This window comes from Burkholderia sp. RF2-non_BP3 (assembly GCF_001522185.1).
Taxonomy (GTDB): domain Bacteria; phylum Pseudomonadota; class Gammaproteobacteria; order Burkholderiales; family Burkholderiaceae; genus Burkholderia; species Burkholderia diffusa.
The window spans coordinates 683,007-739,257 of the sequence record NZ_LOSU01000028.1; the positions used below are offsets into that span (position 1 = coordinate 683,007).

Annotated in this window: 52 protein-coding genes and 1 pseudogene (1 of these 53 running past the window's edge); 35 read left to right on the forward strand and 18 right to left on the reverse strand. The window is 68.3% G+C overall.

Features of this window, described 5'->3' with window-relative positions; translation table 11 throughout:
- Positions 1–710: the 5' portion of a LysR substrate-binding domain-containing protein gene (locus WS45_RS13480; protein ID WP_059700301.1), read on the reverse strand. The gene continues 175 nt to the left of window position 1, outside the view; only the first 710 of its 885 coding nucleotides appear in the window; it begins with the start codon at positions 708–710; its stop codon lies beyond the left edge, outside the window.
- 45 nt (positions 711–755) lie between these two features.
- Between WS45_RS13480 and WS45_RS13485 the strand changes: the two genes are divergently transcribed.
- The gene (locus WS45_RS13485; RefSeq protein ID WP_156437138.1) at positions 756–1,100 is read left to right on the forward strand and encodes a hypothetical protein; all 345 of its coding nucleotides are present in this window, start codon (positions 756–758) and stop codon (positions 1,098–1,100) included.
- A 5-nt stretch (positions 1,101–1,105) separates the two neighbouring features.
- Positions 1,106–1,483 (forward strand): nuclear transport factor 2 family protein, encoded by a 378-nt coding sequence (locus WS45_RS13490; protein WP_059700305.1) that lies wholly within the window; start codon positions 1,106–1,108, stop codon positions 1,481–1,483.
- 21 nt (positions 1,484–1,504) lie between these two features.
- Here WS45_RS13490 and WS45_RS13495 read toward each other — a convergent pair whose 3' ends face one another.
- Positions 1,505–2,443: an AraC family transcriptional regulator gene (locus tag WS45_RS13495; RefSeq protein ID WP_059700307.1), complete on the reverse strand. Its 939-nt coding sequence runs from the start codon at positions 2,441–2,443 to the stop codon at positions 1,505–1,507.
- An 87-nt stretch (positions 2,444–2,530) separates the two neighbouring features.
- Here WS45_RS13495 and WS45_RS13500 point away from each other — a divergent pair, with 87 nt between their 5' ends.
- Entirely contained in the window at positions 2,531–3,970 is a 1,440-nt protein-coding gene (locus WS45_RS13500) for a cytochrome P450 (protein WP_059700309.1), read from the forward strand.
- A gap of 16 nt (positions 3,971–3,986) precedes the next feature.
- Here the strand turns inward: WS45_RS13500 and WS45_RS13505 are convergent, their stop codons facing one another.
- Positions 3,987–4,787 carry a helix-turn-helix transcriptional regulator gene (locus WS45_RS13505; protein ID WP_059467907.1) on the reverse strand — a complete coding sequence of 267 codons (801 nt, stop codon included), beginning with the start codon at positions 4,785–4,787 and terminating at the stop codon, positions 3,987–3,989.
- 132 nt (positions 4,788–4,919) lie between these two features.
- Here WS45_RS13505 and WS45_RS13510 point away from each other — a divergent pair, with 132 nt between their 5' ends.
- Positions 4,920–6,326 (forward strand): APC family permease, encoded by a 1,407-nt coding sequence (locus WS45_RS13510; RefSeq protein WP_059690025.1) that lies wholly within the window; start codon positions 4,920–4,922, stop codon positions 6,324–6,326.
- 43 nt (positions 6,327–6,369) lie between these two features.
- The gene (locus WS45_RS13515; RefSeq protein WP_059700311.1) at positions 6,370–7,479 is read left to right on the forward strand and encodes a DmpA family aminopeptidase; all 1,110 of its coding nucleotides are present in this window, start codon (positions 6,370–6,372) and stop codon (positions 7,477–7,479) included.
- 147 nt (positions 7,480–7,626) lie between these two features.
- Here WS45_RS13515 and WS45_RS13520 read toward each other — a convergent pair whose 3' ends face one another.
- Both WS45_RS13520 and WS45_RS13525 read right to left on the reverse strand, forming a co-directional pair.
- Positions 7,627–7,839 (reverse strand): hypothetical protein, encoded by a 213-nt coding sequence (locus WS45_RS13520; RefSeq protein ID WP_059700312.1) that lies wholly within the window; start codon positions 7,837–7,839, stop codon positions 7,627–7,629.
- Between the two features lie 157 nt (positions 7,840–7,996).
- Positions 7,997–10,180, reverse strand: coding sequence for an FUSC family protein (locus WS45_RS13525; protein WP_059700314.1), 2,184 nt, complete (start codon positions 10,178–10,180; stop codon positions 7,997–7,999).
- A 191-nt stretch (positions 10,181–10,371) separates the two neighbouring features.
- On the opposite strand from WS45_RS13525, the gene WS45_RS13530 reads away from it, so the two are divergent.
- The gene (locus WS45_RS13530) at positions 10,372–11,319 is read left to right on the forward strand and encodes a LysR family transcriptional regulator (RefSeq protein WP_059700316.1); all 948 of its coding nucleotides are present in this window, start codon (positions 10,372–10,374) and stop codon (positions 11,317–11,319) included.
- Positions 11,320–11,472: 153 nt separating this feature from the next.
- On the opposite strand, the gene WS45_RS13535 is transcribed toward WS45_RS13530, so the two are convergent.
- On the reverse strand, positions 11,473–11,775 hold the full coding sequence (locus WS45_RS13535; RefSeq protein WP_059700318.1) for a DUF4148 domain-containing protein: 303 nt from the start codon (positions 11,773–11,775) through the stop codon (positions 11,473–11,475).
- A gap of 225 nt (positions 11,776–12,000) precedes the next feature.
- Positions 12,001–13,143 carry a porin gene (locus WS45_RS13540; RefSeq protein ID WP_059700320.1) on the reverse strand — a complete coding sequence of 381 codons (1,143 nt, stop codon included), beginning with the start codon at positions 13,141–13,143 and terminating at the stop codon, positions 12,001–12,003.
- Between the two features lie 310 nt (positions 13,144–13,453).
- On the opposite strand from WS45_RS13540, the gene WS45_RS13545 reads away from it, so the two are divergent.
- From WS45_RS13545 to WS45_RS13555, 3 genes are all read left to right on the forward strand, one after another.
- A complete protein-coding gene (locus WS45_RS13545; RefSeq protein WP_059525349.1) occupies positions 13,454–13,918 on the forward strand; it encodes a VOC family protein in 465 nt (154 codons plus the stop codon).
- A gap of 73 nt (positions 13,919–13,991) precedes the next feature.
- On the forward strand, positions 13,992–15,233 hold the full coding sequence (gene codA, locus WS45_RS13550; RefSeq protein ID WP_059690031.1) for a cytosine deaminase: 1,242 nt from the start codon (positions 13,992–13,994) through the stop codon (positions 15,231–15,233).
- 178 nt (positions 15,234–15,411) lie between these two features.
- On the forward strand, positions 15,412–16,731 hold the full coding sequence (locus tag WS45_RS13555; protein WP_059700322.1) for a chloride channel protein: 1,320 nt from the start codon (positions 15,412–15,414) through the stop codon (positions 16,729–16,731).
- 217 nt (positions 16,732–16,948) lie between these two features.
- On the opposite strand, the gene WS45_RS13560 is transcribed toward WS45_RS13555, so the two are convergent.
- Positions 16,949–17,740, reverse strand: coding sequence for an IclR family transcriptional regulator (locus WS45_RS13560; RefSeq protein ID WP_059700324.1), 792 nt, complete (start codon positions 17,738–17,740; stop codon positions 16,949–16,951).
- Between the two features lie 160 nt (positions 17,741–17,900).
- On the opposite strand from WS45_RS13560, the gene WS45_RS13565 reads away from it, so the two are divergent.
- The 5 genes from WS45_RS13565 (at position 17,901) to WS45_RS13585 (ending at position 22,292) form a co-directional block, all read left to right on the forward strand.
- Entirely contained in the window at positions 17,901–18,677 is a 777-nt protein-coding gene (locus WS45_RS13565; protein WP_059690034.1) for an ABC transporter substrate-binding protein, read from the forward strand.
- An 88-nt stretch (positions 18,678–18,765) separates the two neighbouring features.
- Complete coding sequence (locus tag WS45_RS13570; RefSeq protein ID WP_059690035.1) at positions 18,766–19,422, forward strand: amino acid ABC transporter permease; 657 nt, start codon at positions 18,766–18,768, stop codon at positions 19,420–19,422.
- Positions 19,419–20,174 (forward strand): amino acid ABC transporter ATP-binding protein, encoded by a 756-nt coding sequence (locus tag WS45_RS13575; protein ID WP_059700326.1) that lies wholly within the window; start codon positions 19,419–19,421, stop codon positions 20,172–20,174. The genes WS45_RS13570 and WS45_RS13575 overlap by 4 nt, the downstream gene beginning before the upstream one ends.
- Positions 20,171–21,481, forward strand: coding sequence for an NAD(P)/FAD-dependent oxidoreductase (locus tag WS45_RS13580; RefSeq protein WP_059700328.1), 1,311 nt, complete (start codon positions 20,171–20,173; stop codon positions 21,479–21,481). Before WS45_RS13575 ends, WS45_RS13580 begins: the two co-directional genes overlap by 4 nt.
- 79 nt (positions 21,482–21,560) lie before the next feature.
- Positions 21,561–22,292 carry a class I SAM-dependent methyltransferase gene (locus WS45_RS13585; protein WP_059700330.1) on the forward strand — a complete coding sequence of 244 codons (732 nt, stop codon included), beginning with the start codon at positions 21,561–21,563 and terminating at the stop codon, positions 22,290–22,292.
- Between the two features lie 24 nt (positions 22,293–22,316).
- Here the strand turns inward: WS45_RS13585 and WS45_RS13590 are convergent, their stop codons facing one another.
- Positions 22,317–23,735 (reverse strand): cytochrome-c peroxidase, encoded by a 1,419-nt coding sequence (locus WS45_RS13590; protein ID WP_059700333.1) that lies wholly within the window; start codon positions 23,733–23,735, stop codon positions 22,317–22,319.
- Between the two features lie 101 nt (positions 23,736–23,836).
- The gene (locus WS45_RS13595) at positions 23,837–25,510 is read right to left on the reverse strand and encodes a phospholipase C (protein ID WP_059700334.1); all 1,674 of its coding nucleotides are present in this window, start codon (positions 25,508–25,510) and stop codon (positions 23,837–23,839) included.
- Between the two features lie 347 nt (positions 25,511–25,857).
- Between WS45_RS13595 and WS45_RS13600 the strand changes: the two genes are divergently transcribed.
- A complete protein-coding gene (locus WS45_RS13600; RefSeq protein ID WP_059700336.1) occupies positions 25,858–26,769 on the forward strand; it encodes an EamA family transporter in 912 nt (303 codons plus the stop codon).
- A 48-nt stretch (positions 26,770–26,817) separates the two neighbouring features.
- Here WS45_RS13600 and WS45_RS13605 read toward each other — a convergent pair whose 3' ends face one another.
- A complete protein-coding gene (locus WS45_RS13605) occupies positions 26,818–27,291 on the reverse strand; it encodes an Lrp/AsnC family transcriptional regulator (RefSeq protein ID WP_006479071.1) in 474 nt (157 codons plus the stop codon).
- A 320-nt stretch (positions 27,292–27,611) separates the two neighbouring features.
- Here WS45_RS13605 and WS45_RS13610 point away from each other — a divergent pair, with 320 nt between their 5' ends.
- From WS45_RS13610 to WS45_RS13635, 6 genes are all read left to right on the forward strand, one after another.
- On the forward strand, positions 27,612–28,997 hold the full coding sequence (locus WS45_RS13610; RefSeq protein ID WP_059525363.1) for an amino acid permease: 1,386 nt from the start codon (positions 27,612–27,614) through the stop codon (positions 28,995–28,997).
- Positions 28,998–29,040: 43 nt separating this feature from the next.
- Positions 29,041–30,243, forward strand: coding sequence for an amino acid aminotransferase (locus WS45_RS13615; protein WP_059525365.1), 1,203 nt, complete (start codon positions 29,041–29,043; stop codon positions 30,241–30,243).
- A 130-nt stretch (positions 30,244–30,373) separates the two neighbouring features.
- On the forward strand, positions 30,374–30,772 hold the full coding sequence (locus tag WS45_RS13620) for a DUF488 domain-containing protein (RefSeq protein ID WP_059690042.1): 399 nt from the start codon (positions 30,374–30,376) through the stop codon (positions 30,770–30,772).
- 115 nt (positions 30,773–30,887) lie between these two features.
- On the forward strand, positions 30,888–31,178 hold the full coding sequence (locus WS45_RS13625) for a DUF1488 domain-containing protein (protein ID WP_059525369.1): 291 nt from the start codon (positions 30,888–30,890) through the stop codon (positions 31,176–31,178).
- Between the two features lie 16 nt (positions 31,179–31,194).
- Positions 31,195–31,434, forward strand: coding sequence for a hypothetical protein (locus WS45_RS13630; protein WP_059525371.1), 240 nt, complete (start codon positions 31,195–31,197; stop codon positions 31,432–31,434).
- 170 nt (positions 31,435–31,604) lie between these two features.
- Positions 31,605–31,958 (forward strand): hypothetical protein, encoded by a 354-nt coding sequence (locus WS45_RS13635; RefSeq protein ID WP_059700338.1) that lies wholly within the window; start codon positions 31,605–31,607, stop codon positions 31,956–31,958.
- An 18-nt stretch (positions 31,959–31,976) separates the two neighbouring features.
- Here the strand turns inward: WS45_RS13635 and WS45_RS13640 are convergent, their stop codons facing one another.
- From WS45_RS13640 to lhpI, 3 genes are all read right to left on the reverse strand, one after another.
- The gene (locus WS45_RS13640; protein WP_059525375.1) at positions 31,977–32,756 is read right to left on the reverse strand and encodes a helix-turn-helix domain-containing protein; all 780 of its coding nucleotides are present in this window, start codon (positions 32,754–32,756) and stop codon (positions 31,977–31,979) included.
- A gap of 17 nt (positions 32,757–32,773) precedes the next feature.
- On the reverse strand, positions 32,774–33,181 hold the full coding sequence (locus tag WS45_RS13645) for a response regulator transcription factor (RefSeq protein ID WP_059525377.1): 408 nt from the start codon (positions 33,179–33,181) through the stop codon (positions 32,774–32,776).
- Between the two features lie 182 nt (positions 33,182–33,363).
- A complete protein-coding gene (gene lhpI, locus WS45_RS13650; protein ID WP_059700593.1) occupies positions 33,364–34,299 on the reverse strand; it encodes a bifunctional Delta(1)-pyrroline-2-carboxylate/Delta(1)-piperideine-2-carboxylate reductase in 936 nt (311 codons plus the stop codon).
- Between the two features lie 266 nt (positions 34,300–34,565).
- Here lhpI and WS45_RS13655 point away from each other — a divergent pair, with 266 nt between their 5' ends.
- The 7 genes from WS45_RS13655 to WS45_RS13685 all read left to right on the forward strand — a co-directional run bounded on the left by WS45_RS13655 (position 34,566) and on the right by WS45_RS13685 (position 42,554).
- Entirely contained in the window at positions 34,566–35,303 is a 738-nt protein-coding gene (locus WS45_RS13655; RefSeq protein ID WP_059525379.1) for a FadR/GntR family transcriptional regulator, read from the forward strand.
- Positions 35,304–35,425: 122 nt separating this feature from the next.
- Positions 35,426–36,547 (forward strand): branched-chain amino acid ABC transporter substrate-binding protein, encoded by a 1,122-nt coding sequence (locus WS45_RS13660; RefSeq protein ID WP_059690046.1) that lies wholly within the window; start codon positions 35,426–35,428, stop codon positions 36,545–36,547.
- A gap of 55 nt (positions 36,548–36,602) precedes the next feature.
- Entirely contained in the window at positions 36,603–37,610 is a 1,008-nt protein-coding gene (gene lhpH / locus WS45_RS13665; protein ID WP_059700340.1) for a trans-3-hydroxy-L-proline dehydratase, read from the forward strand.
- Positions 37,611–37,808: 198 nt separating this feature from the next.
- Positions 37,809–40,367: a penicillin-binding protein 1A gene (locus WS45_RS13670; RefSeq protein ID WP_179950366.1), complete on the forward strand. Its 2,559-nt coding sequence runs from the start codon at positions 37,809–37,811 to the stop codon at positions 40,365–40,367.
- Positions 40,368–40,445: 78 nt separating this feature from the next.
- A complete protein-coding gene (locus WS45_RS13675; RefSeq protein ID WP_059700594.1) occupies positions 40,446–41,321 on the forward strand; it encodes a PilZ domain-containing protein in 876 nt (291 codons plus the stop codon).
- Positions 41,322–41,548: 227 nt separating this feature from the next.
- Positions 41,549–41,878, forward strand: coding sequence for a DUF4148 domain-containing protein (locus tag WS45_RS13680; RefSeq protein ID WP_059690049.1), 330 nt, complete (start codon positions 41,549–41,551; stop codon positions 41,876–41,878).
- Positions 41,879–42,149: 271 nt separating this feature from the next.
- Positions 42,150–42,554: a lysozyme inhibitor LprI family protein gene (locus WS45_RS13685; RefSeq protein ID WP_059525396.1), complete on the forward strand. Its 405-nt coding sequence runs from the start codon at positions 42,150–42,152 to the stop codon at positions 42,552–42,554.
- Positions 42,555–42,605: 51 nt separating this feature from the next.
- Here WS45_RS13685 and WS45_RS13690 read toward each other — a convergent pair whose 3' ends face one another.
- On the reverse strand, positions 42,606–43,253 hold the full coding sequence (locus WS45_RS13690) for a response regulator (protein ID WP_059467935.1): 648 nt from the start codon (positions 43,251–43,253) through the stop codon (positions 42,606–42,608).
- Positions 43,250–45,361 (reverse strand): PAS domain S-box protein, encoded by a 2,112-nt coding sequence (locus WS45_RS13695; RefSeq protein ID WP_059700344.1) that lies wholly within the window; start codon positions 45,359–45,361, stop codon positions 43,250–43,252. Before WS45_RS13695 ends, WS45_RS13690 begins: the two co-directional genes overlap by 4 nt.
- 319 nt (positions 45,362–45,680) lie before the next feature.
- Here WS45_RS13695 and WS45_RS13700 point away from each other — a divergent pair, with 319 nt between their 5' ends.
- The 5 genes from WS45_RS13700 (at position 45,681) to WS45_RS13720 (ending at position 51,216) form a co-directional block, all read left to right on the forward strand.
- Positions 45,681–46,151 (forward strand): universal stress protein, encoded by a 471-nt coding sequence (locus WS45_RS13700; RefSeq protein ID WP_059525714.1) that lies wholly within the window; start codon positions 45,681–45,683, stop codon positions 46,149–46,151.
- 356 nt (positions 46,152–46,507) lie between these two features.
- Positions 46,508–47,014, forward strand: coding sequence for a cupin domain-containing protein (locus WS45_RS13705; protein WP_059525716.1), 507 nt, complete (start codon positions 46,508–46,510; stop codon positions 47,012–47,014).
- A gap of 166 nt (positions 47,015–47,180) precedes the next feature.
- Complete coding sequence (locus tag WS45_RS13710; RefSeq protein WP_059525400.1) at positions 47,181–48,206, forward strand: DedA family protein/thiosulfate sulfurtransferase GlpE; 1,026 nt, start codon at positions 47,181–47,183, stop codon at positions 48,204–48,206.
- 439 nt (positions 48,207–48,645) lie between these two features.
- Positions 48,646–50,028, forward strand: a complete 1,383-nt coding sequence (locus WS45_RS13715; RefSeq protein ID WP_059690052.1) for an amino acid permease — start codon at positions 48,646–48,648, stop codon at positions 50,026–50,028.
- A 252-nt stretch (positions 50,029–50,280) separates the two neighbouring features.
- Positions 50,281–51,216: a universal stress protein gene (locus WS45_RS13720; RefSeq protein ID WP_059700346.1), complete on the forward strand. Its 936-nt coding sequence runs from the start codon at positions 50,281–50,283 to the stop codon at positions 51,214–51,216.
- A 473-nt stretch (positions 51,217–51,689) separates the two neighbouring features.
- Here the strand turns inward: WS45_RS13720 and WS45_RS13725 are convergent, their stop codons facing one another.
- The gene (locus tag WS45_RS13725; RefSeq protein WP_059700348.1) at positions 51,690–52,100 is read right to left on the reverse strand and encodes a hypothetical protein; all 411 of its coding nucleotides are present in this window, start codon (positions 52,098–52,100) and stop codon (positions 51,690–51,692) included.
- 563 nt (positions 52,101–52,663) lie between these two features.
- Between WS45_RS13725 and WS45_RS13730 the strand changes: the two genes are divergently transcribed.
- Together WS45_RS13730 and WS45_RS13735 are read left to right on the forward strand one after the other, a co-directional pair.
- Positions 52,664–52,918, forward strand: a complete 255-nt coding sequence (locus WS45_RS13730) for a DUF3562 domain-containing protein (RefSeq protein WP_059700350.1) — start codon at positions 52,664–52,666, stop codon at positions 52,916–52,918.
- A 207-nt stretch (positions 52,919–53,125) separates the two neighbouring features.
- The gene (locus WS45_RS13735; RefSeq protein WP_059700352.1) at positions 53,126–54,925 is read left to right on the forward strand and encodes a methyl-accepting chemotaxis protein; all 1,800 of its coding nucleotides are present in this window, start codon (positions 53,126–53,128) and stop codon (positions 54,923–54,925) included.
- A gap of 80 nt (positions 54,926–55,005) precedes the next feature.
- Here WS45_RS13735 and WS45_RS13740 read toward each other — a convergent pair.
- A pseudogene (locus WS45_RS13740) lies at positions 55,006–56,042 on the reverse strand (sigma-54 interaction domain-containing protein).
- Positions 56,043–56,251: the final 209 nt, after the last annotated feature.

Sequence of the window (56,251 nt, forward strand, 5' to 3'; positions counted from 1 at the left end):
ACGATCGCCGCGCCAAGCCCGCGCGCGACCATCCGCGCGATCGTCTCCGCGCTGTCGAGCACCATCTCCTCGCGTACGCGCACGCCGATGCGGCGCAACTCGGCGGCGATCATCCGGCCGGCCCACGCCTGCGCGTCGAAGCGGATGAACGGCAACGCATCGAGCAGCGTGCCCGCGTCGCGCTCCGCATACTGCGGCGGCGCGAGCAGCCAGAAGCGGTCTTCGTACAGCGTGGTCCACGTCAGCTCCGCCGGATGCGGGCGCACGGGGCGCGTCGTGATCGCGGCGTCGAGTTCGCCGGCCGCGACGCGGTTCGCCAGTTCGGCCGACATGCCGGCCGATACGTGCACGCGCAACGACGGGTGCGCGGCGCGCAGCGCGAGCAGCGCGTCGGGCAGCGGGCCGGACAGCGCGGTCTGGATCGCGCCGATCCGCAGGCGGCCGACGAGCTTTTTTTCGTCGCTGAGTGCATCGGGAATCCGGTCGACCATCGCGAGCACCTGCTCGGCCTGCGCGACGAGGATGTTGCCGGCTTCGGTGAGTACCGGCTGGCGGCGCGAACGGTCGAACAGCCGGACGTTGTATTCGCTTTCGAGCGTCTTGATCTGCAGGCTCACGGCCGATTGCGTGAGCCCGATCGCTTCGCCGGCGCGCGCGAAGGTGCGGTATCGGGCGATCGCGACCAGCGTTCGGAATGCGCGTAGTGACATGGACTCGGTGAGGTGGGCGGCCGGGGCCGGCACGCGGATTGCTCGGTGGTGCCGGAGGCGGCGCATGGGCGGCAAGCCGATCGCGGCGCCGACGACCGCCGACGACCGCCGAAGCCGGCGGCCGCGGCCGGCACGCTGGCGGACATCATGCCCGTGCGTGCGGAAACGGGCAACCGCGGCATCGGCGCGCGCGGCGGAAAGCGTGGCGCGGCGCGCGCAGGCGCTCGCGCCGATCGCCCGGTGCGGGTTTTCGCGAATGGCATCGAGCCGGGCGTGCGCGCAACGCTGCCTGCGGGGGCGGTCGTGATCGTTCGCGCCGCCCGCAAGCGTTTGATCGACGCCTCGGGGCGACGCGGGCTGTCGCGTCGGCCCAACCCTTCGCGGAGGTAACGACGATGACAGACGACCCCGGTGACGTTGCGCGTGCCAGCTATCGCGCGTACGTCGACAAGGACCGCGCCGCGATCGAAGCGCTGATCGCACCGGACTTCCATTTCACGAGCCCGCTCGACAACCGGCTCGACCGCGACGCGTATCTGGCGCGCTGCTGGCCGAACAGCGCGATGCTCGCCGGTTTCGAATTCGTCGACGTCGCCGTGCACGGCGAATACGTGTTCGTGGTGTACGAAGCCGACACGACCGCCGGCAGGCGGTTCCGGAATGCGGAGCGGTTGCGCGTCCGCGATGGCCGGATCGTCGAGGCCGAGGTGTATTTCGGCTGGTACGTGCCGCACCAGGCGCCCGAGGGCGGGTTCATCGAATCGGGCGGCTGACGCGTGACGGGCAGCGGCCCGTCACACCCAGAGGCGGTACATCCAGAACGATTCGTCCTCGGCGAAGCGTCGTACGAACTCGGTCGGCGAGAAGCCCGTGATGCGCCGTGTCGCGCGGCTCAGGTGTGCCTGGTCGGCGAACCCCTCGTCCAGCGCGAGCGCGGCCCAGTCGACCGGCTGCCCGGCGTCCTGCCGGTCGCGCGCGGCGAAGAACACGCCTTCGGTGCGCACCAGCGTTTGCCAGTCGCGCAACGAGCGACCGCTGTACGACTTGATGCGTCGTTCGACCTGACGCGGGCTGTGGGTGTAGCGCCATTCGCGCGCTTTCGACGCGAGACGCCCGACCCAGCTGCGCCCGGCATCGCGCAGCGACGACAGCGGCGACACGCTGCCGCGCAGCGCATGCCAGCGCGGCGCGAGGTGGCGGTCGAGCGCGGCCAGCGCGTCGTCGTCTTGCTCGGCATCGGCGAGCGCATCGAGCAGCGGCCGCCAGCTGTCGTCGAGACATGCATGCGCGTCGACGAAGGTGTCGTGGATCGCCGGCAACGCGACGCCGAACAGCGCGCGTGCCGCATCGGCATGCAGGCAGACGATGCCGCCTTGTCCGCTCGTCGGCGCCCAGCTCGCGACCGGCATCGACTGGCTGCCCGACAGCGTCGCCGATGCGCCGAACGGCCGCCATACGGGCCCGTCGCCGGTGCGCCGGACGAGCCCGACGTCGAGGCCGCGATACCACGACAGGCAGACGAGCGGCGACGCGGGGAAATGCGTGAGCCGCTGCGCGTCGCTCAACGTGAAGCTGCGCGTGTCGCGCGTGATGATCGCGACGACCGCACCTTGCAGCGCAGCCGGCGGCTGATACAGCCGGGTGGGCGGCGACCGGCCGTCGCACAGCACGCGCGGCGCACGCGCGAGCGGATCGGGACACGGCGGCAATGTCGGAGACGGACCGAAGGGCATGACGCCGGAGTATAGGGACCGGCGCCGCACGTGTCGATGTCGTTTGCGTTCAAGACCGGCAGCGCATCGATCCGGACAATCCGGCGCATGAACACACGATCCTCTTCCCGATGCCCGTTTCATGCGGACGCCGCCGATGCGGCGCCCGCGCTTCACCCGCCCGGCGTATGGCCGCCGGGGCCGCGTGCCGGCCTGACGGGGTGGCGGTTGCTGCGCGCGATGTCGCGCGACCTTCCCGGCGCGCTCGCGGGCTGGCAGCGCGCGCACGGCGACGTCGTGCACCTGCGCATGTGGCCCGAACATGCGGTGGTCGTGACCGATCCGGCGCTCGTGCGCGCGTTGCTGGTCACGCATCACGATGCGTTCGTGCGCTGGGAGCGCGGCATCCGCGTGTTTTCGCAGGTTCACGGGCACAGCGTGCTGATTGCCGAGGGCGACGCATGGCGCGACAAGCGGCACGCGCTGCAGCCGAACTTCATGCCGAAACCGGTGCAGGCCTTCGTGCCGTCGATCGCCGCGACGGCCGGTCATGCGCTCGCGCAGTGGCCCGCGCACGACGCGCACTGGCCGATCGAAAGTGCACTGACGTCGCTTGCGATGGACGTGATCATGCGCACGATGTGCTCGGATGCGATCGGCGCGGACGCGCGCGTGGCCGAGGCCGCCGTGCGCACGGTCAGCGCGGCCGCGAACGCCGAGTTCTACCAGCCGGCCAGCGCGCCGGACTGGATGCCGTGGAAGCGCGGCAAGGCGAGGGCGCTGGCGGTGCTGAACGGATTGATCGACCGCCAACTGCATGCGCGTCTGGACATGCCGGAGCACGGCTGGCCGGACGATCTGCTGTCGCGCCTGTTGCGGCTGCACCGCGCCGACATGCGCGCCTGGCCGCTGCAAGCCGTGCACGACGAGTGCATGACGACCTTCCTGGCCGGGCACGAGACGGCCGCGGCCACGCTGACCTGGTGGGCGTGGAACATGGCCGCGAATCCGGCCGCGCAGGCCGCCGCGCGCGACGAAGTCGTGCGCGTGCTGGGCGGCCGCGCGCCGACCGCCGACACGCGCGCCGCATTGCGCTATCTGACGCAGACGCTCGAGGAAACGATGCGCCTGTATCCGGCGGCACCGATCCTGATCAGCCGTCGCGCATCGCGGCCGGTCGCGTTGGGCGCATGGCAGTTTCCGGCGCGAACGCTGTTCATGCTGCCGATTCAGCTGATGCATCACGACGCGCGGTGGTTTCCGGAACCGCAGGCATTCCGGCCCGAGCGCTTCGCCGACGACGCGCCGGCGATTCCGCGCGGCGCGTACCTGCCGTTCGGCACGGGGCCGCGCGTATGCCTCGGGCAGCATCTGGCGATGACGGAAATGACGGTGGTGGCGGCCATGATCCTGCAGCGTCATGAATTGTCCGTGCCGCCCGGCATGACGGCGCCGCGCGCGACGCTGAACGTGACGCTGCGGCCCGGGCGCGCGCTGCACCTGGCGATCGCGCCGACACGGCGGGCGGCGGCGGTCGGACCGTCGTGACGCGGCGGCGTCGCGCTCAGCCCGCCGCATCCTCCCCCAACGCCTGAATGAATCGCGAAAACAGCTCCGGCTGCGACGAAATCCCGAGTTTCGCGTAAAGATGGCGCCGATGCACCTTCACCGTCTCGGGTGAAATCGCCAGCCGTTCCGCGATCGCCTTCGACGAATTGCCGCGCAGCACCATTCTTGCGATCGACATCTCGCGATCGGTCAGCACGCCCGCGCCGAAGCGCGCGAGCGCCTGCTCGACGCGCGCGCCGAGATCGTCGTCGGGTGTCGCGCGCGCGGCATCGCCCACCAGCCGCCAGTGCTGCCGGATCGTCGCGAGCACCCACGGCATCGCGGCCGTCAGCTTGCCGAGCGGCTCGACGTCGAAGCGCGCCGACGCGCCGAGCGACAACGACAGCAGCAAGTCGGGGTTCGGTCGCAGCAGGATCTGGATTTCGTCGTCGCCGACCGCATCGCGGAAGTAGCTCAGGAAATACTCGCTTTGCCGGAACAGGTCGGGCGCGACTTCCTCGAGCCGGTAGCAGCCGTCGGCGAGCCCGTCGTGCGCGGCCTGCAGGAACGGGTCGAGCAGATATAACCCATTGAGGTAAAGCGGCACCGGCGACGCGCTGTCGGAGCCGCCCGTGTCGTATTCGTCGAGCACGAGCGGCACGCCGTCGCGGCCGATCGCCGTCGCGAGCGCGTTGTCGAACGGCACCATTTCGTTGAGCAGCAGCACCAGGAAGCGCCAGAAGCGCGGTTGGCCCAGATGATCGATCGCGCGGCCAAGCGCCTGGTGCATCGCGATTTCGGAGAAGAGTCGATCCATACCACCACCGAAGGGTGTAACACGAAGGGGGAATAGCGGTCCTGAATTTGGCTTCCTAGACTGCCACGCAATCAATCGGGCCCGAGTATGGGTGTTCAAAAAAGTGCAGGGTAGGAGCAACAGGAGAACGAAATGGCGATGATGTCGGAATCGACGGGCACGCTGCAAGCGACGCCTGCCACGGAAGACGCGCCGCGCGCGCTGTCGCAGACGCTCAGCGTGCGCGACGCGGTGATGATCACCGTGTCGGGCGTGACGCCCGCAAGCTCGATCTTCGTGATCGCGCCGTTCGCGATCCAGCAGGCCGGCAGCGGCGCGGTGCTGTCGTTCCTGCTCGGCGGCGTGCTCGCGCTCGCGTTCGCGCTCTGCTACGCGGAGCTCAGTGCCGCGCATCGCAGCGCAGGCGGCGAATACGTGATGGCCAAGCGCGTGTTCGGCACGCTGCCCGGCTACCTGACGTTCATCACGGTGCTGTCCGTCAGCGTGTTCATCCCGGCCGTGCTCGCGAGCGGCGCCGCGCCGTACCTGAACAACGCGCTCGGCACGCACTTCGGCAACCAGTCGGTCGCGCTCACGATCGTCCTGCTCAGTTACGTGCTCGGGATGCTGAACATCAAGACGAATGCGTGGATCACGGGCGCGTTCCTCGTCGTCGAGATCGGCGTGCTGATGCTGATCGCGGGGCTCGGCTTCGGCTCCCCGCATCGCGGCGCCGACGCGCTGATCGCGCCGGTCGTCGCGAGCGGCAATGCGCTGGTGCCGGCCACGCTCGCGGCGATCGTGCCCGCGATCGGCACGGCGATCTTCTGCTACAACGGCTTCGGCTCCGCCGCGTACCTCGCGGAAGACCTGCGCGGCGGCAACCGCAACGTCGCGAAGGCGGTGATCTATTCGCTGCTGGTGATCCTCGTCGTCGAGCTGATTCCGCTCACCGCGATCGTGCTCGGCGCGCCGTCGCTGACGGAGCTGACGAAGAGCGCCGACCCGATCGGCTATGTCGTGCGGTCGCTGAGCAACCCGGCGGTGTCGCGCGTGGTCAGCGGCGGGATCTTCCTGTCGGTGTTCAACGCGATCATCGCGATCGTGATCACGATGGGGCGCCTGCTTTACAGCAGCGGGCGGCATGCGCTCTGGTCGCGCACCTGCAACCGCGCGTTCTCGACGATCCATCCGCGCTTCGAGTCGCCGTGGCTCGCGACGCTCGCGCTGGCGGTGCCGTCGTCGGGGCTGGTGTTCGTGTCGAGCCTCGACGAGCTGACCGCGTTCACGGTCGACCTGCTGCTGCTGATCTACCTCGTCGTCGGGCTGGCCGCGCTGGCGAGCCGCCTCGTGCGTCGCGACGTCGAGCATCACTACCGGATGCCGCTGTGGCCCGTGACGCCGCTCGTCGCGGTCGCGGGCGCCGCGTACACGCTTTACACGACACTGGCGACGGCGACCAAGCCGACCGACCTGATCATCATCGGCGGGCTGCTGGTGGCCGCGCTCGTCATGTATGCGGTCTGGGCGCGCCACAGCGATGCGTTCCGCTCGCTCTGACCATATCGAACACCGAACCATCGAAAGACGGAGGAATTGCATCATGCGCACGAGGGATCTCGGCATCCGCATCGGACTCGGCACGCCGGGCCGCTTCAACGCGATCACGGACGTGCCAGGCGTGCGGGTCGGACATTGCACGCTGAACGTCGAGAACGGCGATGCGTCGATCCGCACCGGCGTCACGGTCATCGAGCCGCGCGCGGGCGCCGCGCACGATTCGCCGTGCTTCGCGGGCGTCCATGTGCTGAACGGCAACGGCGACGCGACCGGGCTCGAATGGATCCGCGAAGCCGGCCTGCTGACGACCCCGATCGCCTATACGAACACGCACAGCGTCGGCGCGGTGCGCGATGCGCTGGTCGCGAACGAACGCGAAGCGGCGGGCGGCCGCGTGTACTGGTGCATGCCGGTCGTGATGGAAACCTACGACGGCCTGCTCAACGACATCTGGGGGCAGCACGTGAGCGCCGCGCACGTGCAGCGCGCGCTGGCCGCCGCGCGGTCGGGGCCGGTCGCCGAAGGCGGCGTGGGCGGCGGCACCGGGATGATCTGCCACGAGTTCAAGGGCGGCATCGGCACCGCGTCGCGCGTGGTCGCGGCCGACGCGGGCGGCTGGACCGTCGGCGCGCTCGTGCAGGCGAACTACGGCGTGCGCGAGATGCTGCGCGTGGCCGGTTATCCGGTCGGCGAGGTGTTGCGGCACGTGCATTCGCCTTTTCGCGCACCCGGTGCACAAGGCGAGGCCGGGATGGGTTCGATCGTCGTCACGATCGCGACCGACGCGCCGCTGCTGCCGCATCAGTGCACGCGCCTCGCGCAGCGGGCGAGCGTCGGGCTGGCCCGCGTCGGCGGCGGCACCGAGGATTCGAGCGGCGACATCTTCCTGGCGTTCGCGACGGGCAACGACGGGCTGCCGGCCGCAAACTACGGCAGCAAGGGCGTGCCGACGACGGCCGTGAAGATGGTGAACAACGACCACATCTCCGCGCTGTTCGTCGCGGCGGCGGAAGCGGTGGAGGAAGCGATCGTGAATGCGCTCGTCGCGGGAAGCGACGTCGAATCGCGCGGCGCGCGGGTCGAAGGGCTGGGGCAGGCGCGTTTGCTGGATGCGTTGCGCGAAGTGGGGTGGCGGCCGGGGCGCGGCGCCTGAAACGGCATGCGCCGCTTCAATCGAAGCGGCGTGGCGGACAGTGTCGTTGCGGCGATCGGCCGGCGCGTCGTGCGCGCGCGCATGCGATGCGTGCGATGCGTGCGATGCGTGCGCGGCGGGCCTGGCCGTGGCGACGCGGCGTCATGCTCAGCTGCCGAAGTAGACGTTGCAGAAGCTGACGGGGCCGACGCATGCGTTCGGGTCTTCCTGCTTCGATTGCGCACGATCGACGCGGCCCGTGGCCTGGACGGCTTCGGCGCGGTTCGCCGGTTGCTGCGCGGCGTCGACCGGCGCGGGCTGGGCATGCGCGACGGCGGCGGTGAGCGACAGGGCAACGAGGGCGAGGTGCAGCGGCTTCATTTGGGTTTCTCCTGGGTCAGTGCCAGTCTCGCTGGCAGTGAGGAAACTATAGGCTCGCACTGCTTAGAGATTAATCACCGCGGGTGCAGAGCTTATTTCCATTCGGAACAAGGATGACGTTGCGCGCGCATCGATCGCCGCCGATCGCCGTCGACGGTCAGTGACGATGGCGATTGAACGGTGCGTCCTTGTCCAGCAGCGCGCTGCGGATGAAGTGCAGGCAGCCGACGATGCGCTGCATGCGGCGGCGTTCGTCGGGCACCGCGTACCACGCGTGCAGCGTGTGCTGGGCGGCGCGGATCGCGAGATTCACCGATTTCAGCGTGCGCGCATGGTGGCCCGTCGTCGGATCGTCGAAGAAGCGCGGCAGCTCGCGCAGCACCGCATCGATCGATGCGGTCCAGTGCAGCGTCTGCGGCGGTTTCGATTCGCAGAATCCGTGCAGCTCGTCGCGCAGGTCGATCACCGCATGGCCGACCTCGAGCGTCGACAGCATCCAGCGCAGCGCGTCGCGATGCTGCCGCGTGCGCTTGACGAGCAGCGTGCGCAACTGCGCCATCAGGTCGTGCGTGCTCGACTGGAAGCGTGCGGCGAGGCCGTCGCGCGTGCCTTCGCATGCGAGCGTGACCTGGCGGCGCAGGTCGTGCGCGATGCGCGACGTGAGCCACGGCATGTGGGTGGGAAACACCACGGCGAACACGATCGAGCACGCGAGCATCGCGACGACGATGGCGAAACCGTTGTTGATCAGCACCTCGGGCGTATACGCGATCGCGTTGTCGGGGCCGGCGAGCAGGCAGAAGAACACCGCGAAGCCGATTCCGTAGCCGGACAGGCCCGGACGCATCGCGAGAAACGCGCCGAGGCCGAGCACCGGTGCGAGCGCCGCGCACAGCAGCGGAAAGCCGTCGATGTTCGGATAGACGTAGCACAGGAACACATAGCCGACGGCCGTCGCAAACGCCGCGCCGACGCCCATCTGCGCGACGAACTTCGGCGCACGCGGCGACGTCGAGCTCAGCGCGCACGCGATCGCGGTGGCGATGACGGCGAGCGAACCGCTCGGCCATTCGGACGCGATCCAGAACGCGCTCATCGCGCCGACGGCGACGAGCGTGCGCAGGAACGTGAAGCCGACGAAGAACGAATTGGTTTTCACCGCGTAGTGCGTGACCGAGCGTTCGAACGCGTGATCGTCGCGATCGAGCGACGCGTTGGTGTCGGCATAGCCGAGATACTCGCCGATGAAGCGATACATCAGCTCGATCGCGGTGTCGAAGTCGAGCAGGCCGCCGGCCGCGTGATCCTCGATCTCGCGGCGCGACGCGCGCGCGGCCTTCGGCAGCGCGCCGTGAAAGCGGCGCAGTTCGAGCAGCGCGCCGGTGGTCGACGCGATCCCGCGCCGCCGCTCGTCGCGCAACGCGGTCACCCGCTGCGCGAGCGCATCGATGTGCGGCGCGAGCGCGTCGAGCACCGCGTCGGACCGGTTCGCGCGCAAGCGTTTGACGAGCTGGTGCAGCGCATGCAGGCGCGTGCATGCATTCATGAACTCGCTGTTCAGGCGCGCGAGCCGGCGGCTGCGCGCGCGTATGTGCGGATCCTCGAACGACGCGAACGCGCGGTTGGCCTCGAAGCCGACGATCTCGTCGACGAAATCGGCGAAGCGCCGCTCGAAATCGCCGCGTGCGAGATCGCCCGACAGCGCGCCGGCCGCGAATGCCGCGAACTTCACATGACGGGCGGTCAGCGAGCGCATCAGCGCCTTCGCGGAGCTGAGGGGAAGAATCAACGCGCTGACCGCGCCGGAGCACGCGATGCCGAGCGCGACTTCCGCGGCGCGCGTGAGCGCGGACTGGAACAGCGTCTGCGGCGTCATCACCGCGGGCAGGCCGATCAGCGCGGCCGTGTAGCCGGCGAGCACGAACCCGTACCAGCGGAAATGGCGGTTGCGGACCGCGAGCGCGATGCAGCCGCCGATCCACAGCGTGATGCCGGCCATGTACAGCTCCGGCTGCTGCGCGAACAGCCCGCCGAGCGCGAGCGCGCCGACGAGGCCGGCCGCGGTGCCGAGCACGCGGTAGAAGCTCTTCGCGAACACCATCCCCGACAGCGGCTGCATCAGCACGAACACGGTCGTCATCGCCGTGCGCGGCTGCGACATCTCGAGCCGCATCGCGATCCCCATCGCGAGCAGCGCGGCGAGCACCGTTTTGGCGAGATGCAGCCAGATCAGGCCGTCGCTCGCGGCCCAGTCGCGCGCGGCGCCGCCGAGCGGATCGAGCCAGGCTCTCCATCGTGCCGGTTCGATGGAAGGTCGCTCGATCGCAGGTTGTGGCTTCATGAAGAAAGAGGGGGCGCGTGCGGTGTCGCGGCGCGTCCGGACGGGTCCGTTCGACTGATGAGGCGCCGATTGTAGGAGTGCGGCGCGCGGGCATTAACGCAGCTGCAGGGAAACGATAGTTGCAGGGCGCGTAACAATCTGTCGCATCCGCTGGAGGAAAATAGCGGCTCCGCTACAGGTGGCTCACAGGAATGGATACCCTACAAAACATGCGGGTGTTTACGCGCGTCGTCGAGACGGGCAGTTTCACCGCGGCCGCGCAATCGCTGAATTCGACGACGGGCGCGATGTCGCGCGCGGTGTCGGAACTCGAGGCGCGCCTGCGCACCCGTCTGATGAATCGCTCGACGCGCCGCCTCGCGCTGACGTCGGCCGGCGAAAGTTATCTGCGGCGCTGCCGCCAGATCCTCGCCGACGTCGATCGCGCCGAGGAAGAGGCGAGCTGCGCGCACGAGCGGCCGGCCGGCGTGCTGCGCATGCACAGCTTCGCGAGCGTCGGCCATCACTACGTGATGCCCGCGCTCACGCGCTATCACACGCAATATCCGGACGTATCGATCGAGCTGTCGCTGTCGCAGCGCATGCCCGACCTGTTCGACGGCACGAGCGACATGGCGGTCGTGACCGCGTCGTCGCTGCCCGATTCGGAGCTCGTATCGCACCTGCTCGGCTCGACCTTCAGCATCCTGTGCGCGTCGCCGGAGTATGTGAAGCGCCACGGCGCGCCGGCGCGGCCGCAGGATCTCGGCGCGCATGCGTGCCTGACGCTCTGCACGCCGGCGTTTCCGACCCACGAATGGGTGCTCGAAGGCGCCGAGGGCGTCGAGCAGATCCATGTCGCGGGGCCGGTGCAGACCAACACGGCCGAATCGCTCGCGCTCGCGATTCGCGACGGCATCGGGATCGGCATGCTGCCGCTGTACGCGGCGATCGACGCGTTGCAGGAGGGCACGCTCGTGCGTGTGCTGCCCGGTCACATCCTGCAGAAGATGAACGTGTATGCGTTGTATCCGTCGCGCCGCTTCGTCGACGCCAAGGTGCGCACCTGGGTCGAGATGCTGCGTGCGCAGGTGCCGGGAATGATCGCGCACGACGTCGAGATGCTGAACGCGATCGAGCGGGAACCGCAGGCCGCCTGAGGGCGAATACGCCGAATACGCGACTACGTGAAAGGATGGCCGCGTGCCCGACGGCACGCGGTCCGGCCGCATCCGTCGTCACGGACCGGTTCGCGCGAACTCCGCCGCGCCCGCAGGACACGTGTCATGTGGGCGCGACGTGGCGTCATGCATTCAGAGCGCGGGCTTGACGGCCACGCCCGATTCGGTTGCGCCCGCACGGGCCGGGCCATATGCGGCATGCGCGGCCTTGTGTTCGGCGAGCCGTTTTGCCGCCAGGCGTTCCTGCGCGGCCATGATGTCGTCCGGATAGTTGCCGGCGTCGCCGAGCGACGGGTTGTAGCCGACCGATTCGAGGTCGTAGAGCTCCTGCAGCACCTGCGCGCGCGTGACGGGCGACTTGGCGGACTGAGCGAACGACAGGGCCGGTGCGGCAAGCAGGACGGCAGCGGCGGCGGTAACGACGAGCGATTTCACGATGTTCTCCTGTAGGCGGGGTGTGAGACCGGTCCGGCGATCGATGTGTGATCCGAACCATCGATGCCAGTCTATGCAGCGCACGCGGGCGCAAAAACCCCGATTCCAGGCAAGCAGATTTCCAGATGGAACAACATTGACGCACGTCGCCCGCGTTGCACGAACCCGTCCGTCAAGACAGGTTCGCGGCAGGGGCGAGCGACGTGCGGTACTGCGGCGCCGAACTCAGAAGCGCGTGCGCATGCCGATCGTGCCGACGATCTGGTTCGCGGTGCTCGATGCGCCGCCCGACGTGTTGATGAACGCCTGGTAGCCGCGGCCCGACGCGTGCTGATACATCGCTTCCGCGTACAGATCGGTGCGGCGCGACAGCTTGTACACCGCCTGCAGGTCGACCTGGTGCCACTTCGGATCGGTGCCGTGCTTGCTGTCCGGGTTCGACACGCTGGCGTCCGTGTACACGTATGCGGCGCCGAGGCTGACGGCCGGCGTCACCGCGTAGCGCACGTTCACGTCGTAGTTGTTGAACGCGACCTGGCCGGTGGAACCGAACGAGCCCGAGTTGTCGTACTGCGAACGCGTATAGACGAAGCCGACCGTCGCCGGACCGAACACGTAGCTGACGCCGCCGCCGTAGCTGCGCATGCGGTCCGCGCCCACCGACCAGCCGCCCTGGCTCACGCTCTTCGCTTCGGCCACGTCCGTCGCGCCCGGGCTCGCGCTCGTCGAGCCCTTCGTGCCGTTCATCTGCAGGTACGCGCCGGCCAGCTTCAGCGGGCCGTTCGTGTAGCTCGCCGCGACGCTGTACGCACGGTTGCCGGCGAAGTTCGTCGAGTTCGAGAAGCCGTACAGCGCGCCGACCTTGAAGCCCGCGATCGTGTCGCTCGTGTACTTCACCGCGTTGTTGATGCGCACCGAGTGGTTCAGGTTGTCGTTGTCGAACGGGTGCGCGAAGCCGGCATCGCCGAAGTCGCCGGACGTCGCGGACAGCGGCGCGACGAAGTCGACCATCGTGTCGTACTGGCGGCCGAGCGTCAGCGTGCCGTAGCCGCTGCTGGTCAGGCCGACGTACGCGTGGCGGCCGAACAGCTTGCCGTCCTGGCCGAGCGCGCCGTTGTTGACGTTGAAGCCGTTCTCGAGGACGAACAGCGCCTTCACGCCGCCGCCGAGATCTTCCGTGCCGCGCAGGCCGAAGCGGCTGCCGTTGACGGTGCCGCTGGTCATGCGCCACAGCGATGCGCCGCCCGCGTTGTTCGTGTACGCGATGCCGGCATCGATCAGGCCATACAGCGTGACCGAGCTCTGTGCATGCGCGAGCGGGGCGAACAGCGCGGTGGCGGCTGCGGCGGCAATCAGGGTTTTGTTCATGTAACTGCTCCTGCGTGTGGGACGAGTGACCAAAGTTCGGCGCCAGTGTAGGGGCGGGGTCGCGCGATTGCGGCCGCCGGCGCGCGAGCGCACCGTTGCGAGTTGCGCAAGAGTGCGTCACATGACGTTCACAAATCGATGCGGAGGCCGGATGGCTTGAGTTTTCGTCGACGGCGCGACGCGAGATGCGGGGCCGGCGGCGTTCGTCGTGTCGCGCATTGACAACACGGGCGTCACCGGCGCGGGAGTTGATTGCCGCGCCGCGCGCGTGGAGAATGGGCGGACCCATGCCGAGATCCGGAGACATCCGATGACCACGCCTCGCCGTCCGTCGTTCAGTTCCGCGCTGTGCTACCGCAACCCGAAAGCCGCGCTGGCATGGCTCGAACGCGCATTCGGCTTCGAGCGCTCGATCGTCGTCACCACGCCGGAGGGCGACATCGCGCATGCCGAAATGAAGTTCGGCGACGGCCTCGTCATGATCGGCGGCGCATGGGCCGACTTCATCGCGTCGCCGGAAGACATCGGCGATCGCAATACACAGCACGTCCACGTGCACCTTCCCGACGACGCGGACATCGACGCGCACTGCGAGCGCGCGCGGGCCGCCGGCGCGGAGATCCTGCAGGCGCCGGCCGACCAGTTCTACGGTGATCGCATGTATCGCGCGCGCGATCCCGGCCGGCATGTGTGGACGTTCGGCAAGCACGTGCGCGACGTGACGAACGACGAGATGCGCGCGGCCACCGGCCTGACGATCGAGGATTTCAACTAAGCGCGGCACGCTTCGCCGGAGCCGGTTTTCCCCACCACGCGGCGCGCTGGCGCCGCATGACGCCTGGACCCACATGAACCTCTTCAATGCACGCCTGCGCGGTCGCGACGGGCTGTTCACGATCGGCATCGACGGCGACAGGATCGCGCGGATCGACGCGCAAGCCGCGCCGGTGGCCGCCGTCGGCGCCGGCGATGTCGATGCGGGCGGCCGGCTCGCGATTGCTCCGCTCGTCGAACCGCACATCCATCTCGACGCGGTGCTCACGGCCGGCGAGCCGGCCTGGAACATGAGCGGCACGCTGTTCGAGGGAATCGAGCGCTGGTCCGAGCGCAAGGCGACGATCACGCATGCGGACACGAAGACACGCGCGCATGCGGCGATCGGCATGCTGCGCGATCACGGCATCCAGCACGTGCGCACCCATGTCGACGTCACCGATCCGACGCTGGCCGCGCTGAAGGCGATGCTCGAAGTGAAGGACGAGGCGCGCGGGCTGATCGACCTGCAGATCGTCGCGTTTCCGCAGGAAGGCATCGAGTCGTTCGACGGCGGCCGCGCGCTGATGGAGCAGGCGATCGAGCTGGGCGCGGACGTCGTCGGCGGCATTCCGCATTTCGAGAACACGCGCGAGCAGGGCGTCAGCTCGATCCGCTTCCTGATGGAACTGGCCGAGCGCACCGGCTGCCTCGTCGACGTGCACTGCGACGAGACCGACGATCCGCAGTCGCGCTTTCTGGAAGTGCTGGCAGAAGAAGCGCGCGTGCGCGGGATGGGCGCGCGCGTGACGGCGAGCCACACGACCGCGATGGGTTCGTACGACAACGCGTATTGCTCGAAGCTGTTCCGGCTGCTGAAGCGCGCGGGCCTGAATTTCGTGTCGTGCCCGACCGAGAGCATCCATTTGCAGGGGCGCTTCGACACGTTTCCGAAGCGGCGGGGCGTCACGCGCGTCGCTGAACTCGACCGCGCGGGCCTGAACGTGTGTTTCGGACAGGATTCGATCAAGGATCCGTGGTATCCGCTCGGCAACGGCAACATCCTGCGCGTGCTCGACGCCGGGCTGCACATCTGCCACATGATGGGCTACCAGGACCTGCAGCGCTGCCTCGACTTCGTGACCGATCACGGCGCGACGACGATGCATCTCGGCGACGGCTACGGGATCGCGGTCGGACGGCCGGCAAATCTGGTCGTGCTCGACGCGGACAGCGACTACGAAGCCGTGCGCCGGCAGGCGAAGGCCACGCTGTCGGTGCGCCACGGGAAAGTGATCATGCGGCGGGAGCCGGAGCGCATCACGTATCCGGAGTAGTGCGATCGGGGTGGCGGCGGCGCGCACCGCCATGAGTCGCCGCCGCTCGGGCATTCGGAAAATGCATGAGTTGATCAGAAAAATACGTTTGTCTCATGAGAGGCCGAAGCCTACGATTCCGTCCTGACGGCGGCGTGCATGGTGCGCGCCGTCTTGTCGATTTTCGTTCGCCGACCTCATGCGCCTCGATCTCCCGTCCGCTCCCGCTTCTTCTTCGCCGTCGGCCAGCCCGTTCGCGCGGATGGCTGCCGTCACGGTCCTGACCGGCGTCGGCGCGGGCGTCGGCGGGATGCTGCTCGCGCTGCTGCTGCACGCGATCCAGCATCTGGCCTACGGCTACAGCCTGGCGCACGTCGTCGGGACCGAGAGCTTCCTCACGGGCGTGACCGGCGCCGAGCCGCTGCGCCGGCTCGCGGTGCTCGTCGTCTGCGGGCTCGTCGCGGGCGGCGGCTGGTGGGCGCTTTACCGGTTCGGCCAACCGCTCGTCAGCATCCGCCGGGCTATTCGCGCCGCCGATCCGCGGATGCCGTTCGTCAGCACGACGGTGCATGCGTTGCTCCAGATCGTCACCGTCGCGCTCGGTTCGCCGCTCGGCCGCGAAGTCGCGCCGCGCGAGATCGGCTCGCTGCTGGCCGGGCGGCTCGCGCATCGCGCGGGGCTCACGCCCGCCGATTGCCGGCTGATGGTCGCGTGCGGCGCGGGCGCCGGCCTCGCGGCCGTCTACAACGTGCCGCTCGGCGGTGCCGTGTTCGTGCTCGAAGTGCTGCTCGGCACGTTCGAACTGCGCGCGCTGGTGGTGGCCGTCGTCACGTCGGCGATCGCGGCGGCCGTCGCATGGATCGGGCTCGGCAACGAACATCAGTACACGGTGCCTGCGTTCGCGCTGAGCGCGCCGCTGGTCGCGTGGTCGATCGTCTGCGGGCCGCTGTTCGGTTTTGCCGCCTACGGCTTCGTGCGGCTCACGACTCGCGCGCGGGCGGATGCGCCGAAGGGTCGCCTGCTCCCCGTGCTCGCGCTGGTCAACTTCGCGGTCATCGGCGTGCTCGCGATGTGGTTTCCGCAGCTGCTCGGCAATGGCAAGGGGCCGGCTTCACTGGGCTTCGACGGCACGCTGACGATCGGCGTCGCGGCGACGCTGCTCGTGCTGAAGGTGCTGATCGAGGCGGGCAGCCTGCGCGCGGGGGCGGAGGGCGGGCTCCTGACGCCGGGGCTCGCGAACGGCGCGCTGCTGGGCGTCGTGCTCGGCGGGGTGTGGAGTCTCGCGTGGCCGGGCGCGTCGATCGGCGGATGCGCGCTGATCGGCGCGACCGCGTTCCTTGCCGCGTCGATGCAGATGCCGATCACGGCCGTCGTGCTGCTGCTCGAGTTCACGCGTGTGAATCACGACAGCCTGGTGCCGATGCTGCTGGCCGTGGCCGGCTCGCTGGTTGCGTACCGGTTCGCGCAGTGGGTGGTGGAGGGGCGGCTGGGGGCGGCCGCGGCCGTCGCCACGCGGTGACGGCGACCCGGTAGCCCTCCTCGGCACAGGCTGCGGCGCGCGGGCTGCGCCGCTGAAGTGCATCGATCTATATCACGGCAAGGAACTGGACGCCGCGGCGAAGCAGCTCGTATTACGCCCGAACAGCACCTATCGGACCGAGCATTCGCCGAAGTCGCAGTAGCGATAAAACGCCGTTGCGCAATGCAACGGCGCGCCGTATGCCGTTTCGCCGACGCTATTCAAGCGTCCGGATCGAATTGCTGATTCCGCGCGCGCAGTCGATCACCGCCGGCGCGAGCTTGCGGCGCGCATCGTCGAACGTCCAGCGGCTCGTCGGCGCGACCACGTGCACGGCCGCGACCGGCTGCCCCTGGCTGCCGAGCACGGGCGCGGCAATCGACATGTCCCCGATGAACAATTCTTCCTGGTTGGTCGCGTAGCCTTCGCGCCGTGCACCGTCGAGCAATGCGACGAGTTCGTCGAGCGCCGTGACCGTACGCGGCGTATGCGGCGTACGCACCATGCCGTCGAGCCGCACACGCGCTTCCTGCGGCGGCAACGCGCTCAGGAATGCACGGCCGCTGCCGGTGCAGTACATCGGGATACGGCTGCCGATCGGCATGTGGATCGGCACGAACTTCGTCGATACGAAACGCGCGACGTAGACCATTTCGTCGTCGTCCGGCTCGGTGAGATTGGTGGTCTCGCCGGTCAGGTTCGTGAGCTCGGACAGGAACGGATTCGCGACGTCGATCAACGTATCGGCCGCGAGATAGTTGAAGCCGATCCGCATCACGTGCGGCGTGAGCTGGAAACGCCGCGTGACCGGATGCTTGCGGATGTAACCGAGCTGCTCGAGCGTATAGACCATCCGCTGCGCGGAGCTTTTCGTGATCCCTGCCGCGTCGGCCACTTCCGCCAGCGTCATCGTGCGCCGCTTCGCGCTGAACGCGCGCAGCACGTTGAGCCCTTTTTCCAGCGACTGATTGAACAGCAGATCATTTGATTGATCGGGTGACGTTTCCATGGCGAGGGGCGTGATCGATTCGATATCGCATCCTATCGTATCGAATATCGATATGCAAAAATCTTTTCGCGATATTTTTGATTCGTTTTAAGATCGGGTCATCGTCGCAGTGTCGATCAGCGGCCGGCCGACGCACCGGGTTAATCGAGAAGGAGACGTCATGGTTTCGTTCATCAAGCGGTTCGGCGCACTGGCCGCCGGTTTCGCCACCTGTATCGCACTTTCGACGGCTTCGGCGAGCGCCGTTGCGGCCGAGCCCACGCTGAAGGTCGGCGCGACGGCCACCGGCGTGCCGTTCACGTTTCTCGACGTCAAGAGCAATTCGATCCAGGGGATGATGGTCGATGCGATCACCGCGGCCGGGAAGTCGGCCGGGTTTCGCGTCGACGTGCAGCAGACCGTGTTCTCGGCGCTGATCCCGTCGCTCACCACGCAGAAGATCGACATCATCTCGGCCGCGATGCTGAAGACGCCTGCGCGCCAGCAGGTCGTCGATTTCTCCGACACCGTCTACTCGTTCGGCGAAGGCCTGATCGTGAAGGCCGACGATCCGGGCCGCTATACGTCGATGGACGATTTCAACGGGCAGGTGGTCGGCGCGCAGGTCGGCACCGCGTTCGTCGATGCGCTCAACAAGAAGGGCATCTTCAAGGAGGTCCGGACCTACGATTCGATCGCCGACATCATGCGCGACGTCGCACTCGGGCGCATCAAGGCCGGCTTCGCCGACCAGCCGATCGTCGCTTACCAGATCGAGCACGGCGTCAATCGCCAGGTGCGGCTCGTGCCGGAATACCAGAGCGTGGTGAAGGGGCAGGTCTGCTTCATCGTGCGCAAAGGCGACAACGCGACGCTCGAACAGCTCAACGGCGCGATCCGCAAGATGAAGAGCGACGGCACGCTGCAGCAGATCCTGCAGAAGTGGCACATGAGCTGAGCATCGGCGCACGATTCCCGTCCGGCATCGCCCGCGCGTCGCGGGCATCCACCGCGGCGCGCCGTTCGGGCGTCGCATAGGAGACCTCATGTTTTTTCAGAACGCGATCGATTTCCTGCCGATCCTGCTGAAGGGCGCGGTGATCACCGTCGAGATCACGGCATGCGCGTTCGTGCTCAGCTCGGTGCTCGGACTGATCCTCGCGCTGATGAAAGTGTCGCGCAACCGGGCGGTGTCGACGGCCGGCAGCACGATCGTCAACGTGATCCGCGGGCTGCCGATCATCGTGCAGCTGTTCTACATGTACTTCGTGCTGCCCGATCTCGGCGTGCAACTGTCGGCGTTCCAGGCGGGCGTGCTCGGCCTTGGCATCGCGTATTCGGCGTACCAGGCCGAGAACTTCCGCGCCGGCATCGAGGCGATCGATCGCGGCCAGATCGAAGCCGCGCACGCAATCGGCATGCGCGGCCCGATGATCATGCGGCGCGTGGTGCTGCCGCAGGCGTTCCGCATCGCGCTGCCGCCGTACGGCAATACGCTCGTGATGCTGCTGAAGGATTCATCGGTCGCGTCGACGATCACGGTCGCGGAAATCACGCGTGCCGGCCAGCTGATCGCGTCGTCGACGTTCCAGAACATGAGCGTCTACACGCTCGTCGCGCTGCTGTATCTCGCGCTCGGCCTGCCGCTGATGTTCGGCGTGAACCGGCTCGGCAAGCGGCTCGCACTGAGGAGGGGCGCATGATCAGGATCGAATCGATACACAAGCGGTTTCAGCAACACGCGGTGCTGAAGGGCGTGAGCCTCGACGTGCAGCAGGGTGAAGTCGTGTGCCTGATCGGGCCGTCCGGTTCCGGCAAGTCGACCGTGCTGCGCTGTATCAACGGTTTCGAGACCTACGACGAAGGGGCGATCACGATCGACGGCGTGAAGGTCGACGCACATTCGAAGCGCATCCACGAGCTCCGGATGCGCGTCGGCATGGTGTTCCAGCGCTTCAACCTGTTCGCGCACCGCACGGCGCTCGAGAACGTGATGGAAGGGCCGGTGCACGTGCGTCGCAGGCCGGCCGCGCAAGCGCGCGAGCAGGCCCGCGCGCTGCTCGACAAGGTCGGGCTCACGCACCGGATGAATGCGTATCCGTCGGAGCTGTCGGGCGGCCAGCAGCAGCGCGTCGCGATCGCACGCGCGCTCGCGATGGAGCCGCAGGCGATCCTGTTCGACGAACCGACGTCGGCGCTCGACCCCGAACTCGTCGGCGAAGTGCTCGGCGTGATGCGGGGGCTCGCCCGCGACGGAATGACGATGGTGGTCGTCACGCACGAGATGGCGTTCGCACGCGAGGTGGCCGATCGCGTGTGCTTCCTGCACGACGGCACCATCTGCGAAAGCGGGCCGGCGCGCGCCGTGCTGACGCAGCCGACGCATCCCCGCACGCTGGAATTCCTGCGCCGCCTGCTGGCGTCGGACGGCGCCGACAACCCGGATCGACCATGAGTGCAACGAACGCGGCACCCGGATGGCCCGACTCGCCGTGGCCGGATTCGCTATGGGCGGCGACCGCCGCGCCGGCACCCGATACGCCCGCGCTCGACGCGTCCGTATCGTGCGACGTGGCGATCGTCGGCGCCGGTTTCACCGGCCTGTCGACCGCACTTCACCTGGCCGAGCGCGGCGTGAACGTTCGCGTGATCGACGGCGCGCAGCCGGGCTGGGGCGCGTCGGGCCGCAACGGCGGGCAGGTGATTCCCGGGCTGAAATACGACCCGGACGAACTGGTGCGCCGGTTCGGCGATACGGCCGGCGAGCAGCTTGCCGGCATCGTCGGCGGCGCGGCCGACACCGTGTTCGACCTGATCGCGCGGCATGCGATCGACTGCGATGCGCGTCGCCACGGCTGGATCCAGCCGGCGCCGACCGCCGCGATGCTCGACACGGTCGCGGGCCGGGCACAGCAATGGGCCGCGCGCGGTGCGCCGGTCGAGGTGCTCGGCCGCGACGACGTCGCGCGGCGGCTCGGCACGCATGCGTATGCGGGCGGCTGGATCGATCGCCGCGCGGGCAGCGTGCAGCCGCTCAGCTATACGCGCGGCCTGGTGCGCGCCGCGCAGGCGAGCGGGGCCGTCGTGCACGGCTCGACCCGCGCCGTCGGGCTGACACGCGTCGACGGCCGCTGGCGGATCGCGACGTCGGGCGGCGCGACGCTGTCCGCTCAGCGCGTCGTGATCGCGACCAACGGCTATACGGACGGGCTGTGGCCCGGCTTGCGCCAGTCGGTGATCGCCGCGAACAGTTTCATCGTCGCGACGGAACCGCTCGCGCCGGAGCTTGGTCGCGACATCCTCTCCGGCGGCGAGGTCGCATCGGATGCGCGGCGTCTGCTGCTGTACTTCCGCCGTGACGCCGCCGGGCGCCTGCTGATGGGCGGCCGCGGCCCGTTCGCCGAACCGCGTGCGCCGGGTGACTGGCGCCATCTCGAGCGCGCGACGACGCTGCTGTATCCGCAACTGAAGGGCGTCCGGTTCGAATACCGCTGGGCGGGGCGCGTCGCGATCACCGCGGATTTCCTGCCGCACGTGCACGAGCCCGCGCCGGGCGTGACGATCGCGCTCGGCTACAACGGTCGCGGTATCGCAATGGCGACGACGCTCGGCAAACATCTGGCCGCGCATCTGTCGGGCGATGCGCAACTGCCGCTGCCGTTCCGGGTCACGCAGATCCGGCCGATTCCATTGCACGGGCTGCAGCGCTTCTATATCGCGGCCGGGGTCGCGTGGTATCGGCTGCTCGACAGCCTGTCCTGACGCCGGTGCGAGGGCGGGTCGCCATCCATCGTCCGATCGGGCAGAATCGGCCTGCCGCCTTTCCACCGACGGACGCCGCATGACCGACCCGACCGAACCTCCCGCCCGCCGCGCTTACGCGAGCTTCGCGCAACGCTACGCGGACATCGCGCCGACCAAGGCGCACAACGCACTCTACGAGCGTCCGACAACGATGGCACTGCTCGGCGACGTCGACGGCCTGACGGTGCTTGACGCCGGCTGCGGGCCCGGCATCTGCAGCGCGCACCTCGCGCGCCACGGCGCGACCGTCCACGCATTCGACATCACGCCCGAGATGGTCGCGCTCGCGCAAACGCGCTGCGCAGGCCTCACGGTCGACGTCGTGGAGGGCGACCTGGAGGCGCCGCTCGCGTGGCTGCCCGACGCGTCGGTCGACAAGGTGCTGTGCTCGCTCGCGCTCGACTACGTGCGTGACCTCGCCCCGACGCTGCGTGAATTCAGACGCGTCGCACGGCCCGGCGGGACGCTCGTGTTCTCGATGGCGCACCCGATGCGCGACTGGATGGACGAGCGCACACGCGGGGACGCCACGTACTTCGATACGAGCCGTTTCGGCTTCCACTGGTCGGGTTTCGGCGAACCGAAGCCCTATGTCGAAGCGTGGCGCCGGCCGCTTGCCGACATCCTGAACGCGCTCGCCGACGCCGGCTGGCGGCTCGACCGGTTCGTCGAACCGAAGCCGCTGCCCGAGATGAAGGCCGTGTCGGAGCGGCTCCATGCGGAGCTGTCGCTGGCTCCGGCGTTCCTCTGCATCCGCGCGCGCCGCTGACGACGCGCGGCGGACCGCCGATGCTCAGCGTGCCGGCGCGTCGATCAGCGTGCCGAGAAACGCTTCGATATCCTTGATGTCCTGCGCGGTCATCGCGGGCTTGTCACCGGGTTTGCGGTCGAACGGCGCATCGGTCACGTCGACGTTCGCGCGGTACTTCGGCGGAATGTCGTCATACTCGTCGACCTTGCCGTCCGCGCCGCGCGAATAGAACTTCTGCGGCGAGATGCTGCGCTCGTTGTAGAACGCCATCACCTGGTCGAGCGTGTGGAACACGCCGTTGTGGAAGAACACGTGGCGCGTCGCCGCGTTGCGCAGCGTCGGCGTCAGGAACATCGCGCAGTACTGCGTCTGGTCCTTGAGATCCTCGCGGAACGGCCCGCACACACCGAGATCGTGGAACGCCGGGTTGCGGTTCTGCGCGAGCGCCATGTTGCGCGGCGCGCCGAGCGCTTCGTACTGGTAGTCGGTAAACATCGGCGGCAAGCCGTCCTTGCCGGGCTTCGACAGGTGGCAGCCCGCGCAATTCGCCTTGTCCGGATCGTTGAAGAGCCGCAGCCCGCGCAATTCGGCCTGCGTCAAGCGCGCACGGCCTTCGAGCCAGCGGTCGTACTTGCTGTCGTACGGATGAAACGACGGATCCTCGACCTGATAGCGCGCGATCGCGAACATCGCCTCCGACACCAGAAGCCGCGGGCTGGAGAACACGCGCGCGCCGAACAACTGCTCGAACTGCGCGCGATGCGACGACTGCGCGAGCTTGCGCGCGACGTCGTCGATGCTCGCATTCGCCATCTCGACCGGGTTCAGCAGCGGCCCGAACGCCTGCTGCTGCAGCGTATCGGCGCGGCCGTCCCAGAACATCCCGCCCTGCGGCACGAGCTGCGGCGCGGCCGACGCGCCGGCCACCTTTTGCGCCTTGACGACCCCGGCCGCCGATGCAGCCTGCTGCGCGACGCTCGGCGCGGCGTCGTTTTCGCCAGCATCGGGGCCGATGCTGAAGTTCGGCTGACGATACAGATACATCAGCGACGGCGGCGGGCGGTAGCCCTGCTGCGTCATAGCGAGGCCGCCCGGCTGCACGTCGAGCCCGTTCGGCGGCCCGTACGCATGGTCGGGGCTGTGGCACGACGCGCACGACTGCTTGCCGGATGCCGACAGCGACGGATCGGCGAACAGCGCACGCCCGAGTTGCGCGACGGCCGACAGCGGCTGCGCGGCCGGGCGCTGCAGCACGACCGGATGCGGATTCGCGCCCGTCCAGTCGGCGACGACGTCGCCGATCGCCGCCGGCGTGCTGGCCGGAAACGCGATCGCGAATGCGCCGTAGCCGAGTACGGCCGCGCCGAGCGCGAACGCCGCGCGGCGCACCGCGCGGGCAGGGGAACGCGGCGCGGCGGCGCCGGATGCGTCGGGAGACGGGAACGCGGGACGAGCGGTCATGCTGTCGGTCGAAAGTCGGGCGCCGCGTGAAAGCGGCGCGTCAAACGGAAACGGCCGGCGCACGATGCGCCGGCCTGCTGCTGCCGGTTACGCGATGCCGGTCAGATCGACGGCGCCGCGCTCAGCACGGTCCCTTGCGTCGGATCGAGATACAGCGGCGCCGTATTCGGCTTCGACGAGAAGTCGAACAGGCCGCGCAGGTCGCCAGCCGTCGCATCGAACGAACCGCCGCCGATGCGCTGGCCGCCGAGCCAGTTGTCCTCGATGAAGCGCACGACGGACGCCTGGTCGAGCATCGTGTGGTCGACGTAGTTCTGCTTCGCGTACGGCGAGATCACGACGAGCGGGATGCGCACACCCGGACCGCATCGGCCGTTCACCGTGCCGCCGTTCACGCCGGTGGTGCCGCCCGAGCCGCACGCGCCGTTGCCGTTCAACTGGTCGATCGCGTCGGACGACGAATGCGTCGGCGCCGTGTATGCGTGGTCGTACCAGCCGTCCGAGTCGTCGTAGGTGACGATCACGGCCGTGTTCTGCCAGTCCGGCTGCTGCTGCAGGAAGTTGACGACCTTCGTCACGAACGCCTGCTCGTCGAGCGGATCCGAATAGCCCGCGTGCGCGTCCTGCGCGGCCGGCGCCTTCAGGAAGCTGACCGACGGGAAGTTGCCGGCCTTCACGGCCGCGAAGAAGTCGTCGCTGTCGTACTGATGGTTCGCCGGTTCGGCCGTCTTGCCGTCGGCTTGGAAGCTGGAACCGATCGCCGCGACCGCGCTCGGCCGCGTGTGCTGCGGGTTGGCGGTCGACGCGTAGTACTGGAACCAGTTGTGGTGCGGGATGTAGTCGGCCGTCGCGGCGTTCACGGCGGTGGCGACGGTGCTGCGGCTACAGCCGGTCGTGCCGTTGCTGTTGGTCGTCGACAGGTTGAAGCCGCCCATGAAGCCGCCCCACGTGATCTTCGCGGCGTTCAGCAGGTCGCCGATGTTCTTGCCGCTCATCATCGCCTGGTCGGTTGTGCTCGAGCACACGTCGTAGCCGGGGTCGACGTCGTTGATCATCGTGAAGCCGCCCTGGCCGTCGTTGATGTAGTACGACGTGGCGGCGAGCGTCGACGGCTGCTTCGACGTCTTGACGATCTGCATCCCGTTGGTCTGGCCCGACACGACGTTCAGCGCGCCCGGCGTCGACGGGCCGTAGACCGTCGTATACGCGTTGTCGCTCATCGCGAAGCGCTGTGCGTAGTTCCACAGCGCGGTCACGGTGTTGCCGTCGAAGTAGCCCATCACCTGGCCCTTCGTGCCGAACGCGCCGGCGCCGCCGGACGAGCCCTTGCCCGTATATTTCGGGAACAGGTCGGCGAGGCCGTTGTCCTCGGCCTGCTGCTCGGCCGTGTACGCGTGGTTCTGGTCGGCGGTCGCGGCTTGCGTGCGGTCGAGGCGGAACGGGTTCGCGGCATCGGTGCCGTTGGCCGTGTTCGTGAAGTTCGGGTTCGCGGTGAGCAGCGTGCCCGTCAGCCCGTTGACCGTCGGCGTGCCGGGCTTCGCGGTGAACGCCGGTTCGCCGGACGGGTTCGACGCGTTCGGGTAGGTGCCGAAGTAGTGGTCGAACGACACGTTCTCGCCGTAGATCACGACGACGTGTTTGATCGGCGTGGCGGTCTGCAGCGCATCCTGCGACGACACGGCGGGCGTCGACGAGGGATCGTCGCTGCCGCCGCAGGCGAACAGCGCAAGCGCCGCGCCGGCGCACGCGGTGACGAGCAAGGCTTGACGGAACATCGGGAAACTCCAGGTAAATTTTCGACGGTGGAGCGCGGCCTCGTTGCCGTGTCGGTTCGGCGCGGAGCTCGCGATAGAGCTCCGGCATTGGAACAGTTCGGTATGAAGATATGGGGGCGGAGCGGTTTCGCGCCGGTTGCGCCGCGGTATCGGTTTCATTACGGCGCGACGCGGCGCGAAAGAAAGCGGAAAGGGACGGAGCGGATGCAACCCGGGCGACACATTCGGCGATCGGCTCGGTCATGGCCGCGGATGTCGCGCGGGGCGGGCGACGGCGCACGGCGGGCCGGTTCGTCCGGGATGCCGGGCCGCGTTCCTTTTTGACAATCGGGTGACGCATTCATACGATGGTTGGCTCGCGGCGACGATTTCGCGTTGCCGGCCGTCAGCGAGTGTTCAGCGTGCCGATCCCCGTTCTGTTTGCCGTCCTGTGCGCCGCCTTCCTGCATGCGGCGTGGAATGCGCTCGTGCGCAGCAGCGGCGACCGGCTGCGCTCGGCCACGGTGCTGCAGATCGCGATCGGGCTGTTCGCGCTGCTGTTCCTGCCGGCCGCCGCGCCGATCACGCCCGCGAGCTGGGTTTGCGTCGTCGCGTCGGCGGTGATCCACGTCGTCTATACGCTGCTGCTGGTGCGCGCTTACGAGCACGGCGATCTGACCGTCGCGTATCCGGTCGCGCGTGGCACCGCGCCGCTGCTCGTCACGCTGGGCGCGGCGGCGTTCGCGGGCGAGCGTCTGAACGCGGGCGCGCAATGCGGGCTCGTGCTGATCTGCGCCGGCATCATGGCGATCGGGCTGGAGCGGGGCCGCGGCGCGCGGCACCGGATGACGCAGGTGTTGCCGACCGCGTTCGCCACCGGCGTATCGATCGCCGCGTACAGCGTGGTCGACGGGATCGGCGTGCGGGAAAGCGGCAGCACGGTCGGCTATACGGCATGGATGTTCGTGCTGACGGGGTTGCTGATGGCCGCGTACTACCGGCTGCGCGCGGGGCCGCTGCGGCTCGCGCGGGATGTCGGCGAAACGGCGAAGGCCGCATGCGGCGGTGTTTTCGCGGCGCTTGCGTACGCGATCGTGATCTGGGCGATGGATCGCGCGCCGATGGGCCCGGTGTCGGCGCTGCGCGAAACGAGCGTGGTGTTCGCGGCGTTGATCGCCCGCGTGTACCTCGGCGAGCGGCTGACGCCGCGTCGCGCGGCGGGATGCATGGTGATCGCGGGCGGCGCGCTGCTGATCAGCGCGTTCGAGGCGGTGCGTTGAGCGCGGCGGCCGGGCATTGCGTCGCCCGGGCGGTCGCGCGGCGCCGTGTCAGCTTTCCACCGGCATCGCGCTCGTGCACTTGATCTCGTCGAGGCACACGCTGGAATGCACGCCGCTCACGCCGGGAATCCGCATCAGCGTTTCGAGCAGGAACGTGGACAGCCCCTTCAGGTCGTGCGCGACGACCTTCAGCACGTAGTCGATATCGCCCGTCACCGAGAAACATTCCTGGATCTGCGCGAGATCCGACACGAGCTTCTGGAACTTCGACAGGTCGCGGATATGCCCGCGCTCCATCGTCACGTGCACGAACGCGGTGACGCCGAATCCGAGCGTGTCGGGGCACAGACGGGTTTCGTAACGGCGGATCGCGCCGATTTCCTCCAGCCGCCGGTGGCGTCGCAGCGTCTGCGCGGGCGACAGGCCGACGGCCTTCGCCAGGTCGAGGTTCGACGCGCGGCCGTTCTCCTGCAGCACCGACAGCAAGTGGCGATCGATGCGATCGAGAACCGGTTCAGGCATTTTTGTTTCCTCATCTGTCTCCCGGATGCAATCTTATCTCATAATGTAGGGTTTGCATGAGCGGGTTACGCAACCCGATTTCGCCGCCGCGACGCTAAACTGACGCCGGATTTTCGTGTGCGCCCGCAGCAATGCGGGCGAGGGCGACGGTCGGCGGCCGGTCTGGCGGGCCTGCCGACCGGAAACGGGTGTCGCCGCGCGAAGATTGCAGTCCCCCAACCCGGCGGCTCCACGAACGGCCGCCGGCACAGCAAAACAGCGCCCGGCACACCGAGGCGCGCCGCACCGCTTCCGGCGGAGGCGGGCAGAATGGAGAAGACATGGTTTCTGGAAACGAGAAGGACGGCCTGAAGCGGGGGCTGAAGAACCGGCACATCCAGCTGATCGCGCTCGGCGGCGCGCTCGGCACGGGGCTGTTCCTCGGCATCGCGCAGACGATCAAGATGGCCGGCCCGTCCGTGCTGCTCGGCTACGCGGTGGCCGGCGTCGTCGCGTTCTTCATCATGCGCCAGCTCGGCGAGATGGTCGTCGACGAGCCGGTCGCCGGCTCGTTCAGCTACTTCGCCGACAAGTACGTCGGCCACTTCACCGGCTTCCTGTCCGGCTGGAACTACTGGGTGCTGTACATCCTCGTCAGCATGGCCGAGCTGTCGGCCGTCGGGATCTACGTGCAGTACTGGTGGCCCGGCGTGCCGACCTGGGTGTCGGCGCTGGTGTTTTTCGTCGCGATCAACCTCCTGAACCTGGCGAGCGTGAAATCGTACGGCGAGACCGAATTCTGGTTCTCGATCATCAAGGTCGCCGCGATCGTCGGGATGATCGGCTTCGGCGGCTGGCTGCTCGCGAGCGGCCATGCGGGTCCCGAAGCGAGCATCGCGAACCTGTGGCAGCACGGCGGCTTCTTCCCGAACGGCGTGTCGGGGCTCGTGATGTCGATGGCGGCGATCATGTTCTCGTTCGGCGGGCTGGAGCTGATCGGCATCACCGCGGCCGAGGCCGACGATCCGAAGCACAGCATTCCGCGCGCGACCAACCAGGTGATCTACCGCATCCTGATTTTCTACATCGGCGCGCTGGCGGTGCTGCTGTCGCTGTATCCGTGGGAAAAGGTCGTCACCGGCGGCAGCCCGTTCGTGCTGATCTTCCACGCGCTGAGCAGCAACGTGGTCGCCAACGTGCTGAACGTGGTCGTGCTGACGGCCGCGCTGTCGGTCTACAACAGCGGCGTGTACAGCAACAGCCGGATGCTGTTCGGCCTCGCGAAACAGGGCAACGCGCCCAAGGTGCTGTGCTCGGTGAACAAGCGCGGCATCCCGCTCGCCGCGCTCGGCGCGTCGGCGCTCGCGACCGGCGCGTGCGTGCTGGTCAACTACTTCATGCCGGGCAAGGCGTTCGAGGTGTTGATGGGCCTCGTCGTGTCGGCGCTGATCATCAACTGGGCGATGATCACGCTGATCCACCTGAAGTTCCGCCAGGCCAAGCGCATCGCCGGAGAGCAGACTTCCTTCCGCAGTCTGGGCTATCCTTTCACGAATTACCTGTGCCTGGCGTTCATGGCCGGCATTCTCGTCGTGATGTACCTGACGCCGGATCTCCGCCTGTCGGTGTACCTGATCCCCGTATGGCTCGCGGTGCTCGCGATCGGGTATCGCTTCCGGCAGAAGAATGCGGGCTACGCGATCCGCGACGGCGCGTCCGCCGGCTGACACGGGCATCACGACCATTCTTCCAAACGAGACCGACATAGCCATGTTCGAACACATCGACGCGTACCCGGGCGATCCGATCCTGACGCTCAACGAGAACTTCCAGAAAGATCCGCGCGATCAGAAGGTCAACCTGAGCATCGGCATCTATTTCGATGCCGAAGGCCGGATTCCCGTGATGGGTGCCGTGCGCGAAGCCGAAACCGCGCTGCAGCGCGACCTCGGCCCGAAGCCCTACCTGCCGATGGTCGGCCTTGCCGCGTATCGCGACGCCGTGCAGGCGCTCGTGTTCGGCGCCGATCACCCGGCGCGCGCGGCCGGCCGCATCGCGACCGTGCAGACGCTCGGCGGCTCGGGCGCGCTGAAGGTGGGCGCCGATTTCCTGAAGCGCTACTTCCCGGACGCGCAGGTGTGGCTCAGCGATCCGAGCTGGGAAAACCACCGCTTCATCTTCGAGCGTGCGGGTTTCACGGTGAACACGTACCCGTACTACGACGAAGCGACGGGCGGCCTGAAGTTCGACGCGATGCTCGCGGCGATCGACGCGCTGCCGGCGCGCAGCATCGTGCTGCTGCACGCGTGCTGCCATAACCCGACCGGTGTCGATCTCGACGAAGGCCAGTGGGAAAAGCTGATCGACGTGATCGAGGCGCGCGGGCTGCTGCCGTTCGTCGACATGGCGTATCAGGGCTTCGGCGCGGGCCTCGACGCGGACGCGTTCGCGGTGCGCGAACTGGCGCGCCGCGGCGTGCCGACGCTCGTCGCGAACTCGTTCTCGAAGAACTTCTCGCTGTACGGCGAGCGCGTCGGCGGCCTGAGCGTCGTCTGCGAGGATGCGGCCGCGGCGGAGCGCGTGCTGGGCCAGTTGGCCGGCGCGGTGCGCTCGAACTACAGCAACCCGCAAACCTACGGTGCGAAGGTCGTGGCGACCGTGCTCAACACGCCCGCGCTGCGCAAGCAGTGGGAAGAAGAGCTCGCCGCGATGTGCCGCCGCATCGCGCGGATGCGCCAGTCGATCCACGACGGCCTGCGCGACCACGTCGGCGGCGAAGCGCTGACGCGTTACGTGAAACAGCGCGGGATGTTCACGTACACGGGCCTGACCGAATCGCAGGTCGAAGCGCTGCGCGAAGTGCACGGCGTGTACATCCTGCGCTCGGGGCGCATGTGCGTCGCGGGGCTGAACGATTCGAACGTCGGCATCGTCGCGGACGCGATCGGCAAGGTGCTGAAGAGCGGCGTCTGACGGCGCGCCCGCGGGCGCCCAATCGCATCGCCGAAACCGGCTGTTTCCCTCGCGGAGACAGCCGGTTTTTTCTTGCGCGGCCGCGGCGCGGCGGTACGATGGCGGATCGAACGCATGATGAAGGAGCGGCATGGCTATTCGAATCGTACGGCTCGGCACGCCGCGCGCGGCCGGCGAGGGCCTGAGGATCGGCACGGTGCGGCGACCGCCGCGCGGCGTACCGAAGGCGGAATTCGCATCGCGCGACTACTATGATGTGTGGTTGCCGACGCTGTCGCCGAGCCCTGAGCTGGTCGCGCAGGCGCAGGCCGCCGAAACCGACGCCGAATGGCGCGCGTTCACGCGCCACTTCCGCGCGGAGATGGCGCATGGCGACGCGCCGAAGGTGCTGGACCTGCTCGCCGCGCTGTCGGCGACGAGCGCGTTTTCGATCGGCTGCTACTGCGAGGACGAGCGCCGCTGCCATCGCAGCGTGCTGCGCGAACTGCTCGCGGAGCGCGGCGCGGCGCTCGTCACGGATGCGGGCTGAACCCCGTCGGGCGGCACGACGGTGAGCCGCCTCGTGCGGCGCAGCGAGCCGGTTGACGTGGGTCAAGCGTGCGGCGGCGTGGGCCGTTATGCTCACGTCATGAATCGTCCCGACGATGACAGGCGGACAGATGCAGATAGCCTTTCCACCGGAACCGCCCGAATATTGCGCACGCGATCTGGTCGTCGCGTTTTCGGCGCTGGTCGACGGCCGCTGCGTGCAGTGCGCGATCACGGCTGAAGCGCTGGAAGACCATTTCGGCGCGCCGTCGCTGCTCGAACGGGATTTGCTGCATGCGTTCGAAGCGCACCGGTCGGCGATCGAGGCGATGGCACGACGGATGCTCGACGAAATCGGCGGCCGGCCGGTGTTGCTGCACAGCGGTCACTTCCGGATGGATGACTGATTCCGCAGGAGGATGCATGACACTGCAAGGCACGATTCATGAGCGCGACTGGTCGGTCGAGATCGAGACGCGGCAGTGCGAATCCGGCGAATTCCGATGCCGCGTGACGGTCGAGCACGGCAACGGGCCGGCGCGCTTTCACCACACGTTCGAGCACAGTCATGCGTACCCGACCGAGCACGAGGCGGCGATCGAAGGGTTGCGGGCCGGGATGACATGGATCGAAATGAAGGCGTCGCAGACATTCAACGTATGAAGCGCATCGTGCCGATGGCGGTGCGAATGCAACGCTGCCAGGGCAGTAATAGCCGCGGCCGTCATCGCGCTGCGTGAAGCAGGATCGTGCCGCGCGCGGGACACCGAGGCACGGAGACACAGGAACAGGCAACGCCGCCGACGAGCGGCGACCCCGTCAGGAGGAGCGCCATGGGCGTGGGCATGCAGATCGTCTGCGTCGGATTCGCGGGTTCCGCCGCGCTGGAAGCAGAAGCGGGGGTGCAGTTGGTGCGGCTGGAACGATTCCGCGCACGGCTGGAGGATTGCCGTCTGGTGATCGAATCGCGCCCGCGCATGGACGGCGGCCTGGCCTATGACGTGCGGCTCGAACTGACCACGCGCGGCCGCTCGCCGGTATCGCTGCCGTGCAGCACCGGCGACGACCTGGTCGACGTGCTTGGCCGCGTGTTCACGCGGGCCGAGCAGACACTGTCCGCATGGCAGGCGGGCGAATCCGAAGCGGTCGCACTGCACGCGGCTACGCCAGGCGCCACCGCGCCATGATGCGCGACGCGCCGTGCGTCACACCTGCGCGAGTGCCTGTGCGTCGATGATCCGCACGCGCTTGCCGCGCGTTTCGACGAGTGAATCCCGATGGAATCGCGAGAACATCCGGCTGACGGTCTCGAGCTTCATGCCGAGATAGCAGCCGATCTCCTCGCGCGTCATCCGCAGGTTGAATTCCGATGCCGAATAGCCGCGCGCCTCGAAGCGCGACGACAGGTTCAGCAGGAAATGCGCGACGCGCTGCTCGGCGGACATCGTGCCGAGCAGCAGCATCTGGCTCGACTCGCGGACGATCTCGCTGCTCAGCATCTGGTAGAGGAAATGCTGCATCGGCTTCATTTCGCGGCACGCCGCTTCGAGTGCGCCGAACGGGATGACGCACACGACGCTGTCCTCGAGCGCGATCGCGTCGCAGCAGTGCTGGCCGCCGCCGATGCCGTCCATGCCGAGCGTTTCGCCGGCGATCTGGAAGCCGGTCACGTGCTCGCGGCCGTCGCGATGCATCATCACGGTCTTGAACGAGCCCGCGCGCACGGCGTAGATGCTGTGAAACGGATCGTCGGTTCGGAACAGCGCGTCGCCCTGGCGAACCTGGCGCGTCGAACAGATGATCGCGTCCAGTCGGCCGTATTCGGCGGCGGTCAGGTGCGGCGGCAGGCACAGCGAGCGCATCAGGCAAGCCGAGCAGCGCGCGGCGGGATGCTTCGCGCCGTCGTTACGTGAGATCGCGGGAAGCGGAATCGTTGGCCGAGGCGCGACGGATGGGTCGGCGGCGCAGGCGGTGGCTGTGGACATGAGTCACTCCGGCTCGGTCAGGGGCGGTGCGCACGAGCGCGCACCAGGGATTCGATGACGTGGCATGCGGCGTCGAATTCGGCGGTCTTGTCGAAGAAATAGTCGGCGCCCGCCGCCGCGCATGCCTCCCTGAATGCCGGCGCCGAATGGTTCGTCAGCACGATCGTGACGATCCGCGGCGCAGCCTTCGACAGCATCCCGATCAGGTCGAGACCGCTGCCGTCAGCGAGCCGCAGGTCGACGATCACGACGTCCGCGTGGCTGCCGCGGATGTGCGTCAGTGCGTCCTCGCCGTCTTCCGCCTCGCCGACGACCACGACGCCGCGGATCGCGCCGACGAGCAGCGCGATCCGTTGCCGGACGGCAATGGCGTGATCGACGAGAAACACCCGGAGTGCGACGGCGGGCGACAGGCTGGCATTCATGCCGGCAGTATCGTGTTGCGCCGCCGAAAATGAAATCGGCCGAATTGGAAGTTTGTGTAGGCCGCTGCGACGCGTTGTAGGGCGTTTCCTACAACGCGTACGGGAAAGTGGCGAGGCCGTGTGCGGGCGACACCGGGTGGGGCTCGCTCAGGGGGGCGAATCCGGGGGCCGCCGCCGCGGAATCAGCCGGCCGCGCGCGCGTCCAGCGCGTCGCGGGCCGTGCGACACGCGGCCAGATCCCACGCGGCGCAGCCGACCGTTTTGAACAGCAGCGGCCCGCTGCGCTCGAACGCGCCGCGCAGCACGTCGGCGAGCGACGCGACCTGCCGCCAGTCGACTTGCGCGACGATCAGGTCGCCGGCCTCGTGGCGCGCGCCGGCCGGGTCGTCGACGACGAGCCGGCTGTGGCGCACGGTGTCGGCGTCGATCTCGGCGGCATCCGCGGTGAACGCACCGACGCCGACCACGAGACGGCCTTCGCGCGCCGCTTCGCGATAGACGGGCGTGCGGCTCGTCGTCAGCGTGACGACGACGTCGATCGCGTCGGGAATCGCGTCGCCGTCGAGGGGCACGAGCTGCGGCGCCTGCGCGCGGTGCGCGGCGCAGAACGCGGCCGCGCTGTCGGCGCGCGAGCCACGCACGTGCAGACGCGCGTCCGGGAAGATCGCCGCGAGCGCTTCCGCGTGATTGGCCGCCTGCTTGCCGGTGCCGATCAGCAGGATCTCGCGTGGCGCGGCGCCGTGCAGCGCCTGGATGCCGAGCGCGGTAATGGCTGCCGTGCGGCGCCCGGTGACCGTCGGGCCGTCGAGCACGAAGCGCAGCGCGCCCGTCGTCGCGTCGTATGCGCTCACCTGGCCGAGGATCGTCGGAAGTCCGCGCGCGCCGTTGCCGGGGCACACGTTCACGAGCTTGTGGCTCGCGAGGTCGCGTGCGCTCGACGGCATCGACAGCATCACGCCGCCCGCCTGCAGCGGCACGACCAGGCGTTCGGGGCTGACGATCTCGCCCGCCGCGTATTCGGCGACGGTGTGTGCGAGCGTGGCGAGCAGCGCGGGGTAGTCGAGCAGCGCGGCCGTTTCGGCGGCGTCGAACGCGGGAATCCGGGAGAGAGCGGTCATCGTGTCGGTCGGGTTTGTGTCGGTGGGCGGGGACGACGTGCGCATGGCGCGCTCGCCCCGGAGGCTGCCGAATATCGAGATGGCAGTCATTCTGGATCGAATCTATACCAGTTGCGCGCCGACAGGCAAGCCGGAAAAGCCAGCAGACCGTCGATTTTGGTTCTAATATCCGTCCAGATGGGCGTCGCGCACACCGGCGCCGGTATCGCTCCGGTATAGTGCGAACCCGTTTCCCCGTCCACCACCCGACCGGGCAGGAGCCCAAGATGATGTCCGCACGTCCCGAATCGCTCGAAGCCGGTTTCCGGCCGTTGCAGATCTACGAACAGGTCGCCGAGAAGATCCGCGACGAGATCCGCGCGGGGCGCTATGCGGCCGATTCGAGACTGCCGTCGGAGCGCGAACTCGCGGCGCTGTTCCAGGTCGGCCGGCCGGCCGTGCGCGAGGCGCTCGGCGCGCTGCAGAACGAGGGGCTGGTGTTCACGAAGCGCAATTCGGGCACCTACGTCGTGTCGGCGCCGCTCGACGTGCTCGCGCAGCGCGGCGACGTGCACGGCGTGCCCGACGCCGACTTCAGCCCGACGTCGACGCTCGACGTGCGGCTCATCCTCGAGCCGGCGATCGCGCGCCTCGCCGCCGCGCACGGGCGCGCCGACCCCGTCGCCGAAGGCTATCTCGCGCAGATGGAAACCATCGCCGACATCGACGATCCGCAGCAGCGGGCGCTGTGGAACGAGAGCGACCGGCTGTTCCATCGGCAGCTCGCGTTGATGACCGGCGACGCGCTGATCGTGAAGATCGCCGAGGAAGTTGCGAAGACGATGGACCAGCCGCTGTGGAAGCGGCTGAAGGACGACGGCATCTACGACGCGGGCCGGATCCGGCTCTACGTGTCCGAGCACCGGCTGATCTACGAGGCGATCGTGTCGGGCGACGCCGATGCGGCCGCCTTCTACGTCGAACAGCATATTCTTCGTGTGCGGCGCGACATCACGCCGAAATGACGGGCATCACGTCAGTCTGGTCTTGAAAGTGACCAGAAGCGCAAAAATCATTTTGAAATTGCTTGCAAGTGGACCACTTGTGTCCTACATTGGTTCCACACAAAACCAATCAGGAGACAACCATGCGACACTTCGTTACCGCGCTCTCGGTGGCCGTTGCCGCCGGCGCGCTGACTTCCGCGCACGCGCAGGAAGTCGTGATGATCGGCCATTCGGCACCGCTGACCGGCCCGCAAGCCGCGAACGGCAAGGACAATGAAAACGGCGCGCGCCTCGCCGTCGACGAGCTCAACAAGGCCGGCGTGAAGGTGGCCGGCAAGACGGTCACGTTCAAGCTGGTGTCCGAGGACGACCAGGCCGACCCGAAGGCGGGCGTGCAGGTCGCGCAGAACCTGGTCGACAAGGGCGTCGTCGCGGTGCTCGGGCCGTACAACTCGGGCGTCGCAATTCCGGCGTCGCGCGTGTACAGCAACGCGGGCGTGCCGATCCTGCCGGTCGCGTCGAACCCGGCGCTCACGCGGCAGGGCTTCAAGAACATCTTCCGGATCGGCGCGAGCGACGAACAGCTCGGCGGCACGATGGCGACCTTCGCCGCGAAGACGCTGAACGCGAAAACCGCCGCGGTCATCGACGATCGCACCGCGTACGGGCAGGGCGTTGCGGAGCAGTTCATGAACGTCGCGAAGGCGAACGGGATCAAGATCGTCGACCAGGAATACACGAACTCGTCGGCGACCGATTTCCTCGGCATTCTCACCAAGATCAAGGCCAGCAATCCCGACGTGATCTTCCTCGGCGGTTATGCGGCGCAGGGCGCGCCGATGGCGAAGCAAATGAAGCAGCGCGGGTTGCGCGCGAAGCTGCTCGGCGGCGACGGCATCTGCTCGGCCGACATGGGCAAGGTCGCGGGCGAGGCCGCGTCGATCGTCTACTGCGCGCAGGGCGGCGTCGCGCTCGAGAAGACGCCGGCCGGCCGCGAATTCCTGAAGAAATACCACGACACCTATCACACGGACACGCAGGTCTACGGCGTCAACTACTACGACGGCATGAAGCTGCTTGCCGACGCGATGGTCAAGGCCGGCACGACCACCGACAAGGCGAAGCTGATCGCGCAGCTGGCGAAGTCGAACTACGCGGGCGTCGCGGGCACCTATTCGTTCGACGAACGCGGCGACCTGAAGGGCGCGCCGACCACCGTCTACGTGATCCGCAACGGCCTGCCCGAGCCGTACGCGAAGTAACCGTCACCGGACGGCGCCGCGGCGCCGTCCTTCGTCTTCACGCCTTCGATCCCCCATGAAAATTTCCCGATCCCTTTCCACCGTCGAGGTCCACACCGGCGGCGAAGCCTTCCGTATCGTCACGAGCGGCCTGCCGCGCCTGCCCGGCGACACGATCGTCCAGCGCCGCGCATGGCTCAAGGAGAACGCCGACGAGATCCGCACGGCGCTGATGTTCGAGCCGCGCGGCCACGCCGACATGTACGGCGGCTACCTCACCGAGCCGGTGTCGGCGAACGCGGATTTCGGCGTGATATTCGTGCACAACGAAGGCTACAGCGACCATTGCGGACACGGCGTCATCGCGCTGTCGACCGCCGCGGTTGAGCTCGGCTGGGTGCAGCGCACGGTGCCGGAGACGCGCGTCGGCATCGACGCGCCGTGCGGCTTCATCGAGGCATTCGTGAAATGGGACGGCGAACACGCGGGGCCGGTGCGCTTCGTCAACGTGCCGTCGTTCATCTGGCAGCGCGACGTGTCGGTCGACACGCCGTCGTTCGGCACCGTGACCGGCGACATCGCGTACGGCGGCGCGTTCTATTTCTACGTCGACGGCGCGCCGTTCGACCTGCCGGTGCGCGAAGCGGCGGTGGAAAAGCTGATCCGCTTCGGCGCCGAGGTGAAGGCCGCCGCGAACGCGAAATATCCGGTCGTGCATCCGGAGATCCCCGAAATCAACCATATCTACGGCACGATCATCGCGAACGCGCCGCGCCATCCGGATTCGACGCAGGCGAACTGCTGCGTGTTCGCGGATCGCGAGGTCGACCGCTCGCCGACCGGCTCCGGCACCGGCGGGCGTGTCGCGCAGTTGTACCAGCGCGGCCTGCTCGCGGCCGGCGACACGCTCGTCAACGAGTCGATCGTCGGCACGGTGTTCAAGGGACGCGTGCTGCGCGAGACGACGGTCGGCGACATCCCGGCCGTGATTCCGGAAGTGGAGGGCAGCGCGCATATTTGCGGGTTCGCGAACTGGATCGTCGACGAGCGCGATCCGCTGACCTACGGTTTTCTCGTGCGCTGAACGACGGCGCACGGCACCCGGGTTGTACCAGGTTTGGCGCGCGGTCCCGTTGCGGGATGCGCGCCTTTTTTGTTGTAAAAATGCGCGATCCGGCACCGTTCGCGCGGGCCAGGGACGGCCGCCGGCCGGTGGGCCGCGCGAGTTTTGGTACGATGCAGCCTTTCCAGCAGATCCCCCACCCGCGTGAATCGCCGAAACGTGTCGTCAGTGCGTGACCTTTGTGCCAAATGGGTCGCGCGCGCCCAACCCGTCGCGGCCGCGGCCGCCGTGCCCGTCAAGCGTGTCCTGGCCAGTGCCTGGCACCATCTCCGTCATCCGACGCGCCGCGGCGTGTTGCGCGCGGCCGCCGCCGTGCCGGTGCTGTTCGTGTTGTACGTGCTGGCGCTGATTCCGTTCACGCCCGGCATCGGCGACATTCGCAAGGCGCGCGTCGACCAGCCCGCGCAGGTGCTGTCCGCCGACGGCAAGGTGCTGGCGGAATTCAAGCCGTCGAACCGCGAATGGGTGTCGCTCAAGCAGATCTCGCCGCACATGGTCGACGCGCTGATCGCGACCGAGGATCATCGCTTCTACGAGCACCACGGCCTCGACTGGAAGCGCACGGCGTCGGCCGCGCTCCATACGTTCTCGGGCAGCCGCCAGGGCGGCTCGACGATCACGCAGCAGCTCGCACGCAACCTGTATCCGGACGAAATCGGCCGCGCGCCGACGCTCACGCGCAAGGTGAAGGAGGCGATCACCGCGCTGAAGATCGAGGCCGTGTACAGCAAGGACCAGATCCTCGAGACCTACCTGAATACGGTGCCGTTCCTGTACAACGCGTACGGCGTCGAGATGGCCGCGCGCACCTATTTCGACAAGTCGGCCGACGAGCTCGACGTGCTCGACAGCGCGACGCTCGTCGGGATGCTGAAGGGCAACAGCTATTACAACCCCGTGCTGAACCCCGAGCGCGCGCTGCAGCGGCGCAACACGGTGCTCGGCCAGATGGTCAAGTACGGCAAGCTGTCGCCGGCGCAGTTCGCGCAGTTGCAGCGCCGGCCGCTGCGCATCGATTTCGAGCGCCAGAAGGAACCGCCGGGACCCGCGCCGCACTTCGCGCAGCAACTGCGCAAATGGCTGATCGGCTGGGCCGACCGCAACGACTACAACATCTATTCGGACGGGCTGATCGTGCGCACCACGATCGATTCCCGGCTGCAGCAGATGGCGACCCAGGCGCTGACGCTACAGGCGAACCAGTTGCAGGGCATCGCGAACAACGCGTGGAGCGGCCGCGACGGCTGCGGCACCGACAACGAGGTGTTCCGCGCCTTCATGCGCGAGTCGCCCGAGTACAAGGCGGCCCAGGATGCCGGCAAGAACGATGCCGTCGCGATGAAGCAACTCGCCGCCGACCGCGGTTTCATGCGCGCGCTGTGCAAGGCGAAGACCGACGTGCAGGCCGGCTTCGTCGCGATCGATCCGCGCGACGGGCAGATTCGCGCGTGGGTCGGCAGCCGCGACTTCACGAACGAGCCGTTCGATCACGTCGCGCAGGCGCGGCGTCAGCCGGGCTCGACCTTCAAGCCGTTCGTCTATGGCGTCGCGTTCGCGAGCGGGATGAAGCCGGACGACACCTTCGTCGACCAGGCAGTCGAGATTCCCCTGAAGGGCGGCGAGATCTGGCGGCCGAACGACGACGCGCCGCCGTCGGGCAAGCCGATGACGCTGCGCGACGCGGTCGCGCTGTCGCGCAACCGGATCACCGCGCAGGTGATGGAGAAGGTCGGACCGGCGGCGGTGGCGCGGCTCGCGCGCGACATGGGCGTGCGCGAAAGCCCGCTCGAGCGCGTGCCGTCGCTCGCGCTCGGCACGAGCCCGGTGACGCTGAAGGAGATGGTCGCGTCGTACGCGACGATCGCGAACGGCGGCCTGTACGTCGAGCCGCAGATGGTGACGCGCATCGAGAACCGCCAGGGCGACGTGCTCGCCGAGTACGCGCCGGCGCCGCCCGAGCGCGCGCTCGACGCCGAGACCGACAAGACGCTGCTCGGCGTGATGCGCGACGTGGTGACGCGCGGCACCGGCAGCAGCATCCGCACGCGCTTCGGCATTCGCGGCGACGTGGCCGGCAAGACCGGGACCACGCAGGACAACGCGGACGGCTGGTTCATCCTGATGCAGCCCGGGCTGGTGGCCGGCGCGTGGGTCGGCTTCGACGACGGCCGCGTGACGCTGCGCAGCGACTATTGGGGGCAAGGCGCGCACAGCGCGCTGCCGATCGTCGGCGATTTCTTCCAGCGCGCGCAACGCGCCCGGATCGTCGACACGAAGCTGAAATTCGATACCGAGCCGTCGCCCGGCTGGTTCGCGTCGGTGCGCGAACGCGTGACGGATCTGTTCGACGGCTGGTTCGGGCCCGAGCCGAAGCAGGCGCCGGCGCCCGTCCGGACGCAGCGTATCGAGCGGCAGCCGGAGGCGGACGCCGCCGCGGCGTCGGCTGCGTCGGCTGCGTCGGCGCCCGAGGCGGCATCCGGCGGCATCGTCGAGGAGTGGGTTCCGGCGTCCGAGGTGGCGGCATCGGCCGCCGCGTTGTCGGCGGGCGCGTCGCAACCGCAGGCCGCGCAGCCGCCGGCGACGGGAGGCAGCGCGACGCCTGCGGGCAACACGGGCGGCGGGGGCCTCGGCTCGGCCCCGGCCGCACCTTCGGCCGTACCGGCTCCGTTGCCGGCCCCGGCGCCGGTTTCACCCGGAGCGACCAGCGGTTCGGAGTAACGAGACGTTCAGATTTCGCGCGATGCTGCCGTAATACCGTTGTCACGACAGCTCGCGCGGTCGCTCCGCGCCTTTCCGATGCGGCTCATCACCGATCACGTCGCGCTCGCGCGCGACGACGTCTCCGCCGGCGTCCCGCTCGGCTTCGATCTCTACGATGCGGGCGGCGCCGCGCTGCTGCCCGCCGGCACGACGCTGCACGATCCCGCGCAGCATGCTTTCCTGTTCGATCATTTCCGGCCCGTCCGCCGGCGCGATGACGCCGAGCCCGCCGCGCCGGCATCCGATACCGTGCCGGCGGCCACGCGCATGGGGCTGTCGACCGGTGCCGCGATCGGCATCCGGCGACGGGTCGGCATGACCCGCGTGCTGCAGCGCTGCCGGTTGATCGGGATCGGCGCATCGGGTGCGCTGTTCGTCGAGCCGCAGCCGGCGGTCGTGCTCGACTTTGCCCGCGGCGACGACGTCGAGGCGGTCGCGATCGGCCGGTCGGCGGTGTCGCGTTTCGGTGCGACGGTCGAGGCGGTGCAGGCAGCGGGGGCCGCGCCGTTCATGGTGCTTTCGCCGCCGGGCTTCGTCGATCGGCTGCGCACGCGCGCCGAGCCGCGCGTCCAGGTACGGATCGCGGCCCGCTGCACGGGCGGGCCGGTGCAGGCGGAGGGGATCGGGATCGTTCGCGATCTGAGCCTGAACGGGCTGTCGATCGCGCTCGACCGGGCGCTCGCGGCGGCCGGCGATCCGCTGCACGTGCAGTTGCCGTATTCGGATGGGGACCACGTCGCGTTGCTCACGCTCGACGGTACGGTGCGAGCGGTGCATGCCGATCCGGCGGTGCCGGGCTGGGCGCTTCACCACGCGGCGTTCGACGAAACGGCTGCCGACGACCGGATTCGCCTCAAGGCGTTGCTGTTCGACCTGTCCATGGCAGCCACGGATGCGGATCAGGTCCGCTGATGCGTTGAACGGGGCAAACGTCGCAGCATGCTGCCGCATATTGGGTTCCGATCCGGCCATAATCCTCTGATGATTCAGCCGAATGCGCGGCAATTGTACGGATTCGGTCAACAGTGAATTTGCGATTTAAGTATTTACCCTGATAGCCGGGCCTCCTAGACTTCCATTCATGCGCAACGACTACCGAGTCCGAAGCGCCTGACAAAACAATCTGGAGGTAACGCATCATGAAATCGCTGATCAAGGCAGTTGCACTGGCCGCGCTGGTGGCCGCACCGATCGTCTCGTTCGCCCAATCGAACCAGCAGCCGCTGACGCGCGCGCAAGTGCGTGCCGAGCTGGTCCAGCTCGAAAAGGCCGGCTACAACCCGAACGACTGGATGAACTATCCGGAAAACATCCAGGCCGCACAGGCAAAGATCGCCGCGGCACAGAACACCGGTGCGCAGGCTGACGTAACGGGCTACGGCTCGAACCCGGTCGCGACGTCGCAGTCGGGCCAGCGCGTGAGCGTGCCGGCAGCAGCCGATCGTTCGTCGGTGTACTTCGGCCACTGAGCAAGCCGTTCGCCGCGCGGCCGCCGGGCCGCCTGCAAAGCCGTACCGAAAAGCCTGCACTCGTCACGAGTGCAGGCTTTTTTGCGTGCGCGGCAAGGGTGGCGCGGGCTGACAATCGATCGCGCGTGCGCTAGCATCGCGGTCGGCATTGCCACGCTGCGGCGGCCGCGACGGAAGTCGCGCCCGTCGGCCGGCGAAGTCGCGCACCGAGGCGCGGCGGCAAGCCCGACATCACGTTCCACGACTTCAACGAAAACAAACAGGAGCATCCATGCGTGTCTTGACCGGTCTGCTGTGCGCGCTCGCGCTGACGGCGAACGTTGCCCATGCGCAGGCGAATTGTGCGGACGCGACGGATCAGGCGGCGATGACGGCGTGCGCCGATCGCGCGTACAAGAAATCCGACGCGGACCTGAACCGCACTTACCAGGCCGTCACCGCACGGCTGCGCGATGCGAAGCCGCTCGCGGAGAAACTCGTGAACGCGCAGCGCGCGTGGATCGCCTACCGCGACGCCGAATGCAGCTTCTCCAGCGCGAACGCCGAAGGCGGCAGCGTGTATCCGATGGTCGTGTCGACCTGCCTCGACGATCTGACCAGGACGCGCAACGAGACGCTGAAGGGTTATCTGTCCTGCGAGGAAGGCGACCTGGCTTGTCCGGTGCCGGGGAAGTAAGGCCGTGCAACGTCCAGCCGGCCCGCACGTCGTGCGGCCGGCACGGTGCGCCTAGACGTCGTCCGTTTCGTCGAGCAGCTTGTGCCGCATCGCGTAGCGGACCAGCGCCGCTTCGTGCGGCATCTGCATCTTTTCCAGAATCCGGGTCTTGTAGGTGCTGACCGTCTTCGCGCTCACGCACAGCGCCTGTGCGATTTCGGTCAGCGTCTGTCCGGCGGCGATCCGGCGGAACACGTCGAATTCGCGATCGGACAGCCGCTGGTGCGGCAGCGTCTCGGCCGGTTCGTTCAGGCTCTGCGCGAACTGCTCGGCCATCGCGAGACTCACGTAGACGCCGCCCGATGCAACCTTGGTCACAGCGCCGACCAGTTCGGCGCTCGCGCTTTCCTTGGTCAGGTAGCCCGACGCGCCGGCGCGGAACGCGCGCACCGCGTATTGCTGCTCCGCATGCATGGTCAGCACGAGCACGCGCAGCGCGGGCTTCTCGTCCTTGATCTGCTTGATCAGTTCGACGCCGTTGCGGCCCGGCATCGACAGGTCGAGCACCAGCACCTGTGCGGGCGTCGAACGAATCAGCGCGATCGTCGACGGCCCGTCGCACGCTTCGCCGGCCACTTCGAATGCGGTCGCGTTCTGGAGAATGTGCCGCAGACCGTCGCGCACGAGCGTATGGTCGTCGGCGATGAGCACCTTGATCATGTGAGGGTGGTTTCCTGTTGAACGGTGCCGAGCGGGAACGCGACCGTGATCGAGAAGCCGCGCGCGAGCGCGGTATCGATCGTCACGCTGCCGCCCAGCATGTGTGCGCGTTCGCGAATGCCGATCAGGCCGAACGACTTGTCCTCGTGGGCGGTGCCGCCCGGTGCCGCGCCGCGGCCGTTGTCCGCGACGCGCAGCACGCAGAAGCCTTCCTCGATGTCGAGCCGCAGCGCGACGCGCGTCGCATCCGCATGGCGCGCGACGTTCGTCAGCGCTTCCTGGACGATCCGGAACAGCGTGGTCGCCCCGGTGCTGGTGAACGTGAGCCCGCCCGTTTCGATGCGGCGTTCGACGTCGATGCCGTAGCGGTTCGTGAAGTCGTTCGCCAGCCACTCGATCGCGGGCACGAGGCCGAGATCGTCGAGCATCACGGGGCGCAGGTCGGCTGCGATGCGCCGCACCGACGCGACGGTCGCGTCGATCAGCCGGCGCATGCCCTGCAGTTGCGACAGCACGTCGTCGTCGGGTTGCGCACGATTCGGCGTGCGCAGTTGCTGCTCGATGACCGACAGATCCATCTTCAGCGCGGTCAGCTGCTGCCCGAGGTCGTCGTGCAGTTCGCGCGCGATGCGGGTCTTTTCCTCCTCGCGCACGTTCTGCAGGTTCGCCGACAGTTCGCGCAGTTCCTCGCGCGACTGCTTCAGCGCATTCTCGGCGCGCTGCCGCTCGGTGATGTCGCGCAACATCACCGTATAGAGCTTGCCCGACGCGTCGCGGATCTGCGAGATCGACGCCTCGATCGGGAATTCCTCGCCGTTGCCGCGCAGCCCGAACAGCACGCGCTGACGGCCCATCTGCCGCTCGGATACGCCCGTCACGCCGAACTGGTCGACGTGCTTCGCATGTGCCGCACGAAACCGCTCGGGGATGAAGCGCGACAGCGGCGCGCCGATCGCCTCCATCGCCGACACGCCGAATACCTGCTCGGCCATCGGGTTGAAGATCACGACCGTCTGCTTCTCGTCGATCGTGATGATCGCTTCCATCGACGAACGGATGATGCCCATCATCCGCGCCTCGTTCAGGATGCCGCGGCTGCTGGCGCCCGTATCGGCGGTGCCGGCGCGGCCGCGCAGCAGCGCATGGACGAGTGCCGCGAACGCGAACGACGCGATCAGCCCCGCCGCGAGCACCGTGCCCGCCGCGCGCTGCGCGCCGGTTGCGCTCGGGCGGCCGTCCGCGGAATAGGCGAGCGTCAGCACGGTCCCGCCGAAAATCAACTGGTCGGTGCGCCGCATCAGGTCGGGCGACGCGGAGGCCTCGTCGGTCGTCGTCTCGGCGCTCGCGATCGGCCGAGGATCGTCGCCGGCGCTGATCCGCAGGTCGAGCCCGCGTTCCGTGTCGAGCGCGCGCTCGATCAGGCGATTCGGGCTCACTTGCGCGAACAGCACGCCGTCGGCGCCGGTTTCATGGGCGCCGGCCGGTGCGGCGGTCGTGCGCTGTGACGCCGTCGCGGGCAGGAACAGTGTGAGGGTGCGCGCATCGCGGGAGGTGTCGTCGTCGGCCGAATGGATGCCGAGTGCGACATCGCCGGTCCGCAGCGCGCGCGCGAGCGGGGCCCGATCCGGCGCGCCGAAGCGCACGCCGGCCGAGCTCGACGCGGGCGCGCCGAGCGTCGCCACCGCGAGCGGGCCGGCCGGCATCGGCGCGTGGCCGGCGAGGGCGCTGCGCGCCGCGGGCGACAGCGGCGCATAGCCGAACTGCCGGATCGGCGAGCGCCCGCTGTCGAGCTCGAGCGTGTCGGCGTAGCGGCGCCATTGCTCGGGCGTCATCTGCGGCGCGAGCGCGAACGCGCCGCGCGTGCTTTCGAGCACGGCGACGCCGGCTTGCAGCTCGTGGCGCAGCATCGCCGTCACGTGCGTGGTGCGTCGCTCGAAGCGCGTATGGACGGCGCCTTGCCACTGCTCGCGAACGAGCAGCGCGACGCCGAGCGACAGCGCCGCGCCGGCGAACAGCGTAACGACGCCAGCCGCGAGCGGCTGGCGTAACATGATCTGGAAGCGCGTGGGCCCTCGGGCGTCACGCGGCGGGGTTCCACTGGCGGTCATTCGATGGCCATTCTGGTGTCGGGGCCGCCCGTGGCACTCGGGCGGCGCGGCATAACCGGGAAAAATCGCACCGGCCGCGTGCGGCGTCTATTTTCAAGATGAAATTGTGCGCGTTTTATGCGTTTTTTGTAATAGGGTCAGCTAAAAATGAGAGAGCCGGGCGGTGCAGCGGGCGTCCCGGCCGCGATTGACACGCGTCAACCGGCGTGTCGGCACGTGGGGCAGACTGTTCGGCAGGCGAGCCGGCATCGGGCCGGCTTGCGGTGACGGGGGCGTCGTGCGCGCGATGCGCGACGCGCGCCCGGTCGGAGGGTGGACCATGTACAAGCGGATTTTCGTCGGGCTCGATGGCAGCCCGAGTGCGCGTCTCGCGCTGAACGAAGCGATCAGGATCGCGGCGGCGTCCGGCGGCGAGGTGACGTGCGCGTATGTCGTCGAGCACCGGCCGCAGCTCGTCGACGTCGATGCGGGCTTCGCGGCCGAACACGACGGCGACGCGGCGGCAACCGATGCGGCGACGCCCGTGCTCGACGATGCGAAGGCGGCGCTCGCGCAGCGGAACGTGCCGGGCACCGTGCGCGCGCTCGACGCGTACGGCGAGGACATCGCCGCGGTGCTGATGCGCACGGCGGCCGAGGCCGGCGCCGATCTGATCGTGATGGGCACGAGCGGGCGGCACGGCCTGCGCCGGCTGCTGCTCGGCAGCGTCGCGGAATCGCTGCTGCGCGCGGCCGACCGGCCCGTGCTGCTGGTGCGCCACGACGAGCCGGCCGCGGCGGCATCCGCGTGACGGGGCGGTGCGGCGTCGCGCCGTGAGCGGCGGGCAGGCGGCCGCCGCGCGGATGGCGGTGCGATGGCGGGTGCGGCGGTGCGTCCGCGGCATCGATCGACGCGCGGCCGATATCTGGCGTCGCGACATCGCTACGGTGTGACCGCGTGGCGCGGGTTGCATCGCGGCCCGCACTTCTGGCAGCATCGGCCGGTGTTCGCTTCATCGTCGCGCGCCGCGTTTCGCGCGCGATCCAGTCGCCGCGTGCATGGTCGCGGCGATCGACGCAGCGGCACGCGACGTCGGCCGACGGGATTCCCGAACGGCCGGGCCGTGTGCCGCGTGCCCGGTTCATTCCTTCACCGACGTCATCCGCCATGCCGATCTCCGCCGCCGACCTGATTCACCAGTTCGATCTGCAACCGCACCCAGAGGGCGGCTATTTCCGGGAAACCTACCGCGCGGCCGACACGGTCGTGCGTCCGGCCGACGGCGCGCCGCGCGCGGCGTCGACCGCGATCTACTACCTGTTGTGCGACGGCGCGTATTCGTCGTGGCACCGGATCCGTTCCGACGAGGTCTGGCATTTCTACGCGGGCGATCCGCTCGAAGTGTGGGTGCTCGACGAGCACGACGGCCTGACGATCCACCGGCTCGGCAACCCGCTCACGCACCCCGGCACCGTATTCCAGGCGGTCGTGCCGGCCGGGCGCTGGTTCGGTGCGCGCTGCGCGTCGCCGGAGCATGTCGCGCTCGTCGGCTGCACGGTCGCGCCGGGGTTCGAGTTCGCTGAATTCGAGCTTGCGGACGCGACGGCGCTGGCCGCCGCGTTCCCCGAGTACGCGGAATACGTCGCGGCGCTCGCGCAGCGCCCCGACGCGTGAGTGCGGCGGCCGCCTCCAACGGTAGCCGTTGCGCGCGGTCCCGGCCAAACCCGTTTAGAATGCACGATGGTGCGGGATCGGCCGCGGACGTGCCGCGGCGATCGCTGCCAGCCGTATCGACGGCCGCCTCCGTCGCACGGTCAGCATGTCTTCCAGGAGCGCCGCCGTGTGGCACTTTCCCATTGCGATTCCCTCGTCGCTCGGCCCGTGGGCCGTGTTCGCGAGCGTACTGATCACGCAGCTCGGCGTGCCGGTGCCGGCCGTGCCGATGCTGATTCTCGGCGGTACGATGGCGGCGATGGGGCAGGCGTCCTGGACGAGCATGTTCGCGGCGGCGATCGGTGCGACGATGCTTGCCGATTCGCTGTGGTTCTTCATGGGCCGCACGCGCGGCCGGCGCTTGCTGAACGGGCTCGTGCGATTCTCGCTGTCGCTCGACACGACGCTGCGTTTCGCGCGTAACGTATTCGAAAGATACGGCGCGCCGCTGCTCGTCCTTTCCAAATTCCTGCCGGGCCTCGGTCTCGTGTCGGCGCCGCTGCTCGGCACGACCGCGATCGGCATCGGCGTGTTCCTGTTCTGGGATCTGGCCGGCGCGTCGCTATGGGCTGCGTTCTGGCTCGTCGGCGGCGCGGCCGTGCATGACCAGATCGTGCAGTTCGTGCTGTGGGTGCGCGCGAGCGGCGGCACGATCCTCGATGCGTTCCTCGCGATCTTCATCACGTTCCTGCTGTACCGCTGGGTGCGCCGCGTGCAGTTCCGCCGCTACCTCGCGCAGGTGCGCATCTCCCCGCCGCAGCTCGTCGAAATGATGACGTCGAGCGAGCCGCCGCTGATCTTCGATGCGCGACCGCGCGCGATTCGCGAACGCGAGCCGTACCGGATCGCCGGTGCGGTGCCGGTCGATCTCGATTCGCCGGACCTGCTGGATCCTGAGCTGCTGAAGCGGCCGATCGTCGTGTATTGCGTGTGCCCGAACGAGGCCACGGCCAAGCGCCTGATCGCGAAGATGCAGCGCAAGAAGATGATCCACAACATCCGCGCGCTGAAGGGCGGCCTCGATGCGTGGGAAAAGCACGGCTATCCGGTCGAGCCGCTGCCGGCCGATCTCGATTCATCGCGGTATTTCGTGCGGCCGGAACATGCGGCGCTCGCAGGCGAGTATACGGTGCGGGCCACGTTGTCGAAATAAATCGTGCGCGGGATTCCGCGCACATCCCGATTTCACCTCCGCTTTCACGCTTCGCATTCCCGCTAAAATCGGCTGGCGAGAAACCACCGATTATTCATATAATCCCGCCTGCATATTGCGTGCGCTTGATTGCGCACATTCGACGCGCGTTCGTTCGCACCGAAAGCGATTGATCCCGTTGCTGCCCGTCACGCGCACAGCCGCGTCGCACGGGCTAGACGGGCGTATTCCGTGAAAGGCCGATCCGTTTTCCGGATTGTTCCGGAAAATGCCGATAATCAGCGGCGATTCCAATCGGAGTGACGCAGTATCCGCAACGTTTTTTATCCGGAAAACGCTGGCGGGATTTTTCGTTTTCGGTTTGCCGGTATCGGCATGAACGGCCGCGCATTGACATCCACAATGACGGCGGCCCGTTCGCGGCTGCCAGGAGACGGACTTGAAACAACCAGAAGACCAGCTGCACCGCGGGCTGGAGGAGCGACACATCAACCTGATGGCGCTCGGCGCGACGATCGGCGTCGGCCTGTTCCTCGGCTCGGCCACCGCGATCCGCACAGCCGGCCCGGCCATCCTGCTGACCTACCTGCTGGGCGGCATCGCCATTTTCCTGATCATGCGCGCGCTCGGCGAAATGGCGATCTCCAATCCGGTCGCCGGCGCGTTCAGCCGCTATGCGCGCGACTACCTCGGCCCGCTCGCGGGCTACCTGACCGGCTGGACCTACTGGTTCGTGTGGATCGTCACCTGCATGGCGGAGATCACCGCGGTCGGCGTCTACATGCACATGTGGTTCCCGGGCGTGCCGAACTGGATCTGGGCGCTCGCGGCGCTCACGGCGATGGGCGCGGTGAACTTCATCGCGGTCAAGCTGTACGGCGAATTCGAATTCTGGTTCGCGCTAATCAAGATCGTCACGATCGTGCTGATGATCGTCGGCGGCGGCCTCATGATCGCATTCGGCATCGGTAACGGCGGCGTCGCGACGGGCATCTCGAACCTGTGGGCCCATGGCGGCTTCATGCCGAACGGCATCGACGGCGTCATCGGCGCGCTGCCAATCGTGATGTTCGCGTATCTCGGCGTCGAGATGCTCGGCCTCACCGCCGGCGAGGCGCGCAATCCGGAGAAGTCGCTGACGAAGGCGGTGAACTCGGTATTCTGGCGCGTGCTGATCTTCTACATCGGCGCGCTGTTCGTGATCATGTCGCTCTATCCGTGGGACCAGATCGGCACGCAGGGCAGCCCGTTCGTGATGACGTTCTCGCGGCTCGGGATCCCGGCCGCCGCCGGCATCATCAACTTCGTCGTGCTGACCGCGGCGCTGTCGTCGTGCAACAGCGGCCTGTTCAGCACCGCGCGGATGCTCTACAACCTCGCGCAGCAGGGCCAGGCGCCGGCCAGCCTCGGTCGCGTGAACCGCAACGGCGTGCCGGTGTACGGCGTCGCCGTGTCGGTCGCGCTGCTGCTGATCGGCGTGCTGCTCAACTATCTGGCGCCGCAGCAGGTGTTCACGTGGCTGACGTCGGTGTCGACGTTCGGCGCGATCTGGACGTGGTGCGTGATCCTGATCGCGCAGATGCGCTTTCGCCGCACGCTGTCGGCCGACAGGATCGCGCGCCTGCCGATCCGCGTGCCGTTCTATCCGCTCGGCTCGTTCGTTGCGCTCGGGTTTCTCGCGCTGGTCGTCGTGCTGATGGCATTCACGCCGGACACGCGTGTCGCGCTCGTGATCGGCCCGGCGTGGATCGTGCTGCTCGGCATCGCATACGCGGTGTTCTACGCGAACCGCGCGGGCGCGCCCGCGTCGACGAAGTCGTAAGCGGGCAGGGCAAAAGTCGCCGCGCAGCGCGCCACGCGTGTGCGCGCCGCGCATCGCGGCCCGCACGGGCATTGATTACGATCATGCACGTGCGGGCCGGACGACATATGCTGTCTGAATCGCTTGTCCGCGCTTCGCGTGGCCGTCCGCCGATCCCTGCGACCGCGTCGGCCGTTCGTCCGCCGCGCGCCGCCGCCCGCGCGAAGCTCCGGTCGTCGTCCGCGACGACGCGTCCGCCAGGAGATCTTCGCCATGCCATCCAGCCCGACCATCCCGCCGCTCGCCCGAATTTCGCTGGCCGTCGACCTGACGCCGGAGTCGCTGGCCGCCGCGCGCTACATGCGCACGCTGCTGCGTCCCGGCATGCAGGTGCGCATCGTCTGCGCGATCGACAATCCGCGTCTCGTGCTGCCCGACATTCCGCGCGTCGACGCGCTGCTGACCTCGGCACGCGAGGAGATGACGCGCGAGGCGCAGGCGACGCTCGAGCGCATCGCGGCGCTGTTCGCCGGGAGCGGCGCGGAGATCGAGCAGGTGATCATCGATACGTCGGTCACGGGCGGCACGGTGGCCGATGCACTCGCGAACGATACGTCGGCCTCGCGTGCCGACGTGCTCGTGGTCGGCGCCAATCCGCACCATGGGCTGTTGCGGCTCGTCGAGGGCGCGGTGTCCGACACGCTGGCCTCGCGCGCACGCTGCGCGCTGCTGATCGTGCCCGCCGACTACACGCGGCCGTCGGAGGGGCCGCTGCAGCGCCTGATGTTCGCCGTGGACGGCAGCGAGCCGTCGCTGCATGCGGTGCGCGTCGGGCTTGGCTTCGCGGCGCCGACGACGCTGCTGTACGCGGCCTATGTCGTCGATCGGGCGGTTCGTCTGACGGATCTCGTGCCGGTGCGCGCGCTCGAGGATGCGTATCGCGCGGAGGGCGAGGATGCGCTGGCGCGGGTCGGCCCGCTGTTCCATGCAATGGGGAATCCGACCAAGCGCGGCATCGTCGAAACCCGTCCGACCAGCGACGACGTCGCCCATGCATTGATGCGCGACGCGGTGCACTGGCATGCGGAACTGCTGGTGGTCGGCACGCATGGCCGGCGCGGCATCGCCGCCTGGCTGATCGGCAGCGTGGCGCGCCGGATCGCGCATCTCGCGCAGGTGCCGGTGCTGCTCGTGCGCGGCGCGGAGTGAATGTCGCGACGCGATGGTGGCGAAGCGGCCTTTCATTGACCTGCATCAGAATCGCCGTGCACCTCGCATGAGATAGTGACAGAACGTCCGTCTGTCTTGTTTTGGGGCGCGACGATTCGATACGTCGGGTCCAGAACCGCGCGAACGGGCGCATATCCGACGCGGTTGCTCGCATTTCAACCGATTTCCGGCGCCGTGCCACGCAGCGCGTGGCGCATCAGCCGATCACGAACTCTCTGGCGCGAGGGTAGGCAGCCGACGGCTGCCTTGGAATGACGGACGGGGTGATTTTCACCCCGTCCGCTTCCTGGCCCCGTGCAGACTACTTTCCTCGCAGGTATTTTTTGGTCGATGTCGCCGTGCGGAACGGCGTGTGGCGGCACGCGATGTGCCGTCACGCGGTCGCCGCCGATTGGCGTGGCAGCCTTCGCAGCCATCGCGCGGCCTCGTGCCGAGTCGGCTGCGTTCGGCTTTTACGCGATGCGAGGCGCTCGCAGGTCGTGCCGACTACCGGCGCCGTGGCATCCGCGTGCGCGCCGACGCGCGCCATGCAGCCGTCCTCGTCCGCCCGGCGTGCGATTGCGCAGCCGTGGCCAGCCGGGGCGCGCCTTGCGGCGCGGCCTGACGACGACCGGTGCGTCGGCACGGGCCCGCGCGCAAAGGGCGGCGGCGAAACGCTGCAGCGCGAGCACCGATCCCATCACGCTCTGGTATTTCTCGCGGCCGATCTGCCCGTCGAGCGTGACGAGCAAGCCCGATTCGCGCGCGAGCGCGAGTAACGCGTCGAGATCGTCGGGCGGGCGGATTGCGACCGGAACGGAATGCGCGGACAGCATGCGCGTGCGCCGCTGTCCGTCCCGCGCCGGGAAGTTGCGATGGGCCATGATGGTCTCCTGCGCCCGACCCCGCGTGCCGGCTCGACGGCCGGCTGAGCGATGACCGGGTATGAACGCTTCGTTCATGACGTCAGTATCCGCCGCGCAGGCCGCGCTGCCAATCGGCGCGCGCTGAAGTCGCTGTCAGACATTGCGTGCGAGGTATCAGAATCCGCTGACAAGAACGGCCGGCACGCGATGTGCGGCGCCCCGATCCGGTGCATTCGAACAGACGAATCACAGCCGGCGAGCGTCGCTTGACGCAGGATTTCGGACGGTCTAAGTTTCCGAGTGCATCGCCGTCGCGCGACGGTTCGTCGTCCGCGCGATCGGCGATGCCGCGCCTCGGGGGAGGCGTGGACAATCCTTCCAGTCGTTCGCGGGCCACGCGCGCCGCGAATCTTGCGCGCGGGCCGATCCAGCGACGGATCGGCGCGGCGGCACGCAACGTGCCGTTGATCGCGCGCAAACACGCTTCGGCGCATCGTACGCCGGGCGGCGATCCAGTATCTAATCTAATCTTCCGGTAAGTCGTCTTTTCCTTTCGTTCCTCGACCGTCAGGAGCCCGTCGATGTCACAGGACAATATGCTTGATGCTTTGAGGGCCGTCGCCGAAGCGCGCGCGATCGGCGCCGACCAGTTGCGCACGATGCTCGACGACGAAGTGCGTGCGTTGTCGTCCGATGCGCGCGTGCACGACTATATTCACGTGTTCGCGATCCGCCACTTGCGGGAACGCATGCGCAGACAGGACGACCTCGAGCGCGACACGCCAGCCAGTACGCCGAACCGGGAGCCGGATACGAATACCAGTCGCCGTCTGTGAACGACGCCGGCGCCACCACCGCCAACGCGCCATGCCGCATAGGCAACCACCCCGCGCAAGCTTGCGGACAACGCCCCTGCGGCCGTCGGCGTTTTTCGTCATACGTTTCATCGAATCGACACAACAGGCTCAAGTAAGCGGCGCGAATGCCGTTTACCCGGTGAATCCGTCCACCGGGCGTTCGCGCTCCCTTACCGAGTCGTTGCCATGTTCTCGTCCATCCGCACCCGCATTCTTGCAGCGTGCGTCGCCATCGTCGTATTCGCGCTCGTCGCCACCACGCTGATCAATTACTTCATCGCGCATGCGTACAACGACGATGCGATCGACCGCAACCTGAAATCCGTCGCCAGCGGCCACGTGGTCGGCATCGGCGACTGGGTCGCGACCCGGAGCCGGATGATCGCGTCGCTGCAGGACGCCGCGCTGTCGCCCGATCCGCTGCCGGTGTTCAAGCAGATGGCCGCGGCCGGCGGCTTCACGAACGTCTACGCGGGCTATGCGGACAAGGTGTTCCGTTTCTCCGACCCGACCGGCATCCCGCCCGACTACGACCCGACCGGCCGCCCGTGGTACAAGCAGGCCGCACAGGCCGGCAAGCCGGTCGTCACGCCGCCGTACGTCGATGCCGGCACCGGCAACCTGGTCGTCACGTTCGCGGTGCCGATCCTGCGCGACGGCGCGCTGAAGGGCGTCGTCGCGGCCGACGTCGCGATGGACAGCGTGATCGCGAACGTGAAGTCGATCCGCCCGACGCCCGCGAGCTTCGGGATGTTGATCGACAGCAGCGGCCATGTCGTCGCGCATCCGGACGCGAAGCTCACGCTGAAGCCGGTCGCCGACGTGTCGCCCGACCTCGGCGCCGTAAGCGCCGCGTCGCTGGCCGCGGCCGTCGCGCCGGTCGAGGTGCAGGTGGGCGGCGAAGCGAAGCTGGTGCGCGCGCAGGCCGTGCCCGGCACCGACTGGTACGCGCTGGTCCTGCTCGACAAATCGGAAGCGACGGCAGGGATGCGCTCGCTGCTGACCGCGTCGCTGATCACGCTGGTGGTGATCGTCGGCGTCGCGTCGCTGATCGTCGGCGCGATCACGGCAACCGCGTTCCGCCGCCTGTCGCAGGTGCGCCAGGCGATGGCGTCGATCGGCTCGGGCACCGGCGACCTGACGCAGCGCCTGCCGGCCGAAGGCCGCGACGAGGTGGCCGACATCGCGCGCTCGTTCAACAGCTTCGTCGACAAGCTGAACGACGTGATGCGGCAGATTCGCGATGCGAGCGAATCGGTGCGCACGGCCGCGAACGAAATCGCCGCGGGCAACCAGGACCTGTCGTCGCGGACCGAATCGGCGGCGGCGAGCCTCGAGCAAACGGCCGCATCGATGGAAGAGATCACCGCGACGGTCGGCCAGTCGGCGGCCGCCGCCGGCCAGGCCGACGAACGGGCGGCCGCGGCGTCGCGGATCGCGTCGCACGGCGGCGTGGTCGTATCGGACGTCGTGTCGACGATGGGGAAGATCGAGGAGGCGTCGGGCCGGATCGGCGACATCATCGGCGTGATCGACGGGATCGCGTTCCAGACCAACATCCTCGCGCTGAACGCGGCCGTGGAAGCCGCGCGTGCCGGCGAGCAAGGGCGTGGTTTCGCGGTCGTCGCGCAGGAAGTGCGCAGTCTCGCGCAACGCAGCGCGCAGGCCGCGCGCGAGGTGAAGGTGCTGGTCGAGTCGACGGTGGCGAGCGTGTCGGCCGGGTCGGGGCAGGTGCGTCAGGCCGGCGACACGATGCGCGAAATCGTGTCGAACGTCGCCAACGTGACGACGATCATCTCCGAGATCACGCACGCGGCGAACGAGCAGACGCGCGGCATCCAGGAAGTGAACCGCGCGGTCACGCAGCTCGACGAAATGGTGCAGCAGAACGCGGCGCTCGTCGAGCAGTCGACCGCGGCCGCGACCGCGCTGCAGACGCAGGCGAACGCGCTCGCGACGACGGTCGGGCAGTTCAAGGTCGCGTGACCTGCATCGGTTGATGCAGGTCGAGCGCGCCACGCGCGACGCCCTCGGCGACGCTCAGCCGTTGCCGCCCTCGGCGACGCTCAGCCGTTGCCGCCGTCGCGCATCAGCGCCAGCCGGTTGTAGAGCGTTTTCAGGCTGATGCCGAGCGCTTTCGCCGCTTGCGGCTTGTTGCCGTCGAAGTGCTGCAGCGTCGCCGCGATGAAACGCTGCTGCGCGTGGTGCAGCGTCGCGCCGAGCGGCAGCGCCATCGCATCGTCCGATGTATGGTCGGGCAACATCGTCGGCTTCGGCAGCGCGACGTCGATGCCGTCATCCGCGAGGATGTACGCGCGCTCGATCGTGTTGTGCAATTCGCGCACGTTGCCGGGCCACGAATACGCGCGCAGCGCGGCGATCGCCGCGTCGGTCAGACGCTTGTGCGAGTGGTGCCGCACGTTGAGCACATCGACGAACTCGTGCGCGATCGCCTCGACGTCGCCGCTGCGCTGGCGCAGCGGCGGCACGTACAGCGCGAACGCGGCGAGACGATAGAACAGATCCTCGCGCAGCCGGCCGTCGCGCACGGCTTCGGCGGGATTGTGGCGGGTCGCCGACACGATGCGCACGTCGAGCGGAATCGACTCGGTGCCGCCGACCCGCACGATCGTGTTCGATTCGAGCGCCCGCAGCAGCTTCACCTGCAGCGACGCGGGCATCTCCGCGATCTCGTCGAGCAGCAGCGTGCCGCCGAACGCGGCTTCGAAGAATCCTTCACGTTGCGCGATCGCGCCGGTGAAGCTGCCTTTCTCGTGGCCGAACAACTGCGCTTCGGCAATGTCCGCCGGAATCGCGCCGCAGTTGACGGGGACGAACGGCCCGTCGCGTCGCGCGCTCAGGTCGTGCAGCCGCCGCGCGACGATATCCTTGCCGACCCCGCTTTCGCCGGCAATCATCACGCTGGCGCGGGTCGGAGCGATTTTCTCGATACGGCCGAGCAGCGTGCGCATCGCCGCGGAGCGGCCGGACAGCCGGCGCGCGTCGGCACGTTGCTTCGGACGGTTTGCGGATTCGGCCATAGGCGTCAGCGGGCCGTTTTGAAAATCGGCACCGCGCATCCCTTCTTTGCAATATCTATCATCGACAGCGAAACCGCACGGAAGGTGCCGCGATTTAAAAATTTCCAATGCCCGGTGCGATGACGCAAGAAATATGCGATCGCTGGGGCACGATGCCGCCGCCGGTGCTTTTTTACAGCCGACGAATGAGAAATTGAAAGATATCGGCCATCGCGTTCCCCGCAAGCACGGCAGGCCGTTGAGCGACGCGGCGCGACGGCACGCACACCTG

Bases quoted from the DNA above. Each gene is read 5' to 3' on its own strand.
- WS45_RS13490 (WP_059700305.1), top strand. From the start codon at position 1,106: ATGACAGACGACCCCGGTGACGTTGCGCGTGCCAGCTATCGCGCGTAC.
- WS45_RS13495 (WP_059700307.1), bottom strand. From the start codon at position 2,443: ATGCCCTTCGGTCCGTCTCCGACATTGCCGCCGTGTCCCGATCCGCTC.
- WS45_RS13500 (WP_059700309.1), top strand. From the start codon at position 2,531: ATGAACACACGATCCTCTTCCCGATGCCCGTTTCATGCGGACGCCGCC.
- WS45_RS13505 (WP_059467907.1), bottom strand. From the start codon at position 4,787: ATGGATCGACTCTTCTCCGAAATCGCGATGCACCAGGCGCTTGGCCGC.
- WS45_RS13510 (WP_059690025.1), top strand. From the start codon at position 4,920: ATGGCGATGATGTCGGAATCGACGGGCACGCTGCAAGCGACGCCTGCC.
- WS45_RS13515 (WP_059700311.1), top strand. From the start codon at position 6,370: ATGCGCACGAGGGATCTCGGCATCCGCATCGGACTCGGCACGCCGGGC.
- WS45_RS13520 (WP_059700312.1), bottom strand. From the start codon at position 7,839: ATGAAGCCGCTGCACCTCGCCCTCGTTGCCCTGTCGCTCACCGCCGCC.
- WS45_RS13525 (WP_059700314.1), bottom strand. From the start codon at position 10,180: ATGAAGCCACAACCTGCGATCGAGCGACCTTCCATCGAACCGGCACGA.
- WS45_RS13530 (WP_059700316.1), top strand. From the start codon at position 10,372: ATGGATACCCTACAAAACATGCGGGTGTTTACGCGCGTCGTCGAGACG.
- WS45_RS13540 (WP_059700320.1), bottom strand. From the start codon at position 13,143: ATGAACAAAACCCTGATTGCCGCCGCAGCCGCCACCGCGCTGTTCGCC.
- WS45_RS13545 (WP_059525349.1), top strand. From the start codon at position 13,454: ATGACCACGCCTCGCCGTCCGTCGTTCAGTTCCGCGCTGTGCTACCGC.
- codA (WP_059690031.1), top strand. From the start codon at position 13,992: ATGAACCTCTTCAATGCACGCCTGCGCGGTCGCGACGGGCTGTTCACG.
- WS45_RS13555 (WP_059700322.1), top strand. From the start codon at position 15,412: ATGCGCCTCGATCTCCCGTCCGCTCCCGCTTCTTCTTCGCCGTCGGCC.
- WS45_RS13560 (WP_059700324.1), bottom strand. From the start codon at position 17,740: ATGGAAACGTCACCCGATCAATCAAATGATCTGCTGTTCAATCAGTCG.
- WS45_RS13565 (WP_059690034.1), top strand. From the start codon at position 17,901: ATGGTTTCGTTCATCAAGCGGTTCGGCGCACTGGCCGCCGGTTTCGCC.
- WS45_RS13570 (WP_059690035.1), top strand. From the start codon at position 18,766: ATGTTTTTTCAGAACGCGATCGATTTCCTGCCGATCCTGCTGAAGGGC.
- WS45_RS13575 (WP_059700326.1), top strand. From the start codon at position 19,419: ATGATCAGGATCGAATCGATACACAAGCGGTTTCAGCAACACGCGGTG.
- WS45_RS13580 (WP_059700328.1), top strand. From the start codon at position 20,171: ATGAGTGCAACGAACGCGGCACCCGGATGGCCCGACTCGCCGTGGCCG.
- WS45_RS13585 (WP_059700330.1), top strand. From the start codon at position 21,561: ATGACCGACCCGACCGAACCTCCCGCCCGCCGCGCTTACGCGAGCTTC.
- WS45_RS13590 (WP_059700333.1), bottom strand. From the start codon at position 23,735: ATGACCGCTCGTCCCGCGTTCCCGTCTCCCGACGCATCCGGCGCCGCC.
- WS45_RS13595 (WP_059700334.1), bottom strand. From the start codon at position 25,510: ATGTTCCGTCAAGCCTTGCTCGTCACCGCGTGCGCCGGCGCGGCGCTT.
- WS45_RS13600 (WP_059700336.1), top strand. From the start codon at position 25,858: ATGGTTGGCTCGCGGCGACGATTTCGCGTTGCCGGCCGTCAGCGAGTG.
- WS45_RS13605 (WP_006479071.1), bottom strand. From the start codon at position 27,291: ATGCCTGAACCGGTTCTCGATCGCATCGATCGCCACTTGCTGTCGGTG.
- WS45_RS13610 (WP_059525363.1), top strand. From the start codon at position 27,612: ATGGTTTCTGGAAACGAGAAGGACGGCCTGAAGCGGGGGCTGAAGAAC.
- WS45_RS13615 (WP_059525365.1), top strand. From the start codon at position 29,041: ATGTTCGAACACATCGACGCGTACCCGGGCGATCCGATCCTGACGCTC.
- WS45_RS13620 (WP_059690042.1), top strand. From the start codon at position 30,374: ATGGCTATTCGAATCGTACGGCTCGGCACGCCGCGCGCGGCCGGCGAG.
- WS45_RS13625 (WP_059525369.1), top strand. From the start codon at position 30,888: ATGACAGGCGGACAGATGCAGATAGCCTTTCCACCGGAACCGCCCGAA.
- WS45_RS13630 (WP_059525371.1), top strand. From the start codon at position 31,195: ATGACACTGCAAGGCACGATTCATGAGCGCGACTGGTCGGTCGAGATC.
- WS45_RS13635 (WP_059700338.1), top strand. From the start codon at position 31,605: ATGGGCGTGGGCATGCAGATCGTCTGCGTCGGATTCGCGGGTTCCGCC.
- WS45_RS13640 (WP_059525375.1), bottom strand. From the start codon at position 32,756: ATGTCCACAGCCACCGCCTGCGCCGCCGACCCATCCGTCGCGCCTCGG.
- WS45_RS13645 (WP_059525377.1), bottom strand. From the start codon at position 33,181: ATGAATGCCAGCCTGTCGCCCGCCGTCGCACTCCGGGTGTTTCTCGTC.
- lhpI (WP_059700593.1), bottom strand. From the start codon at position 34,299: ATGACCGCTCTCTCCCGGATTCCCGCGTTCGACGCCGCCGAAACGGCC.
- WS45_RS13655 (WP_059525379.1), top strand. From the start codon at position 34,566: ATGATGTCCGCACGTCCCGAATCGCTCGAAGCCGGTTTCCGGCCGTTG.
- WS45_RS13660 (WP_059690046.1), top strand. From the start codon at position 35,426: ATGCGACACTTCGTTACCGCGCTCTCGGTGGCCGTTGCCGCCGGCGCG.
- lhpH (WP_059700340.1), top strand. From the start codon at position 36,603: ATGAAAATTTCCCGATCCCTTTCCACCGTCGAGGTCCACACCGGCGGC.
- WS45_RS13675 (WP_059700594.1), top strand. From the start codon at position 40,446: ATGCGGCTCATCACCGATCACGTCGCGCTCGCGCGCGACGACGTCTCC.
- WS45_RS13680 (WP_059690049.1), top strand. From the start codon at position 41,549: ATGAAATCGCTGATCAAGGCAGTTGCACTGGCCGCGCTGGTGGCCGCA.
- WS45_RS13685 (WP_059525396.1), top strand. From the start codon at position 42,150: ATGCGTGTCTTGACCGGTCTGCTGTGCGCGCTCGCGCTGACGGCGAAC.
- WS45_RS13690 (WP_059467935.1), bottom strand. From the start codon at position 43,253: ATGATCAAGGTGCTCATCGCCGACGACCATACGCTCGTGCGCGACGGT.
- WS45_RS13695 (WP_059700344.1), bottom strand. From the start codon at position 45,361: ATGACCGCCAGTGGAACCCCGCCGCGTGACGCCCGAGGGCCCACGCGC.
- WS45_RS13700 (WP_059525714.1), top strand. From the start codon at position 45,681: ATGTACAAGCGGATTTTCGTCGGGCTCGATGGCAGCCCGAGTGCGCGT.
- WS45_RS13705 (WP_059525716.1), top strand. From the start codon at position 46,508: ATGCCGATCTCCGCCGCCGACCTGATTCACCAGTTCGATCTGCAACCG.
- WS45_RS13720 (WP_059700346.1), top strand. From the start codon at position 50,281: ATGCCATCCAGCCCGACCATCCCGCCGCTCGCCCGAATTTCGCTGGCC.
- WS45_RS13725 (WP_059700348.1), bottom strand. From the start codon at position 52,100: ATGGCCCATCGCAACTTCCCGGCGCGGGACGGACAGCGGCGCACGCGC.
- WS45_RS13730 (WP_059700350.1), top strand. From the start codon at position 52,664: ATGTCACAGGACAATATGCTTGATGCTTTGAGGGCCGTCGCCGAAGCG.
- WS45_RS13735 (WP_059700352.1), top strand. From the start codon at position 53,126: ATGTTCTCGTCCATCCGCACCCGCATTCTTGCAGCGTGCGTCGCCATC.